Here is a 57,671-nt window from a genome sequence, read left to right on the forward strand (position 1 = left end):
CGGCCAGGGTCAGCTTCTTGGCCGGCAGGTGGTGGTGCAGCACCTCGTTGCCGTCGACGTGGGGGAAGTGCTCGTGCTTGACGCCGCCGAAGTAGGGGAAGGCGACTCGGGCCACGCTGTCGTGGGCAGTGTCGAGGCTCAGGCGCAGCGAGATGTCCTTGCCGTCGGCGTCCAGCGGCTCGAGATTCCACTTGCCTTGCACGCCGTCGTTCTCGCCCCAGCGAAAGCCGATGGAGCCGCGCGGCACCACCAGCTGGTCGCGGGTCTCGTCCCAGGCCACCGTCTTCCACTCGGGGTTGTTGTCCTGGCCGAGGTTGGCGTCGAAGTCGGCGGCGCGCAGCTGCTTGCCGGGGGCGAAGCTGCCGTCTTCACGCGGCTCCAGGGCCACCAGGAAGGGCATGTCGGTGTAGCGGCGCACGTAATCGGTGAAGTAGGCGCTGGGCTTGTCGAGATGGAACTCCTTCAAGATCACATGGCCCATGGCCATGGCCAGCGCGGCGTCGGTGCCTTGCTTGGCGGAGAGCCACTCGTCGGTGAGCTTGGAGACCTCGGCGTAGTCCGGGGTGATGGAGACCGTCTTGGTGCCCTTGTAGCGCACCTCGGTGAAGAAGTGGGCGTCGGGGGTACGGGTCTGGGGCACGTTGGAGCCCCAGGCGATGATGTAGCCGGAGTTGTACCAGTCGGCGGACTCGGGCACGTCGGTCTGCTCGCCCCAGGTCTGGGGGCTGGCCGGCGGCAGGTCACAGTACCAGTCGTAGAACGACAGGCAGACGCCACCGATCAGCGACAGGTAGCGGGCGCCGGCGGCGTAGGAGACCATCGACATGGCCGGAATCGGCGAGAAGCCGATGACCCGGTCGGGGCCGTATTGCTTGGCGGTATAGACGTTGGAAGCGGCGATCAGGGTTTGGACTTCGTCCCAGTCGGCACGGACGAATCCGCCCATGCCCCGGGCTTTCTTATACTCATTGGCGAGAATCGGATCTTCGACGATGGAGGCCCAGGCGTCGACCGGATCGGGATGCGCCTCGAGAGACTTGCGCCATAGCTTGATCAGCTCCTGGCGGATCAAGGGGTACTTCAGGCGGTTGGCACTGTACAGGTACCAGGAGTAGCTGGCGCCACGCGGGCAGCCGCGGGGCTCGTGGTTGGGCAGGTCGGCGCGGGTGCGGGGGTAGTCGGTCTGCTGGGTTTCCCAGGTGACCAGGCCGTTCTTGACGTAGATCTTCCAGCTGCAGGAGCCGGTGCAGTTGACCCCGTGGGTCGAACGCACGACCTTGTCGTGCTGCCAGCGCGAGCGGTAACCGTCCTCCCAGTCGCGGGTCTCGTCACGGGTCTCGCCGTGGCCGTTCGCGAATTGCGGTGGGCGTCTAGTCAGGTATCTCAGACGATCGAGAAAATGACTCATGGGGGTCTCCTCGAGGGCCCCCCGCAGGGGGCCATGCTTAACGGTCCTTGTGGGACTCGACTATCACGGTCTTACGAAAGGGCGTTGGCCGTAGCCGCAGCCGTGGGCACCGGGCTGGCTTTGGTGTCACGGTCCAGCTCGATCTCTGCCCCCTTGCGGCTGTAGTAGAACCAGGTCAGGCCGGTGCAGACGGCGTAGAACACGATGAAGCCGATCAGGGCTGCCTCGGCGCCGCCGGTCAGGTCCAGCGAGGTGCCGAACGACTTGGGAATGAAGAAGGCACCGTAGGCGGCGATGGCCGAGGTGAAGCCGATGGTGGCGGCGGACTCACGCTCGGCGTGGACCAGTTGCTCGTCACGGGACAGCTCGGGCATCAACCGCGGCACTTCGTGGCGGAAGATCGACGGAATCATCTGGAAGGTGCTGGCGTTGCCGACGCCGGTGGCGAAGAACAACAGCATGAAGGCGCCGAAGAAGCCGTAGAAGGCAATCGACGATTCCTTGTTCATCAGGAAGAACAGCACGCCAACGACGCCGAGGATCATGCTGATGAAGGTCCAGAAGGTGACTCGGGCACCGCCGAAGCGATCCGCCAGGCCGCCGGTGTAGGCGCGGCTCAGGGCCCCGACCAGCGGGCCGAGGAAGGCGAACTGCAGGGCATCGACCATCGGGAACTGGGTCTTGGTCAGCAGCGGGAAGCCGGCGGAGAAGCCGATGAAGCTGCCGAAGGTGCCGGTGTAGAGGATGCACATCAGCCAGTTGTGCTTGCGCTTGAAGATCACCGCCTGTTCCTTGAACGATGACTTGGCGCTGGCGATGTCGTTCATGCCGAACCAGGCCGCGATGGCGGCGATGGCGATGAAGGGCACCCACACGAAGCCGGCGTTCTGCAGCCACAGTTCACCGCCTTGCTGCATCGGCTGAGCCTCGCCGACCAGCAGGCTGAAGACCCCGGTGGTGATGACCAGCGGCACCAGGAACTGCATCACCGAGACGCCGAGATTGCCAAGCCCGGCGTTCTGCGCCAGTGCTGTGCCTTTTTCGCGCTTGGGGTAGAAGAACGAGATGTTGGCCATGCTGGAGGCGAAGTTGCCGCCACCGAAGCCGCACAGCAGCGCCAGGATCACCATCACCAGATACGGGGTCTCGGGATTCTGCACCGCGAAGCCGATCCAGATCGCCGGCAGCAGCAGGGACGCCGTGGACAGCGCGGTAAAGCGGCGGCCGCCGACGATCGGCACCATGAAGCTGTAGAAGATGCGCAGGGTGGCACCGGAGAGACCCGGCAGGGCGGCAAGCCAAAACAGCTGGTTGGAGCTGTAGTTGAAGCCGACCTGGGGGAGCTTGGCGACCACTACCGACCACACCATCCAGATGCTGAAGGCCAGCAGCAGGCAGGGAATCGAGATCCACAGGTTACGCGTAGCGATCTTGCGTCCGGTGGCTTTCCAGAAGCCTTCGTCCTCGGGGTGCCACTCGTTGAGCACGAAGCGGCTCGGAGTGGACAGCTCCGGCAGGTCGGTGGACTCGCAGCGGTCGCGTGCCTCGATACGAATGGCCTTCACGATCGCGTAGTGCATCCACAAAAGGGCAGCCGCGGCGACGGCAAACATCAGCATGAAGCAGCTCTGCCAGATGCCGATGACGTCGTTGAGCATGCCGAAGGTCAGCGGCAGGAAGAAGCCGCCGAGGCCCCCGACCATGCCCACGGCACCGCCGACCAGGCCAACGCTCTTCGGGTAGTAGACCGGAATGTGCTTGAATACCGCCGCCTTGCCCAGCGACATGAAGAAGCCGAGCACCATGGTCAGGCCGATAAAGCCGATCAGTGGCATGGCAAACGAGAAGGACACCGGGCCATGTACGCCATCGACGGTGTAATCGGTGGGCGGGTAGCTGAGCAGGAAGGTGCAGGCGACGCAGGCGATCAGGGTCCAGTACATGACCCGACGCGCGCCGTAGCGGTCAGACAGCCAGCCACCGAGGACCCGGAACAGTGAGGCCGGAATGGTGTAGAGCGCGGCAACGATGCCGGCGCCGGCCAGGCTCAGGCCGTAGACCTCGATCAGGTAGTGGGGCAGCCACAGGGCCAGCGCCACGAAACCGCCGAAGACGAAGAAGTAGTACAGCGAGAAGCGCCATACGCGAACATCGGCCAGGGGCGCGAACTGCTCCGACAACGGCTGATGCTTGGCGTTGCGGCTCTTGCTCAAGGGGTCGGGCTTGGCCAGCAGGATGAAGACGACCCCCATGACCGCGATGACGCTGGCGTAGACCAACGCCGTGCCCTGCCAGCCCATCGCCATGAGCAGGAAGGGCGCGCCGAAGTTGGTCACCGCGGCGCCGACGTTACCGGCACCGAAGATGCCCAGCGCCGTACCCTGGCGTTCCTTGCCGTACCAGGCCGAGGTGTAGGCGACACCGACGATGAAGGAGCCACCGGCCAGACCGACGCCGAGCGCGCCGATCAGCAGCATGGTGTAGCTCGTGGCGAAGGTCAGCAGATAGACACAGGCGGCGGTGGCCAGCATCAGCAGGCCGAAGACCCAGCGCCCGCCGAAACGGTCGGTGAGCACACCGAGGAAGAGGCGGCTGATCGAGCCGGTCAACACCGGGGTGGCCATCAGCAGGCCGAGTTGGGTGTCGGAAAGACCGAAGTCTTCCTTGATCTGGATGCCAAGGATGGAAAAGAGAGTCCAGACCGCGAAGCAGAGCGTGAACGCCAGGGTGGATAACCCCAGCGCTCTGTTCTGCTGTTGTCTGGGAATCGCGTCTTGATTGACCATGAGCTGTCCTCGTTAGGGAACCGGGTAACGCTCCCGAACCTTGCTACAATGTATCTGGTAGACGCCTGATTGCGGTCAAAGGAATTGCCGCTTATATCCAGCGCCCTTTCCGTCTTACCTCCTAGGGGGTACCCAGGTGTTTCTGTGCGTGTCGTCGCGTATTATCAAACAGTGCAGATGAGCCTGTAATGCTTGATAACCGAAGGTTGAGGCGAACATGATCTGGGTCAATTACCGGTGGATTTGAAGGTGACACCCGCGTTTTCTATCCGTCGTTCTCTAATGTTGCGAATGCTGATCGCCATGGCGGCGATCTCGCTGTTGGCGCTGATCAGTCTGCTGGGCTCGATCGTGATCGCCAAGAGCGCCAGCGGCTATGCCGACGCCATCAATCAGGCAGGGTCGCTACGTATGCAGGCGTACCGCTTGCTTTCCACGGTGGAGCTGTTACCGGTTGATCATCCTCGGCGGCGCTGGCAACGCGATCGGCTGGAGGCAACGTTGACGGCAAATTCCATCGTCGCCTTGATTCCACGGAGCGAGGATGATCCGCTTCGCCAAGCCTATAAAAACGTCGTTCAGTCCTGGAATGATGACCTCGATCCCTCGCTGCAGGACTTCGAGAAAAGGGACATCTACCAACTCGAAGATCGGGTCGTAGATTTCGTGGATAGGGTCGAAGTTCTGGTGGGTAGGCTGCAACGATACGCGGAATCAAAGGTGATATTTCTCGAGGTGTTTCAGGGCGCCGCACTGACGGTGTTGATGATCATCATGGTGATGATTGTCTATCGAATCGTATGTGGCGTTATGCCGCCTTTTCGAAGCCTTATTCGTGTCGTCAACGGTGTGATGGTCGGCGATTTTTCCGGCCGGACAACCTACCGCGGTAGCGACGAGCTGGGACTGTTATCCCGTACAATCAATAAGATGAATGCGAGCCTGTCGGAGATGTACGGCCAGTTGGAGAAACGGGTGGCGGCCAAGACCCACGAGCTAAAGCGCAGCAATGATGCATTGCGGATGCTCTATCTCACCGCTCGCCGGTTGAATGGCGTAACGCCGTTGACCCACGATGAGTTGATCGATGTTCTACGCCAGCTCGAATCCGTGACCGATGAAGGCCCCTTCGAGCTTCGGTTGAGTAAAGATGCCGACCAGGGGCCTATTACCAGCCTCAACTCACGACGCCTTACCGTTATTGCCCCCCCGACTGCGGCGCAGGGCAACCAGGTGGAACCGGGCAATGGTAACGTCGACACCGGCCTTCAGCGGGGTGGCATCGACCGTGCGGCTACCGCCATGGGGAGCCAGGAAGGCGTGGAAAGGGGCAATGAGTACGCGGTACGGGTGCGAGAAGCCGGACGCGACTTCGGCGAGCTGCGGGTGTATCAGCCACCCGGGCACATGCTGGCCCAGTGGAAGGTGGAGCTGATCGAAACCGTCGCGGGCCTGATCGCCGCGGCCATGTCACTCGCCGAGAAGTCCGACGAACAGCGACGCCTGTCCCTGATGGACGAGCGCGCCGTGATCGCCCGTGAGCTTCACGATTCCCTGGCTCAGTCGTTGTCCTACTTGAAGATCCAGGTCACCCGCTTGCAGATGCAGATCGACAACAATCGCCCGGACGAGGTGGCCAAGGTCGTCGCGGAGCTGCGCCATGGCCTCAATTCCTCCTACCGTCAGCTGCGAGAGTTGCTCAACACCTTTCGCCTGCGCGTCCATGAGGCGGGACTGGAAGCCGCACTGGACGAAACGGTGCTCGAGTATTCCAAGCGCGGTGACTTCGCGCTGCGGATTCGCGGCCAGTGGAGCGGCCTGCAGTTGACGCCCAATGAAGAGATCCACGTGTTGCAGATCGTGCGCGAGGCGCTTTCCAACGTGGCGCGTCATGCCAGGGCGCGTCACTGCGAGGTGAGCATCGTCCTCGAGAAGGACCGCAGCTATCGGCTGTCCGTCCAGGACGATGGGGTCGGCATCGGGCCCGAGCCGGACCCCTCCATTTCCCACGGCATGGCGATCATGGCGGAGCGCGCTCGCAGTCTATGCGGCAGCCTCGAGATTACCGCGGCCGAGCCTTACGGCACCCACGTTTCCGTGCGCTTTCTGCCGCGCCTATTGAATCGGCTGCCCATGGCGGCCGGGTGACAGCTGACCTCGGCCCCTCCGAGGCACCATTTTACGAGACAACGAGACAACGAGAATCGCTATGAGCATGCTGCGCTTAATGATAGTGGACGATCACCCCCTGTTCCGGCGGGGCGTGCGTCAACTGGTGGATATGGATCCTGGCCTCGTGGTGGTCGGCGAAGCCTCCGATGGTGCAGAAGCCGTGAGGAAGGCGGTGGAGCTGGCGCCTAACCTGATCCTGCTGGATCTCAACATGCAGCCGATGGATGGCATCGAGGTGCTGCGACGCATGCGCGATGCCCGGGTCAAGAGCCGCATCGTCATCCTGACGGTGTCGGACGCCGACGAGGATGTCGTGCGGGCCCTCAGGGAGGGTGCCGATGGCTACCTGCTCAAGGACATGGACCCCGAAGAGGTGCTGCGCCTGATCCGTGAAGCGGCCCAGGGCCAGATCGTGCTGGGGCCGCAGATGGCGTCGCTGCTGGCGAGCGTGGTCAAGGGCGAACTGCCCACCGGTGGCGACGATGGCATGTCGTGCCTGACCGCACGGGAGCGAGACATCCTGCGTACCCTGGCGCGCGGGCTCTCGAACAAGATGATTGCCCGAGAGCTCGATATCGCTGAGGGAACGGTCAAGGTCCACGTCAAGCACCTGTTCAAGAAGCTCGATCTGCGCTCACGGGTCGAAGCCGCCGTGTGGGCGACCAAGCATGGCCTCGGGTGATCGTCGAGCATCGACGTGATCGGCTCTCTTTTACCCGCGGATAGCGTGGGGCATCGCGCGGAGAATCGCGCGACGCAAAGGGCCGGCGCGAGGCGTCAAGATCGCCAGCCGGGCTCGTTGTGCGGGATACATGGCGCGACTGGCAGGGTCGACGACAGCGCCAGGATTGACGATAACGCCAGGATTGAAGGTAACGCCAGGAGCGGCAAGACCATCTAGAGCAACAGCGCGTGCCGCAAGACGGCACACGGCATGAAAAGCGGCGCCCGGGAGACCCCGGGCGCCGCTTCACCTTGGCTGGGCGAGTGACTCATGGCGTGAGCCGCGCTGGCGTACGCCGCGCCCAGCACCTGGCCGTCGATCAGGCGTTGACGGCGGCGACGGCCTTGGCCAGGTACGGCAGGTTCTCCTGGGAGAAGCCCGCCACATTAGCGCGGCCCGAGCGCACCATGTAGATGCCGAATTCGTCGCGCAGGCGATCCACCTGTTCCGGCGTCAGGCCGGTGTAGGAGAACATGCCACGCTGCTCGGCGATATGGGCGTACTTCTCGTCGAGCCCGTAGGGCTTGAGGGCCTCGACGAAGTCGCGACGCAGGGTGTTGATGCGGTCGCGCATCTCGGTGAGCTCTTCGCGCCAGATCTGGGTAAGCTTCTCGTCGTGGAGGATCTCGCTGACGATGGAGCCACCGTGGGCCGGCGGGTTGGAGTAGTTCTCCCGGGCGACGATGGCGATCTGGGAGCGCACGTCTTCCATCTCGTTGGCGTCCTTGGCGACCACGATCAGGCAGCCGGTGCGCTCGTTATAGATGCCGAAGTTCTTGGAGCAGGAGCTGGTGATCAGCACGCTGTCGAGGTTTTCGGCCAGCAGGCGCACGGCGAAGGCGTCTTCCTCGAGGCCCTCGGCGAAGCCTTGGTAGGCAAAGTCGACCAGCGGCAGCAGATCACGTTGCTTGACCACCTCGAGCACCTGTTGCCACTGTTCGCGGTTCAGGTCGAAGCCGGTCGGGTTGTGACAGCAAGCGTGCAGCACGACCACGTCGCCGTGGGGAATCTGCTTCAGCGCGCCGAGCATGCCGTCGAAGTCCAGACGGTTATCGGCGTCGACGTAGGGGTACTTGTGAAGCGCGATGCCGGCGGCGGTGAAGATGCCATGGTGATTGGGCCAGGTCGGGTCGCTGACCCAGATGCCCTTGCCGGGCAGTTGGGTGGCAACGAAGTCCGCGGCCAGGCGCAGCGCGCCGGTGCCACCGGGGGATTGGGTCGCGCTGGCGCGGCCGGACTCAAGCACCGGCGAGCCTTCGCCCAGCACCATGGGCAGCACCACTTCGGCGTACTGCGGGGCGCCGTGGGAGCCGATGTACGTCTTGGTGACCTCGTTGTTGAGCAGCAGAGCCTCGGCGTCCTTTACCGCACGCATCACCGGGGTGTTGCCCTTCGCATCGCGGTAGACGCCGACGCCAAGATCGACCTTCTGGGGATTGGTGTCCTTCTTGAAGGCCTCGATGAGCCCGAGGATGGCATCCCCGGGAACCCGCTCAATCTTCTCGAACATTTTACTCTGCTACCTCGTCGGTTCTGGCCGCTAGGATGAAATCGTTCTTGTGCAGGCCCTTCATTTCATGGGACCACCAGGTCACGGTCACCTTGCCCCATTCGGTCAATAGCGCGGGGTGGTGGCCGACTTCCTCGGCGATGTCGCCGACTCGGTTGGTGAACGCGAGGGCCTGCTTGAAGTTGCGAAACGTAAAGCCACGCTCCAGTTGCATGATGCCATCGCGCTCGACTATCTGCCACTCGGGGATGTCCTGGCGATACTGCTCGAGCTCGGCGTCGGTAACGTGGGGGGCGTCCCAGCTGCAGGCTTCACACTGCTGTTCGGAAAGCTGGCTCATGGTGTCTCCTTGACGGGCGTTAGGCCCATTGGTGGTGATCAGAAAGCGCTCGGGCGCGTGAACCCAAGGCGCCACCTTGGCATGGCGCTGGGCCAGGACCCAAACCGATCAGGACTTGGGGGTAAAGCGCGGGGCGAACAGCCCTTGCGAACGTGCTTCGTCGACCAGCGCCATGATGTCCTTCTGGGCGAGATCATGGAGGGTTTCCAGGCTGTCGAGCACGTAGTAGAGCGGTTGCAGAATATCGATGCGGTAGGGCGTGCGCAGGGCATCGAGGGGGTCGAAAGGCGCGTGTACCGGCGTCTTTGACATGGCGTGCAGGGTTTCCTTGGGCGATGAGATGATGCCGCCGCCATAGATGCGACGTCCTTCTGGCGTCTCGACCAGGCCGAATTCCACCGTCATCCAGTACAGCCGTGCCAGGTAGCCGCGATCCTTGGGGGCGGCGTTGAGGCCGAGTCGGCCGTAGGTCGCGGTGAACTCGGCGAAGGCCGGGTTGGTCAGCATCGGGCAGTGGCCGAAGACCTCATGGAAGATGTCGGGTTCCTTCAGGTAGTCGAGCTCCTCGGGGCTGCGGATAAAGGTGGCCACCGGGAAACGCCGGTTGGCGAGCAGCTCGAAGAAGGTGTCGAAGGGAATCAACGCCGGTACCTGGGCGGTCTCCCAGCCGGTGGCGTCACGCAGGACACGATCGATGTCGGCGAGCTGCGGGATGCGGTCGCGGGGCAGGTCCAGGCGGTCGAGGCCATCGAGGTATTCCTGGCAGACGCGCCCGTCGATCAGCTCGAGCTGGCGATCCATCAGGGTCGCCCAGGTAGCGTTCTCGGTCTCGTTCCAGTGGATGACGCCGTGTTCGTCGGGAAGACGTGCCTGGTACTGGGTGGCCTTGGACGCCGCCGCTGCCGTTGCCGGAGTCCGAGCGGTGTGGCCGTTGTCAGGCATGGCGCTGTGGCTGGCCGTCTGAGGGGCTGTCATGATTTCTCCCGTGCGCTGTTGGGGTCTTGTTCGTCGCCTTGGGGCGGCTCCCGTGGGAGCCATTGCATAGCGGCAGTCTAGGCATGGCCGCCGGCCTTGTGTCAGCGGGACTCGGCGGGTTTCGGGAGGGCCGGATGCCGTGGCTGTCAGGTTTTCCTGACAGCGGTGAGGGCGGGGAGGCGCGGACAATGAAAGAGCCGCGACGAAAGCCTTCGAGAGGCGTAAACTGTCACGCTTTCTTTACAACTCAGTCAGCCACGGCTGACAGCCGATTTGCCCAGGGCAACAATCGTGCGTCGCCGCTGATCTAGATCAGGAATATGGTGCATGCGTCTCAGATTTCACTGTCAGAATCGTATCGGCATCCTGCGTGATATCGTCGGTCACTTCGCCGACTATGGCCTCAATGTCGCCCGGGGCGAGGTCGGCGGTGAGCATGGCAACGCCATCTATCTGCACGTGCCCAATCTGCTCAACGCCCAGCTCGCGACCCTGAAGCCGGATCTGGAGAAGGTCCCCGGGGTGTTTGGCCTGCGTCGGGTCAGCCTGATGCCGAGCGAGCGGCGTCACCTTGAGCTCGACGCGTTGCTGTCCTCGCTCACCGACCCGGTGATGTCGATCGACATGGAGGGTCATCTGGTGGCCGCCAATCGCGCCGCCAGTCAACTGCTCGGCGTGCGCGTCGATGAAGTGCCCGGGCTGTCGCTGGATCGCTATCTGCCGGATCTCGACCTGCCTGAGCTGATTCGGCGCAACAATGCCCGGGTCAATGGCCTGCGCATTCACCTGCGCGAGTCGACCTTTCTGGCCGATATCGCGCCACTTCACCGCGAGAACCACGATGACGTGGCGTCCCTCGCCGGAGCCGTGGTCACCTTGCATAGCGTCGATCGCATCGGTGAGCGGATCTATCAGGTGCAGCGCCAGGAGTCCCGTGGCTTCGAGGCGATGTTCGCCGCAAGCCCCAGGCTCGCCGCACTGATTCACGAAGCCCGTCGCATGGCGCCGCTGGATGCGCCGCTGTTGATCTTCGGCGAGACCGGTACCGGCAAGGAAGTGTTGGCGCGGGCCTGTCACCTGGCGAGCCGGCGCGGCCAGGCACCGTTCATGGCGCTCAACTGTGCCGGCCTTCCCGAGTCGATGGCCGAGACGGAGCTGTTTGGCTATGCCCCCGGGGCCTTCGATGGGGCGCGGCCCGAGGGCAAGCTGGGGCTGTTGGAGCTGACCGCCGGGGGCACCATCTTCCTCGATGAGGTGGGCGAGATGAGCCCGCGGCTGCAGGTCAAGTTGCTGCGCTTTCTGCAGGACGGGGGCTTTCGTCGGGTCGGCAGTGACGAGGAGACCTACCTCGACGTCCGGGTGATCTGTGCCACCCAACAGGACCTGCCGGAGCTGTGCCAGGTCGGCGTATTTCGCCAGGACCTCTATCACCGCCTCAATGTGCTGTCGCTGGCGGTGCCGCCCCTGCGCGACTGTCTGGATGGCATCGAGCCGCTGGCCGGGCACTTTCTCGACCGTGCCGCGCGCCAGATCGGCTGCGCCTTGCCTAGTCTGTCGCCGCCCGCCGTGGCGCGACTGGCCGGCTATCACTGGCCGGGCAACGTGCGCCAGTTGGAAAACGTGCTCTTCCAGGCGGTATCGCTGTGCGAGAGCGGCATCATCGAGGCCAACCACCTGCGCCTGCCCGATGTCGGCGCCGGGCGGGGGCTGGGTGGCATCGAGCTCGGCGGCTCGCTGGCCGAGATCACCTCGGAGGTCGAGCGCCGGGTGCTCGCGGCGCTGTATCCCCAGCACCCCTCGAGCCGACTGCTCGCCAAGCGCCTTGGGGTGTCGCACACCACCATCGCCAACAAGCTCAATCGCTACGGCATTGCGCAGGACAAGGCCGGCGACTAGCCGTCAGACCAGCGGCGTCACGGCGTCGACCACGTCACGGTAGCGCTGGCTTTCCAGGGCGGCGAACCCGGATAGCCGCCGGGCCTTGAGGCGGGTCAGCCACGGCGAGGTGATGCCACACAGAAACCGCGTGGCCAGGTGGACGTCGAAGGGCGAGTCCGGCGCCTGTTGCGACAATGCATCGCGCAGCGGCGACAGCCAGGCCAGCAGTTGCTCCGACGGCGGCATCGTCGGCGGCGTAGCAGCGGGCAGGCGGGCCGCCTCGCCGCGACAGGCGGAGCAGTGGCCGCAGCGGCGTGGTGCGGCGGTGTCGCCGAACCAGTCGGCCAGGCGAGCGCTCAGGCAGTCGTCGGCCTCGAACAGAGTCAGCATGTCGGAGAGTCGCGTGATCTCGGCATCGGCACGTTCGACGAAGTCGCGGTGAAGGCTGTCGCTCAGGGCGTCCGGCTCGACCGGCGCGAGCACTTCGAAGACCTCCGTCATCTGCTTGGCTTCCAGCGTGATCAGCCCCTGTTCGGCGAAGTAGTCCAGCGCGCGCAGGACCCGGGGGCGTGATACATCGATGCCGCGCTGGCCGCCGACGGTCTCCAGGGCCGCAAAGTCCAGGCTGTACCAGGTGCGTGCCTTGTTTGCCGCCTCGAGGATCGCCTGAATGAAGGCCCCACGCTCGGCGTTGAAGCGCGCCAACAGCGTCTCGGCGGGTTCTTCGAGGCGAAAGCGATAGTCGGCGAAATAGCTATGGCTCGGGCGCAGCACGCCGGCCAGTTCCAGCTTCACCAGCAGGGTCTTGAGCGGCAGCGGGCGGATGTCGGTGTGCGCGGAAAGCGCCGTGAGGGTCAGTTCCCAGCGTCGGTTCGCGCTTCGGATGTCCTCAAGGACGCTGCGAATGCCGTGGCGCGGTGGCACGTCGCCGTGGACGAAGTTCTCGAGCACGGCGAGGTGCTCGCGGCCGGCCAGCATCAGGCATTCCGAGCGTTGCCCATCGCGTCCGGCGCGGCCGATCTCCTGGCTGTAGTTCTCGATCGACTTGGGCAGGTCGAAGTGCACCACGGCGCGAATGTCGGCCTTGTCGATGCCCATGCCGAAGGCGATGGTCGCGACGATGCAAGGCAGGCGCCCGGCCATGAAGTCGGCCTGCAGGCGCTGGCGGATCTCGGCATCGAGGCCGGCGTGATAGGCCGCTGCGGGCAGGCCCGCAGCGGCGAGGTAGGCGGCCAGGCGCTCGGCCGTCTGCTGCAGGGTGACATAGACGATGGTGGCGGCGGGCGAGCTGGCGGAGCCCAGTCTGGGCTTTAACCATTCGACCAGGCGCCGGGGGCGCTCGTCGCTCTGGACCGGCGCCACCGACAGGTCGAGGTTGGGGCGGTAGAAACCGGTGGAGACGACATCGCTTTCGGCGATGGAAAAACGCCGGCACATGTCGTCGATCACCCGAGGGGTGGCGGTGGCCGTGAGCAGCAGCACCTGCTCGATGGCGAAATCGCGCCGGTAGTCGGGCAGCTTCAGGTAGTCGGGGCGGAAGTTGTGACCCCATTCCGAGATGCAGTGGGCCTCATCCACCACCAGCAGCGAGATCGGCACGCGGCGGATGAACTCGCGAAAGCGTTCGTTCTTGAGCCGCTCCACGGAAATCATCAGCACCTTGAGCCGACCCTCCCGGGCGTCGCGCATCACCGCCTGGGTCTGCTCGCGGTCCTGGCCCGAGTCGATGCTGCCGGCATTGATGCCGCGACTCTTCAGCGCCGCCAGTTGATCCTGCATCAGCGCCAGCAGGGGCGAGATCACCAGCGTCAGGTGCGGCAGGTGCAGCGCCGGCAGTTGGTAGCACAACGACTTGCCGGACCCGGTGGGAAAGATCGCCGCCGCCGAGCGTCCCTGGGTCAGGGCCTCGATCACCGGACGCTGGCCGGGACGAAACTGGTCGTGGCCGAAGACTCGAGACAGGGTCTGGTCGATGCTGAGGGTCATGGCAAGGCACCTGGCTGGGGCGTGGAAGAGATGCGGCGCGGCGCGCCGACAGGCACCCTAGCGCGTGGCGCGGGGCTTGACCACCGGCGGTGGTGCCGCGATCTTGCGGTGGCCCCATGACCCCCTCGCCAGAGATTGGCATAATAGCGCTCATTTGACGCTCACTCGACTGGCGCTGGCTCGGTTGACGCTGGCTCATTTGACGCTAGCTCGTTTGACGCTGGCTCGTTTGACGCTCACTCGACTGGCGCTCACTCGACTGGCGCTGGCTCGTTTGACGCTGGCTCATTCGACGCTCACTCGACTGGCGCTGGCTCATTTGACGCTGGCTCGTTTGACGTTTACGTACTTCACGCTCACTAGGGACGCCCATGACCGCATGGAGCAAGCTGCTCATCGCCACGACGCGACTGATCGATCTGCACGATAGCGCCCATGAACCAGGGTCGCCCTTCGTTCAGGTCAGCCAGGAGGGCCGTCGAGGCCTGCGCGATGGCTACTGGCTCGACCTGGGCTGTCTGTTGCTCGACTATCTGCTCGATCTCGATTTCGCCACCAACAGCGCCTTCGTCTCTCAGACCCGGTGCCTGGAGGCGCTGCGCGAGCATTATCCGAGGTTGGCGCCTGACGACCTGAGCTTCGTCATCAACCTGCTGGCCACGCCGAGCGAACTTCACTTGCGCGACGAGGGCGAGGGCGGTGGTCGCGAGCGGCGCGGTACCAAGCGCACCGCCCTGGTCGAGAAGCAGGGCCAGACCGGCCAGGTGCGCTTGACTGCCAGCGGCCGTCAGGCGGTGACCCTGGCGAGTTCCGTCGAGGATCTGCTGTATTCCGAGTACGACGCCGCCAAGGTGTTGGCGGCGCTGGCCCGGGGAGACTTCGGTCGCGTGCCGGATATCACCAACCAGATCCTGCTGGCGATCCGCGGGCTGACTCAGGAGCTCAGGCGGGTACGAGAGAACCCCACTCGGGAAGGCAAGCTGTCGATCCTGCTCGACAACGAGCGCCACTACCATAACGCCCTGTCGAGCATTCAGCGCACGCTGCTCGACGCCCGAACACAGCTGGCGACGCCGGTGCTGATGACGCGTTTCGAGCGCTGGAGCGAAGACCAGGAGGAAGACTGGGATCTGCGCATGCTGTCCAGCGCCATCGGTCGGGTGCTCAACGCCATCGAGAACCTGTCGCGGCGGCTGTCGGAGCTGATCGCCGATATCGCCGAGGGCCGCATTCAGTCGATGGGCGTGATCGATTTCAGCGACCTCGCCTCGCGGTTGTTGAGCGCGCCGGCCCGGCCGCAGCTGGCATTACCGCTGGTCGATCGCATCATGCCGTTCTTCCAGGCCCTGGCCTTTCCCCGGGCGATGCCGTTGGTGCCGCTGCTGGAAAGCCGTCGGGCGGAGGCGAGCCCGGTCACCCTGGTGTTCGAAGAGGCCGCCGATGCCCATGCCGAACAGACTCGGCTATCGCGTTTTCTGGCGGCACGGGGGACGGCGCTTCGCGAGCGGGTGGCGCGTGCTCCCTTGTCGCTGCCGGAGGCCCTGGAAGAAGGCTGGCACCGCGTCGATGACGGCGACTGCCTGCCGCAGTTGATCAACACCTTCGTCGACACCGGCCTGCTGGCCGAGTCGCTGGTGGTGGGCGTGGAGTATCGGCCGTTTCGCCTGACCCTGGAGGACGGCCGCGTGATCGACGGCCCCGTCACCCCGACACTGCGCCGCGTGGAGCCTGCCCCGGCGAATCCTTGAGCGCGTCGGGGCCGCCGCCAGGCCCGTCCCGACCGCGCCGCTTTGCGTTCTCGTGCCGCGAGACCTCGTTACACAAGGTGACTGACCATGAATATGAGTGAGATGGGCGAGGTGGTCGCTTACCTCCTTCGCTACCGTGCCGCCGAGCGCTTGCCGGCCGGCGGACGCAAGCGCCGCGCCGCCCGCGACGGCCAGCTCTCCGAGCGCGACCTGTGTGCCCTGATCGATGACGCCAGTGACCTGGAGCGTGAGTCACTGCGCGATTTTCTGGCCGGCCAGGGGTTGCGCCTCAAGGTCTTCGAGGCCGGTGACTATCCGGGCATCGCGCCGGGGTCGCGCTACTACGCCCTGCTTCCGGATCCGGACATGGACCAGCCGCCGCTGTACACGCGAGAGCCGGTATTCGATGCCCTGCGCCTGCGCCAGGAAAGCCGCTCGGAGCTGGCCACCTGGTACCTGCAGCTGTGGCTGTTGATGCATACCCTGCTCTACACCCGATACAACCGTGCCCTGTCTGACGTCAGCCGCTACCAGGAAGCGACCTTCGTCGGTGGGGAGCTCCTCGAGCTGCTGCGCGACCAGGTCGAGACCCTGCGCGGCCTCGGCGATGCCGCCAGCGACGCCCAGCGCAGCCTGCTCGAGGAGCGTGGCGAAGACCTCAACCGCCGGGTGCGAGCCTTCATCGACTTGCACGTTCGTGCCGGGCTGCTGGAGCCGGTGCGCGACGATGGCGACGGCGAAGGCGACGTCTGGCAGCAGACCCTGCTCGGTTCGCTGGAGAGTGAGCAGGTCGGTGTGCACCAGCTAGGCCATCTCGAAGCCCTGGTTGCCGGGCGCGAGGGCCCGGATGCTGGCTTCAGTGCGCCATCGCCGCCAAGCGCCGAGGGCGCTGAGGGCGATGAGAGCGCCGAGGACGATGATGGGGACGATGAGAGGGAAGACACGATCGACGACGCGAGCAAGGCGACCCGCGACGACGTCGACCAGGACAGCGCCACGGAGGCCCACCAATGAGCGTGATCAACCGCATCGAAGTGGCAAACCTGCTCAACAAGCATGGCGACGTGGCCTCACCCTGGGATGCCAAGATGCGCCACCTGCTGCTCGATCTGCGTGGTCAGTCCAGTGCCATCAGCATGGAGAACGGCTTCGGCAAGACCACCCTGGCGGAGGCCTTGATCGGCCTGCTGTCCAGGGATCGCACCTTGCTCTCGCGGACCCGGCGCAAGTGTTCGCCGTCCACGGTGTCGGGGCAGGGCCGTAGCTGGTCTCATCTGCGCGTGGAATTTCGCACCCGTTCGGATGGCGGTGGCCAGGACGATATGCTGGCCGCGGCCGGCGAGGAGGTGGCCGGAGCCACCTTCGTGTTCGGCTTCTACGGCTACAGCGATGGCAGCGGCCTGTCGTTCTATCACTATCCCGGGCGCCTGGAAGACGTGGCGATCCACCACCTGACCCAGGACGGCAAGCTGGCGCTCTACGCCAACAGCGATATCAAGCAGGCCATGACCCAACACGGCGTGCGTCTGACCCACAATCGCGACGAGTGGCTGGATGCGGTCAACGCCCATGTCTCCCGGCGTGAGCTGGCCCAGCTCGCCGCCTTCCAGAAGGAAGGCGGCGCCGACAAGAGTCAGATCTTCAACGCCATCAAGGCTCGGGGCGGTGAAAAACCCGATCAGGCCTTCTTCTTCGAGGTGCTGGCGCCGGAGATTCTCGCCGGGGCGACCCGGGGCGAAACCGATGAGAGCGAGGAGTTGATCGAGGAGGTCATCCTCAATTCCGGCACCAACATCACCGAATTGCGCCATCGCCTGGAAGACGCCGAGACCGATCAGCGGCGCACTGACGCCAAGGTCGAGCGGCTCGGCGATCTCAAGGGCCACGGCGAGGCCCTGCTCGAGGCACGGTCTGGTCTCGAGCGCCTCGACGATGGCCTGATGCTCAGCGAGCGGCTGCTGGGCGGCCAGGCCCTGGCTGGCCTACCCGGGTTGCCACGCATGCCGTCCGAGGACGACGACCGGGAGGCCCTCGCAGGCCTTGCCTGGTGCAAGGGCGACACCGGTCGGCCGCGGGTGTCGGTATGGCTGCTGGCACGGCTGACGCGTCTGTCCGAGCGCCAGATTCGTGAGGCGCTCAGCGAACGTGGCGTGCGCCTGGATAGCCATCGTCAGCTGGTGCACCTGCCCGAGTCCGCCTGGCCCGCCGGTCGTGAGCCCCATCATCTGGGCTTCGAGGCGGCTCGAGAATGGCTCGCCGACAGCCATGCCTTCGGCGACGATGCGGCGCGCTATCGTGCCCTGACCCGTCTGGACGAGGCCGCCGACGCTTTCGCCGACTTGGACGGCAATGCCTATCGCGACGAGGTCGTGGCGGACGCGCTGTATCGTGGTGAACTCAAGAGCGACATCGACGCGCTGGAGCATCGCGTCGAGGCCCTGGATCAGGAGCGTGAGTCCCTGGCCTCGCGTCAGCGCGAGTTCGTCGATAACCAGAGCTTCTACACCCAGGCGCTGGCCCAGGGGCTCTACACCGAGGAGGAACTGGCGGCGCCGGAGCAGACGCGGGACGCCGCCCGGGAGCGCGCCCAGGAGGCTCGCCAGGCACTCTCGGCGCACCTGTCGAAGGTCGGCGAGTTCAAGGGCCTCGACGCCTGGTTCACGCAATTTGCCAGGCGCTACCCCGACCAGGCGCCCGAGCAGGTCATCGAGGAAAAGCAGGCCCGACTCGAGGGGCTGGAGGAACGCTTGGCGCTGGTGGTCGAGTCGCTCGAAAGCGCGCGAGAGGGCCATGGTCAGGCCCGTGACGCCCACGAGCAATTGACCGCGGAACGGGCTCGACTCGACGGCGAACTCGCGCCCCTGCGTCAGGGACAGGAGGCCTGGACGCGCTTCGCCGCCGCCTGGCCCGAGACCCCGGTCGAGGGGCTCTGGGCGAGGCGTCAGGCCGAGCTATCCGAGCTCGAGGCGCGCCTGCAGACGCTGCACCAGTCCCAGTCCCAGGCTCAGGCCCTGCGGGCTCGCCTGGGGCCGCTGGCCGAGGCGGCGAGCCACTATCGTCGACTGCATCAGGACGACGAGCCGGTGCATCTGCGCGATCGTCTCTATCGAGAGAGCCGCGAACTGGATGACGAGCGCCATCGTCTGGGGCGCCGCGAGACCCAGTGCCGAGAGCTGCACCGTTCGTTGCTGGCCTTTCGCCAACGCGCCGAGTCCGAGCCGGAGGAGTGGCTTGGCCAGGCCCGGGAGGCCTATCCGCGCCTGCTCGGCGAGCGCGAGCGCCTGGAGCAACGCATCGCCGCACGGGTGTCCTATCTTGATCACCTCAGCGGCGACCCATTGGCCCGCCAGGTCGCCGAGAGCGAGGCGCAGCGCCTGCTGGATGACGATGGCATTGCCTTCGAGCCTCTGCACCGGGTGCTGGCCGACCTGGCCGTCGACGAACAGCACCGTCGCGACTGGCTGATTCAGGCCGCTGGCCAGCTGTTCGCGCCGGTGGTGGAGGCGGGCCTCGCCGACCAGGCCGCGCGCCGCCTGATCGACCATGGCCTTAACGTGCCGGTGCTGGCTCGGCAGCGTCTGGCGTCCTGTCTCGAGCGGGGGGACTCGCCTCTAGGCGCCATCCAGGGCACCGAGACGCTGGCCGTCAAGGCGGCCCTGGATCCCGAATACCTCGCCGAGTTGCGCAGCGACACCCAGCAACGCCTGGACGCCGAGCGTGGCCGACTGGCCGAGCTGGACGCCGAGATTGCGCACCTGGATCCCCACGGCGAGGCGTTTATCGACGCCCTGGCGGCGCGCCAGGCGGTGCAAGACAACGTCGAGGACGAGCTCGACGCGATCGCCACCCGCCTGGAGGCCGTCGAGCAGGCCCGCGAGGTGCTGGCACCGCGCCTGACCGAACAGGCGCTGCAGACCATCGACGACTTCCAGCGCTATTTGATGGAAGGCGGGGACAAGGCCCTCGAGGACGCCGCCGAGACCCTGGCGGAGGGTGAACTCGAGATGGCTGAGCTGGCGCCGAGACTGGCGTCCGCGCGGGAGACCTTCGAGCATCATGCCGAGCTGTGGCTGGCGGCGGAGTCGTTCAAGGCCGCCGGTGGTGTCGAGCGCCTCGCGGCGATCGATCACCGCTTGCTGGAAATCGAAGAACGTGAAGCCAGCGCCGCCGAACGCAAGGATCAGCTAGGCGATGAATGCGAACGGCTCAGGCGTGAGCAGGAGGCCCTAGAGGCCCAGCGACGCGAGATTTTCGGCGATGGCGAACGCGACCGGTTGACGGCGGTGGCACGCTTCGTCGCCCAGGGTGGACCGGACTTCATGGCCGATGCCGAGGCGCAGGAAGCGCGCCTGGAACAGGCATTGACGCGGGCCCAGAAGCGCGCAGACCTGGACGTGGAGCGGATTCGCGCCTATCTCGAGGTGCGCGACGAGAAGGGCGCCGGCACCGCGCTTGAAACCCGTATCGCCGGCTTGAAGCGTCAGCGCGAAGCGACGCGCGACGAGCGCAAGGCTCGGCTCGCCGAGCTTGCCGAACTCGAGCACCGGCTGAGCGCCCAGCGCGAGGCGATGGCGATCAGCGACCAGCTTGCCATCGCCTGGCTCGCCACCTTGCGCGAGCTATCGTCTGGGTGGCGGGAACGCCTCGTCGGTATCAGCGAACGGCGCGACGAGTGGCCCGCGGACCACCCGGACGCCGAGAACCTCGATCAGGCGCTGGCGCGCTGGTGGCAACTGGGCTCGGCACGAGACGGTGAGGAGGCAACGCCGACGGTCGATGTCGAGGCGCTGGCGGCCTGTCAGTGCCACCTGGAAGAAGGCCTCGCGGCCCTCGGCCTGGGCGAGCGTTCGCGCGCCAGGGAACGTCAGGCACGCCAGGTCCAGGAGGTGCAGCGGCGTCTTGGTGAGGCCTTGGAGGAGGCGGCCGGCAGTCGCCTGTTCAGCGATACCGAGCGTGCTCGCCTGTCGGGCCTGGGGGCGGTCAGCGATGCGGCGCTGGTGGATCTGGCGGCGCTGCATCGCCAGCTGGCCGAGCAACTCGAGACCCATCGCGAGCGGGTGCGACACCTGCAGACGTCGCGCCACCATATCGAGGGCACCCTGGTCGAGCGGCTCGGATCGATCATCAGCGACGCCGCCGGGAATCTCGATATTCTCAAGCGCGTGGCCCGTCGTGGTAGCGATCGGGACGGCCAGGGCGGGGCCTGGTTCGAGGTCAAGGCGTCGCTGATCGACGGCGAGGCGCTGCGCGAGCTGATCACCACCTTGCTGGCCGACATCGACGAGCACCAGGCGGCGATGCGGCGTCGGGCCGAGCGCGACGCGGATATCGATGGCGGGGAGCGCTCTCGACGCGACGACGATCTGCTCAGTCGCATCCGGCGGCGTATCTATCGTGGCCTGTTCAAGGAGGTGACCATTCGCCTGCGCCATGAGGCGATTCGCCCCCATGGCCGCCTGTTCTCGCTGAACGAGGCCATGTCCGAGGGCCAGCGCGAAGCGGTGTCCTTGATGTGGCTGGTCAAGCTGTCGGAGTTTGCCATCGAGCGTGAACTCAACGAGATGCCGGGCCACCATCGACGTCGCGCCAGAGCCGGTCGCGAGAGCGTCATTCTGCTCGATGGCCTGTTCTCCAAGCTGTCTCATCGTCGCCTGATTCAGGACTCGCTGGAGTCACTGCGTAATACCCGCGGTCGCTTCCAGATGATCGGGCTGATTCACAACCCCAACTACGAGAACGATCCGGAGATCTTCCCGACCTACCTGGTCGGCAGCGTGATCGGTGCCGGCCAGGGCCAGGGGGGCCATGTCATGGTAAGAGACGGCAAGGCCTTGACCCCGGAGGAGCAGGGGCGCGGTAGCGGTGAGGCCAGTCTGTTCGGGATCTACGTTAGCGCCGCAGAAACGGCGTAGATCACGGCTCGGGGCTCGGGCCGAGGCAAGGGCAAGTGCCGAGGCAAGGGCAAGTGCCGAGGCAAGGGCCAGGGCGACGTGACGGCGATAGGCGCCGCGGCCAGGTGCTTGACTCCGGGGTGCTTGCCCCGGGGGCTTGACGCGGTACCTGGCGAGGAAGGGCACCTGGCTGCAAGGCGCCGGCCCCGGTGCCGCCGGGACCTTCACAAGGGCGGCCGCTGGCGCAGGCGCTGGGTGGCGTCGCGTATTCCTAGTGGCGGGTCCTGGGACGCGTCGGCTGGCGAGGACGCCCAGGGTTCACTCCTTCCACGGCGCCCAACGATGTACCACGCGGTTGCGTCCCAGTCGTTTGGCGTCCATCAGGTTGGCGTGCACGCTCTGCATCAATTGAGCGCTGTTGCCACCACGGACGAAGTCCGAAATGCCGATGCTCACCGTGACCTTTTGTCGGCCGATGCCGAAATCGTGGCGTGCCGCGCTCTGGCAAAGGCGCTCACCCAGCTCTCGCGAGCGTCCGGCCGGGGTCAGCGGCACCAGCAGGGCGAATTCGTCGCTGCCCATGCGCGCCAGCAGGTCCTCCTGACGTAGCTGGCTTGCCACCAGCGCGGCAAGCTGACAGAGCACACGATCGCCGAGCCCCTCTCCCCAAGTGTCATTGATCAGGGCGAAGTGATCCAGGTCCAGCAGCATCACCGACAGCGCCGTGGCATGGCGGGTGCTCAGCGACACCGCGCGCTCGAGCTGCCCCATGAAGGCCCGCCGGTTCGCAAGGCCGGTCAGCTCGTCGGTGCCCGACAGATAGCGTAGGCGTTGTTCCTCCGCGACCTGTTCCTCGATATCGACCATTACCCCGTGCCAGACGATGCCATCGTCGAGGCGCTCGGGAATGGCCTGGATCGAGTACCAGCGTGGCGCACTCTCCGGACACGCCAGGCGCAAGCGGGTGGTGATCGGCGAAAGCCAGTGCGCTGAGTGCTCCACGGAGCGCATTACCTCGGTGTAGGCTTCCCCCATGAGGTCGCCCAGGCGTTGGCGAATATCCAGCACGTCGCGCAAGGGGGAGAGAACAGCGGCGATGGGGTCGCTGCCGACCAGCTCGGTGAGTTGCAGGCGCCCACGTGCGTCACGGCGTAGCTGGAAGACCAGGCCGGGAATCTTGACCGACACGTCGGCGTAGCTTGGCAGCGCGGATTCGCTGTCGGGGCCTGGCGCGTCGGGCAGGAGCGGGTCGATGGCTGCTGCTCCGCTGGCGTCGCTGGTCGACGGCCCCTGGGCCATGGCCCGCCGCTGCGGTGTGGCTGGGCCGGGCTTTGCTCGCGAGGTTGTGTGCTTTTCGCTGTGATCCGGATCCGGCGGACTCTGCTCAGAAGTGTGCATTTTGGATTTGTCACGATCATCCATTCGGCATTCCTTGCCCGTGATGAAGCCTGGTTGGTTGCGATGACAGGTCGAGCCTGTCCGGCGTTTCTACCATCATAGGGCGCGACACGGGCAGCGACATGGGCCTTAAGGGCTAGGTGAAAACTTACAAAGCCTTTAGCAGCTACTAAACGCCCTGCGCTGGCCTGGCGTGCCGGTTGGCATCAGGCGTCGCATGGCGCCTCGCATAGGACATCCCATAGGACGTCGAATAAGCGGGCCAGCCGCGTCGTGCCGCCCGCGCCATAGGGCACCGGAAGCGATACGACCTCGGTGGCTTGGTGGTGACATGGCCACCGCCGTGGTGGCGGATCGCAGCGACTGGACTCGCGCCTGTGGCGTTATGGCACGGTGCCGACCCCCAACCAACACGACAACGGCCGCGGGGCTCCAGCTTGAGGTGGCCCGATAGCCGCTCGGTGGCTGTTCGGCGGCCGTTCGAGACTCAGGGCTGCGCCCCGGGGCGATGAACGGCTCGGGAGGCACGGTCTTGGCGTGTTGTGCCTGGATGAGTGATCCTGGGCGGGCCGTTCGGGGCGAATGTTTCTGGACAAATGTGTTCTGGGAAAATGTGTTCTGAACAAGTGTTGTTGGACAAGGCGAGCCGTCCACCGGGGGAGGGTCATCTGGGGGAGTCGTACCGGCCGTGGCGGCCCTTCGAGAACACCGCCTGCCAGAGTTGCAGGTTGCGGGCGCGGAAGGCGCCGGCGCAGACCGAGAGGTAGTAGCGGAACATGCGGCGGGTACGTTCGTCGTAGCGGTGCCCGATGACATGCCAATTGGCGTCGAGGTTGGTGAGCCAGGCCATCAGCGTCGGGTCATAGTCGGCGCCGAAGTTTTGCCAGTCCTCGACGATCAGGTGCTCTTCGCTGGCGTGGTTGATCTGGGCCATGGAGGGCAGCACGCCGTTGGGGAAAATGTAACGATTGATCCAGGGGTCGGCGCTGACGCGAGAGATGCTGGAGCCGATGGTGTGCAGGAGAAACAGGCCATCCGCGGGCAGCAGGCGCGCCACCGTGCGAAAATAGGTATCGTAGTTGCGCTGACCGACGTGCTCGAACATGCCGATCGAGACCACGCGATCGAAGTGGCCGGTGAGCTCACGATAGTCGGCCAGGCGTACATCGACGGCCAGGCCCTTGCAGCGTTCACGGGCGAAGTCTGCCTGCTCGCGTGAGATCGTGATGCCGGTGACGTGCACGCCGTAGTGGCGGGCGGCATGGTCGGCAAAGCCGCCCCAGCCGCAACCGATATCCAATACCCGCATGCCCGGCTGCAGGTCGAGCTTGCGGCAGACCAGGTCGAGCTTGGCCAGTTGTGCCTCGTGGAGGGTGGAGGCCGTTTTCCAGTAGCCGCAGGAATACGACATCGTCGGGTCGAGCATCAGCATGAACAGGTCGTTGCCCATGTCATAGTGGGCCTCGCCGACCATGTAGGCCCGGGCGCGACTCTGGAGGTTGAAGAATCCCGCCTGGAGGCGATACATCAGGCGCTCGGAGGCGCTATGGGTGTGTTCACCCAGGCCATGCAGCAGCAGTTGGTGGGCCAGTTCGTCGATCCTCTCCGCGCTCCACCAACCCTCCATGTAGGCCTCGCCAAGCCCCAGGGTGCCCTGGTGCAGGACCCTGGCGAACAGGTCGGGATGATAGACCTGGAGGTCGTGCGGGGCGTTACCGTTGAGGTGGACGCCGGACCCTTCGAGCAGGCGCTCGACGAGGCGTCTCGCCCGGGTCTCGGGCAGGGCGATGGGGTGGGGGCGCGAGTCGCTGGTCATGCAACCTCCCGTCTTCTGGAGCGACACAAAAGACTGTGCCCGGCGACGATTCGAGGCGGCGTCGGGCGCGACGTCTACCCCCCTTATAGGCGTGTTATCTTTGGGGGTGTTGACGTCGCAGGGTATTGCGAAACAGCATAGTCCAGCCGCACGGAGTTGGCGTGGGCGGCCTGGGCCATTTCCTAAGGAGGCTTACCTTATGCACGTTATTATCGATCTGTGTGTCGTCCCCCTCGGCGTCGGGGTGTCCGTCTCGGAGCACGTCGCGGCGTGCCAGAAGGAGATCCAGGCGTCGGGGCTCGAGCACCGCATGCATGCCTATGGCACCAATATCGAAGGCCCCTGGGATGAGGTCATGGCGGTGGTCAAACGCTGCCATGAAGTGGTCCATGGCATGGGCGCCCCCCGGATCACGACCACACTGAAGCTCGGCACGCGAATCGATCGTGACCAGTCCATGGATGACAAGGTCTCGAGCGTCGAGCGGCGGCTTGCCGACTGAGGCGTCGCGACGACTCGACTCGATCAGGCGTCACTCGCCATGGGTAGCATCGTGGCGCTGACGCCAGGGTGGCATCGGTGGCATGCTGGGGACTTTCTTCGCATGGAGTGCACTCGATGCCATTGTTTTCCGGTCTGCTGGCTTTCCCCGTGACGCCTCTCGATGCCGCAGGACGGCTGGATGACGAGGGGTTGAGCCGGGTCGTGACGGCCCTCGATGTGGCGGGTGTCGATACCCTCGGGATTCTCGGCAGTACCGGTTCCTATGCCTACCTCGATGGCGCGCTGCGTCGGCGGGTGATCGACCGAGTAGCGGCGCTCAAGCCGGCCCATCAAGGCCTCGTGGTAGGCGTTGGCGCCGTCACCACGGCGGCGACCATCGAGCTTGCGCAAGACGCCGTCGCCGCCGGGGCTGATGGCCTGCTGCTGGCGCCCGTATCCTACCTTCCGCTGAACGACGATGAACTGGTAGGCCACTATCATGCGGTGGCCGCTGCGGTGGATCGTCCGATCTGTGTCTACAACAATCCGGCGACGACCGGCGTCGATATCTCGCCGGGGCTCGCCGCGCGGTTGATGGAAGCCGAGCGCATCGTGGCGATCAAGACACCGGCGCCACCGGCGGGGCAATTGGCGAGTACCCACCGCGCGCTGTGCGACGCCATCGGTGCCGAGGCGGTGGGGTACAGCGTCGATGCCCACGCCTGCGAGGCGCTGATCGCCGGTGGTCGCGCCTGGTACTCGGTGATGGCTGGTGTCTTCCCCGAGCCCTGTGCGGCGATCGTCGAGGCCGTTCGCGAGGGTGATCTGGAGCTGGCGCGTCGGCGCGACGCGGCGCTCATGCCGCTGTGGGCGCTGTGCAAGCGCCTGTCGAGCTATCGCGTGGCCCACGCCGCCGTCGCCTTGAGAGGACTGGCCGAGGCGGTGCCTCCGCGCCCGATTCGGGCCCTTGCGGGCAAGGATCTCGATGACGTCCAGCACACGCTTGCCGCGTTGGGCCTGCTCAGGAACTGACGCCGCATGCCTGGTGGTGCCTGTACCGAGGCACCCCAGCGAATCACCCCAGTGAGGGCCGGCGCCTAGTCGGGCGGCGGGTGCAGCGGCGATAACCAACGCGGCGCCTGGCGAGCCAGGTGATTGGCCAGCAGCGTCAGCGTTTCTCCCCCTTGCCGCCAGTAGTGCCAGTAGAGCGGGACATCGACGACATGACCGGGCGCGACGTCTTGTAGCGTGCCGCGGTCGAGTTCGCCTGTGACCTGCAGCTCCGGCATCAGGCCGAAGCCGATGCCGGCCAACGCCAGGCGCAGGAAGCCCTCGGTAGAGCCACACAGGTGGTACGGGAAGGGGGCCGTCACGCCGAGGGTCGCCAGGAAACGATGCTGGAGCTGGTCGTTGGGGCCGAAGACGATCGCGGGCGTTGTCGCCAGCGCCTCGGGGGTCGGGCCGTCGGGCAGGTGCCGGTGCAGGAAGTCGGGGCTGGCGAGCGCGCGGTAACGCATATGACCAAGGGCGATCACGCGGGCGCCTTGCACCGGCTTCGGGCTCGAGCACAGACAGGCACCGACGTCGCCCTGGCGCATGCGCTCGAGCCCGATATCCTGATCCTCGACCACCAGGTCAAATAGCATGGGGCGTAGCCGCAGAAAATCGCCGATGGCCGCGGGCCACCAGGTCGTGAGGCTATCGGCGTTGATCGCGACGCGCAGGCGACGCTCGCCCTGACTGAGTTGAGGCATCGCCTCGATCAATTCGTCTTCGAGCAGGCGCACCTGCTGGGTATGGTTGAGCAGGCGCCGGCCGAGGTCGGTGGCGGCGAGCACAGGGCTTCGTACCAGCACCGGTTGGCCAAGGCGCGCCTCCAGCAGTTTGATGCGCTGTGACACCGCCGACTGGGTCAAGCCGAGACTTCTGGCCGCGCGCTCGAAGCCGGCGTGATTGATCACGGCGCCCAGCGCCTCGAGCAGCTTGTAATCGAGCATGGCGGTTCCTCGGTACGGTGCGGGTATTAAATTTGCTAATGCGATAGTTACTATATTCGATTCTGTTGTCGATGAGCGTTCGTTAGTCTCCGTTGTCTGCCGCCGTTGCGGTTCCCATCACGACAAGGAGACGCCCATGTGGGTATCACTGTTTCATGGCCTCGGGACCGGTGCCGGCCTGATTGTGGCCATCGGCGCCCAGAACGCCTTTGTGCTGTCCAAGGGGCTGCGCGGGGAACACCCCTGGCGGGTGGCGCTGGTCTGTGCGCTGTGTGATGCGGTCTTGATCGGCCTGGGCGTGCTTGGGTTGGGCGCCTTGATCGCCGCCCACGACACCGCCATGAACATCGCCCGCTACGGAGGCGCCGCTTTTCTGGTCTGGCAGGCGTTGCTGGCCTTGAAGCGAGTCCTGCGTCCGCAAGGGCTGGCCGCGATGAAGGAGGCGGCGCCCAGCTCACGCTCGCGGGTGCTGGTGACGACCCTGGCGGTGACCCTGCTCAATCCTCAGGTGTATCTCGATACGCTGGTCATGCTCGGCGCCATCGGCTCACTTCAGCCTGAGCCGCTGGGGTTCTATGCCGGCGCCACGATGGCGTCCTTCGCCTGGTTTTTCGCTCTGGTGGGGGCGGCCGGGTGGCTGGCACCGCGACTCGCCAGCCCCAATGCCTGGCGGGCGGTGGACCTGACGATCTGTATCATCATGCTGCTGGTGGCCTGGCAACTGCTCTCCCTCGAGGTGACGCACTGAGGCCGCCGACGGCCGGCGATCCAGCCGGTTCGGCGTCTGGGCGTCAGGCTGGCGTGACGCGCTGTAAACAATGCTTGACGCAGGGCGGCCAAGGCGGGGGCGTTACCCGCTGCTGTCACGATAATGCTACAGCCGGAGGTCTCAAGCGGCCGGGCTGACCCGCGATGAGGCCCCTTCGGCGCATATCCGGGGTGGGGTGGGCGCACTAGTCTGGGGGCAATCGCGAACGACGCTGGCGAGCCCGATGTCAGCGAGTCGGGCCGCTTCGGCCCCAAGGCATGACGCGATCGACAATCATAATACCTGACCCCGGAGACCCTGATGAACGCCACCGCAGCCATCGATACGCACAATCCCATCGGCACCAACGGTTTCGAATTCGTCGAGTACAGCGCGCCAAGCGCCGAGGGCATCGAGGCGCTGCGTGCGCTGTTCTTGACGATGGGCTTCACCGAGACTCGCCGCCACAAGAGCAAACAGGTGTTCCTGTTCCAGCAGGAAAACGTGAACTTCGTGCTCAATGCCGAGCCCGGTAGCCACGCCAGCGAGTTTGCCAAGCGGCATGGCCCCAGCGCCTGTGCCATGGCATGGAAGGTGGCCGATGCTCGCCAGGCCCTCGACTACGCCGTGTCCAAGGGCGCCACCGCCGTGGACAACCCGGTGGGACCGGGTGAGGTGGGGATCCCGGCGGTCAGTGGCATCGGTGGATCCTTGCTGTACTTCGTCGATGACCGGGTCGATGACCAGGGCCGCACCATCTACGACATCGATTTCGAGGCGATTCCCGGCACCAGCGCACAGGACAATAGCGTCGGGCTTCGGGTCCTCGATCACCTGACCCATAACGTCGACCGCGGACAGATGGATGTGTGGGCGGGGTTCTATACCGACATCGCCAACTTCCGCGAGAATCGTTACTTCGACATCGAGGGCAAGAAGACCGGGCTGCACTCCCGCGCGATGACCGCTCCCTGCGCCAAGATGCATATTCCGATCAACGAGTCCGCCGACGATACCAGTCAGATCGCCGAGTTCATTCGCGAGTACAACGGCGAGGGCATCCAGCACCTGGCCATGGCCACCGACGACATCTACGCCACCGTACGGGCGCTGAAGGCCAATGGTGTCACCTTCCTGAGTACGCCGGACACCTATTACGAAAAGGTCGATGCCCGTGTGCCCAACCACGAGGAAAACGTCGAGGATCTGCGCGAGTTGAGCCTGCTGGTCGACGGCGGGCCCGATCAGGGGGTGTTGCTGCAGATCTTCACCGAGACGGTGATCGGGCCGATTTTCTTCGAGATCATTCAGCGCAAGGGCAACGATGGCTTCGGCGAGGGCAACTTCAAGGCGCTGTTCGAATCCATCGAGGAAGACCAGATTCGTCGTGGGGTGCTCAAGGACGATTGAGGCAGGGCCAGTCGCCACCGAGCGATAGGCCAAGCGCCTCGTGGCAGCCGTTCGGGCAATCCCGGATGGCGGCCCCGGGGTGAGGACGACCGCTGGATCATTACGCAGAACAATCCACCAGCGGCCTGCCAAAGCACAATAAAATCCGTCACAATGGGGGGCTTACGCTGCCCCTTTCGTGGCGGGTGATAACAAGAGTTCGCGACCTCTGGTGATTCATGACGACCAATGAACAATCCCGTACCCAGTGGCTGGGCCGCTGGGGATTCGTCCTGGCCGCAACCGGCTCCGCCGTTGGCCTGGGCAATATCTGGAAATTTCCTTACATGACCGGCGAGTACGGCGGCGGCGCCTTCGTGCTGGTGTACCTGGTCTGCATCCTGTCGGTGGGCGTGCCGGTGATGATGACCGAAATCGCCCTCGGGCGCCGCGGTCGCGGCAGCCCCATCGATGCCATTCGTCGTGTGGTCACCGAGTCGGGGCGGACCTCGGCCTGGTCGCTGCTCGGCTGGATGGCGATGGCCTGCGGTTTCATGATTCTGTGCTTCTACGTGGTGGTGGCCGGCTGGTCGTTCGCCTATCTGTGGAAGATGCTATCCGGCGGTCTGGCGGGCTCGAGTGTCGATGACATGGCCGCGATCTTCGGCGCGAACAATGCCAACCCGTTCAGCCTCGGGGCCTGGAGCACCCTGGTCACGGTGGCGACCATGGTTATCGTCGGCAAGGGCGTCCAGGGCGGCATCGAAAAGAGTGTCGGCTGGATGATGCCCGGCATGGTCGTGATGCTGTTGATCATGATTGCCTACGGCATGTTCTCCGGCGGTTTCGGCGACGCGCTGCACTTTTTGTTTGCCTTCAATGCCGCGAGCCTGTCGAGCGAGGGCATGCTGGCGGCCATGGGGCATGCGTTCTTCACCCTGTCGCTGGCCTCCGGTGCGATCCTCACCTACGGCAGCTATCTGCCGCGCCATGCCTCCATCGGTCGCACTACCTTGACCGTGGCGGTGGCGGATACCCTGGTCGCCCTGATGGCGGGCCTGGCGATCTTTCCGGTGATTTTCGCCAATGGCATGGAGCCCAACAGCGGGCCGGGACTGATCTTCATGAGCCTGCCGCTGGCCTTCCAGGCCATGCCGCTCGGCACGTTGTTCGGCATCCTGTTCTTCATCATGCTGTCGATGGCCGCGCTGACCTCGTCGATTTCCATGGTCGAGGCCACGGTGTCGTGGCTGACCGATAACAAGGGCATCAGTCGCCGCGCCGCATCCTGGGGAACCGGGATCGTGCTGTGGCTGGTGAGCACCCTGGCGATGCTGTCGTTCAACATCGGCGCCGACTGGACGCTGGCCGGCAAGCATTTCTTCGACTGGCTCGACTTCCTCACCTCGCGCCTGATGATGCCGCTCGGTGGCCTTGGCATGGTGCTGTTGGGCGGGTTCGTGCTCAACAGCAGCGTCATGCGTGATGAGCTGAACCTGGCGCCGACGGTCTATGCCCTGTGGCTGTTCATGGTGCGCTATGTCAGTCCGCTCGGCATCCTGCTGATCTTTGTCGACGCCCTCGAGATTGCCAATGTCGATTTCGCCAGCCAGTGGCCGGTGCTGCTGCTGGTGCTGGCCGTGATCACCGTGATCGGTGAGCTGGCAAGTCCCAGACTGCGCCAGTCCTTGGTGGCCAAGAGCTGAGACAAGCGTTGAACCCGGCCGTGCCGCTGACGCCGCCCTCCGGGGCGGCGTTTTTGGTGATAACGGCTCGGTGTTTTAATTACTTTGTGGCATAATGCGCTCCCTAGCACCAGTGCCTGACGGGATGCTGGTCCTTGTGACTTCTCGCTCTCGGGAGCCGCCATGTCCTTTCCTTCCGATCGTTTCGCGACCTCGGCTGCGCTCGCCCCGGGGCAGGTCTGTCTGGTGGGAGCCGGTCCCGGTGATCCTGAACTGCTGACGGTGAAGGCCTGGCGTCGGCTGTGCGAGGCGGATGTGGTGCTGCATGACCGCCTGGTCAGCGATGAGATCCTGGCTCTTGCCCCGTCCACTGCACGCCTCTTCTACGTCGGCAAGGCGCGCTCGGACCACAGCGTCCCCCAGGAGGGGATCAATCAGGCGCTGGTCGACTGGGCTCGGCAGGGCAAGCGTGTGGTGCGCCTGAAAGGCGGAGACCCCTTTATCTTCGGTCGCGGTGGCGAGGAGCTCGAAGCTCTGGTGGCCGAGGGCATCGTTGTGGAGGTGGTGCCAGGCATTACCGCGGCCTCGGGGTGCAGTGCCTACGCCGGCATTCCGCTGACCCACCGTGACCATGCCCAGTCCGTGCGTTTCATCACCGGTCACCTCAAGGACGGGGGCTGCGAACTCGACTGGTCGGCGCTTGCCACCCCCGGCCAGACCCTGGTGTTCTACATGGGGCTCGGGAGCCTGGCGGTGATCAGCGCCGAACTTCGCCGCCATGGGCTGTGCGGCGATACCCCCGTCGCGCTGGTCGAGCAGGGCACCACCGCCCGCCAACGGGTGCATGTTTCAACCTTGACTAATTTGCCGGAGTTGAATGATCGGGATATCATTCGACCGCCCACATTGATCATTGTCGGCAGCGTCGTTTCGCTGCATGGCCAATTGGCTTGGTTTGACCACGAGCGAGCGCGGAGCCGTGGGTGGGTGCATGGCAAGCATCCTTCGCCCCCGAACGCTCGTGATGCCTGAGCCCCCGATGTGACCCCACGAGGGTCGACATGAGGTACAGGATGCGTTCTGTCATCAGTCCGTTTCGACTACGAGGCCCCGCAATGGGGGCTGCTTTATTAACGTCCGCGCTATTGCTCTTCGGTCATGTGGCTCCGGCCGCGGCGATGGCGAGTAACGAGAACGAGGATGTGGTCTCTCAACGCGGCCAGGCCTCCTTCTACAGCGATCGCTTCCAGGGCCGGCGTACGGCTAGCGGTGAGCGTTTCGATCAACAGAGCCTCACCGCGGCACATCGCAGCCTGCCCTTTGGTACCAAGGTGCTGGTCACGCGTCGCGATACTGGCGATACCGTGGAAGTCGAGATCAACGATCGTGGTCCCTTCGTCAAGGGGCGCGTCATCGATCTGTCGAAGAGCGCGGCGAGAGAGCTTGGCATGCTTCGCCGCGGAACCGCGCCGGTGCGCCTGACCTATCTGCCCTGAATCATCTGGCCTGCGTGTCGGGCCATCGGGGACCAGCGGTTAGACCCACAAGCACGGCGAATGTCGCCCCGTCATCGATAGCGTTGGTGGGCGAATGCAACAAAGCGAAACACTCCCGGGGGGCAGATCAGCGCCACCCCAGGGGTGTTTTTTTGTGCCTGTTGGCGGGAGAGCGGTCGTCTGAGCCCTCGTTACGCGCGTGGCTCAAGGGGCTGCCCCGACCGGCTGATCGAGAAATTCACGTTGCCAGCGGCCGAGCAGGGCCTGGCGTTTGAGCTCGTCCAAGGTGGCGAGAAGCCCAGGGCTCAGCGGCATCGGCCGTAGGCCATCGGGATAGCGGCGGCGCATGTCGGTGGCCGTGCCGGGGCCGTCGAGCTCCGGGTGGACGGCGCCGAGCGCCCCGGCGTCGGCCAGCACCCGCTGGCCCTCGGTGCCGAGCAGGTAGTCGATGAAGCGCCGTGCGCCGCCCGGGTGAGGGGCCAGGCGCGGCACGAAGGCCAGGCGCTGGATCACCAGGGCATAGTCGTCGGGGATGACCCAATCGAGGTCGGGGTCGCCGGCGATCGCCTCGCGGGCGTAGCTCCCGAGCAGGTTGTAGCCGATCAGGAATCGCCCATCGGCGAGGCCTTCGAGCATGGCGCCGGTGGTGTCGACCAGCTGTGTATCGGCCCGGCCGAGGGCGGCGATCAAGTCCCAGTAGCGGGGCGAGAGGCGCGACTCTTCGATGGCGTAGGTGTAGCCGGCCCCGCTGGCCGCGGGATCGTAGGTCACGATTCGTCCCGTGAGGGCTTGGCCATGCTCGCGCAGCAGGGCGAGCAGTTCGGCATGGCTGGTTACCGGCCCGTAGCGCCGCCGGATGTCCTGGTTGACCACCATGACGATGGGTTCGAAGCTGAAGGCGAACAGCTCCTGGCGCCACTTGGCCCAGGTGGGCCAGGCCTCCGTCGTCGGCGTCTCGACGGGCTGGGCATGGCCATCGTTGACCAGTAGATACTGCCATGGCATGGCCGAGGAGATCATCACGTCGGCCTCCGTCGGATCGGTCAGGAAACGCTCATGGACTTCCAGAGTCGAGAAGTTGCGAAACGTGATGGTGTACTGGGGATGGCGACGGTGGAAATCCTCGAGCAGGGGACGCGCGTAGGGCAGGTCGAGGGCGGCATGGATCACCAACGGTGTCGCCGGCTTGCGCTCGGCCTCCAGGATCAGTTCGTCATAGCCGGCGACGGGGGGGGCCAGCAGCCAGAGTGCCAGCGCGAAGGTGCTCCGCCAGTTCATGGCGTTTCCTCCTTGCCTGTGGGGGACGGTGAAGCGTGGGGGCGTGGCGTTGGGCGCGCGTCCGTGTCGTTATCGAAGCACAGCGCGACGACAAGGCCTGGCGAGCCGGTGTGGCGTGCGGTGTCGAGCACCAGGCGGGCATGATGGCTCCTGGCGATGCCGTCGACGATGGCGAGTCCAAGCCCGGAGCCATCTCCCTGCTGGTGTCCGCGATGGAAGGGGCGCAGCATCAACAGACGCTGGTCGGGCGTGACCCCTGGGCCGTCGTCGACCACGGCAAGCGATGGCGGTGACGGGGTGACGCGTACGGTAACCTGGCTGCCGCCATAGAGGCAGGCATTGTCGATCAGGTTGGCCAGGGCCTCGGACAGCTGCCAGTCGAGACCGTTGATCCACACCGGCGCCTTTGCGGCCTCGAGGCCGAGGTCGATGCCTTGACGCTGGCAGCGTTGCCAGTGTTCCTTCACCGCCTCCCGGGCCACGGCCGTGAGGTCGGTCGCGACCAGGTCGGGCTGGTATTCGGGGTTGTCGAGGCGCGTCAGCGACAACAGCTGGATGGCCAGCCGCGAGGTGCGGGCGCTGGTCGCCTGCATGGCCACCAGTGCCTCGTGCCAGGCCGCGGGATCGCTCTGGCGCAGGGCCAGTTCGGCCCGGGCCGACAGCCCCGCCATGGGAGTCCTGAGCTGATGCGAGGCGTCGCCGATGAAGCGTTCCTGGTTGGCCTTGACCCGGCGCATGCGCATGAGCAGCTCATTGACGGTGTCGCGCAGCTCGGCCAGTTCTCGCGGCAAGGCGAGCTCCAGCGGCGCCAGGGTGCGTGGGTCACGCTCGCGGATCTGGCGGCGTAGGCGCGTCAGCGGTGCTAGCGCCAGCCGAATGGCGATGACCAGCGCGGCCACGGACAGGACGGCGAGGGCGAGCAGGTAGGCGAGACTCTGGCGGAACAGGCTCCAGGCCAGGTTGTCGCGCCCTTCACGAGTGTGTGCCACACGCACCTCGAAGGTTTCGCGAACGCGCCAGTCCTCGAGGCGTGAACGGCGGATCCCTTGGCGAAGCGACAAGCCCTTCCAGTCGATATTGCGATACCACAGCGTATCGCCGTCGTCGCTGTCGGGGCGGGGATCCCCGGGCAGGGCCGCATTGCCGGTAACCTGGCGGCCGCGGGCGTCGACCACGGCGTAGAACACCCGCTCGTCGTGTTGAGTCGCCAGCATCTCCAGGGCCGCCGGCGGCAGGTCCAGCCACAGTCGGTCGTCCTGCCACTGGGCCTGTTCGGCGATGGCCAGGCTTGCCGCCTCCAGCAGTCGGTCGAAGGCACGGTCGGCGGTGTGACGCGCGTCCAGCCAGGCCTGCCACAGCACCAACGAGCCGACGACCAGCATGGGGATCAGCAACCAGGTGAGCAGGCGGCGGTGGAGGGAGTCGCGGCCGATCACGGGGCTTCCAGCAGGTAGCCAAGGCCACGCACCGTACGCAGGCTGACGTCGTGACCCGATAGGCGCTTGCGCAGGCGGTGGACGTAGACCTCGATGGCGTTGTCGCCGACTTCCTCGTCGCCGAAGGCTTCCTGGACCAGGGTGGCCTTGTCCACCGGGACTCCGGCATGGCGCATCAGGCACCCCAGCAGACGCTGCTCGCGAGGCGGCAGGGCGAGCACTTCGTCGCCAAGCGAGAAGCGCTGGGCAAGGCTGTCGAAGCCCAGCGGGCCGACTAACAGCAGCGCGCTGGGGCCGCGTCGGCGCAGCAGGGCGCGTACGCGTGCCTCCAGTTCTTCCAGGGAAAAGGGCTTGGCCAGATAGTCGTCGGCACCAAGGTCGAGCCCGCGCACGCGATCCTCCACCGCTCCGCGGGCGGTCAGGATCAGCACCGGGGTCTGGGTGTCGTGACGACGCAGCGCCTCGAGGATCTCGAGGCCGGATCGGCCCGGCAGGTTCAAATCCAGCAGGACCATGTGAATGTCATGCTCGCCGGACAGATAGTCATAGGCTTCCTCGCCGTTGACTAGCAGGCGCACGTCATAGCCGCCGATGCCAAGCGCATCGACCAGGGTATCGGCCAGCAAGCGATCGTCTTCTACCAGCAATAGCGTCATCAGTCGTCCTCCGGTGATGGCGTATCGCGACCTTCCAGTCCGCGGATGGCGTCGTCGAGGCAGCGCACGGCAGTGGCTTGGTCGAGGCGACCTGCGGGACCTGACAGGGACAGCCACAGCCCATGGGATTCGGCCAGCGTCAACGACCGACAGATCATCTTGCCTCCGTTGATCGACGCGGCCGGGTCGGCGCACGGCCCGAGGCTCCAATGGCTACCCGGGGGCATGTCGTGGCGCAGGCTCGCGTCGGGCAGTGCCACCAGGCGGCAGTGAGCCGTTTCGCCGGCGACCTCTATCAGGGCCGCGGTTTCGCCGCATTCTCGCGCCAGGGCGTCGAGCACTGGCTGGATGCGCGCCGTCAGGCGTTGACTGGGCAAGTGGCGCCTGGCCAGGCGCACCGGCGAGGTACCCAGCCGCCAGCGGCCGTCCTCTCCGCGCTGGGTGTAGTCGTAGCGCTCCAGGGAGGCCATCAGCCTCAGCAGGGTGCTCTTGTAGTAGCCCGTCGCCTCGGCGAGCTCCGCCAGGCTAAAACTTTCCTGTGGTGAATCGAAAACGTCAAGAACGGTCAGGGCCCGTTCGACGGCCTCTACACGATCCTGGGCCATGGGCGTTTCTCGCGCTGTGAGTGGGGAAAGACCGTGCCGGAGAGGGGCTAGCCGCGTTCCCGCGAGCCGTGGTCGGTGGCATTCAACTTTGGTCGGAATTGTGCATCAACGCGTTGACCCCCTCCGGAGAGACGATTAGCTTTCCATCTAAGGGAACGACGTTCTGCCTTACAGAATTGTAAGGTAAGCGCAAGGTTCCGACAAGTCGCGATGTGTCACCGAGAACAGATTCGTTGAAACCATCGCTGGGTACAGGGTCGTGTCGATCCTCGTAGTTCCGCCGCTGATTCATAACAACAGGGGACATCTCCATGTCTTTGCAAACGCCGCTCAAATTGATTGCCATTGCCGCTATCGCCACTTCGGCGAGCGCCGCTCACGCCTTCGAGCCGGAAGGCAAGGTGGAGTGTCTGGCCCCCGCCGATCCGGGCGGTGGCTGGGACTTTACCTGCCGCAGTGTCGGCACCGTGCTCGAGGATCTCGACCTGGTGCCGCGCGGCGTACAGACCGTGAACATGGCCGGTGCAGGCGGCGGTGTGGCGTACGCCCACACGGTCAGCAAGCGTGCCGGCGACGACCAGCTGCTGGTGGCGGCCTCCACCGCGACCACGACGCGCCTGGCTCAGGGCCAGTTCCCTGGCATGACCGCCGACATGGTCAACTGGGTCGGGGCGTTGGGCGCCGACTACGGGGTGATTGCTGTCGCCGCGGACTCCGACTACCAGACCCTCAACGACGTGATGGATGCGATCAAGGAAGACCCGCGTGCAGTGAAGTTCGCCGGCGGCAGTGCCAAGGGTGGCTGGGATCACCTCAAGGTGCTGATCGCTGCCCAGGCGGCCGGTGTCGAGAACCTCCCGCGCATTCCTTACCTGTCGTACAACAACGGCGGTGAGGCCATGACCCAGGTGGTGGGTGGCCACGTCGATGCCTTCACCGGTGATATCACCGAGGCGCAAGGCTTCATGGAATCTGGCGATCTGCGTGTGGTCGCGGTGCTGTCCGACGAGCGCCTGCCCGGCGAGTTCAGTGAGATCCCCACCGCCAAGGAGCAGGGTATCGATGCCGTCGGTCCGAACTGGCGCGGTTTCTACATGCCGGCGGACATCTCCGACGAAGCCAAGCAGTACTGGGTCGATGCCATGGACACCATCTACGAGAGCCAGGAGTGGAAGGATGTCATGCAGAGCAATGGCCTGATGCCGTTCCACATGAGCGCCGGTGAGTTCGAGACCTTTGTCACCGACCAGATCGATGACATCAACCAGCTGTCCAAAGATATCGGGCTGATTCAGGAATGAGCTTCTTCAACGACCGCATCTTCGGGGTCCTGATGATCGTCCTGGCCGTCGCGTACGGCTGGGCCGCTACCCAGTTCCCGGAGCCCTTCGGCGGGACCGAGGTGGTCGGTCCCGAAACCTTCCCCCAGCTGCTCGCCGTGGTGCTCACGTTGTCGAGCCTCTACATGGTGGTGCGCCCGGATCCTGATAATGCCTGGCCCTGGAGCCGGACCGGTGTCGAGTTGGTCGTGGCGGTGATCGTGCTGGCTCTCTACGCCGGCCTGCTCGAGCCACTCGGCTTCATCGTCAGCACGACGTTCGCGGTGGGTACCTTGTGCTGGCGGATGGGCGCTCGGCCGCTCAAGGCCTTCGTCACCGGGGCGCTGTCGGGTGTGGTGGTGTTCGTCATCTTCAACTTCTTGCTGGACCTGCAACTGCCGTTGGGTCTGCTGTCCTTCCTGGAGGTGGACTGATGGAAACGCTCGGTTATCTGATCGATGGTTTCGGGGTGGCCCTCGCCCCGGAAAACCTGATGTTTGCGCTGATGGGGGCCTTCCTGGGTACCTTGATCGGCGCGCTGCCGGGGCTCGGTCCGGCCAATGGCGTCGCCATCCTGATCCCGCTGGCCTTCACCCTGGGGCTGAAGCCGGAAACGGCGCTGATCATGCTCACGGCGGTCTACGCCGGCGCCATGTATGGCGGACGCATCTCGTCGATCCTGCTCAATATCCCCGGTGACGAGCCGGCGATGATGACCTGCCTGGACGGCTACCCCATGGCCCAGAAGGGCAAGGCCGCCGAGGCACTGGCGATCTCCGCCGTGGCCTCGTTCATGGGTAGCCTGATCGCCACGGTGGGCTTGATCCTGCTGGCGCCGATTCTGGCCGATTTCGCCCTGACCTTCGGACCGGCGGAGTACTTCGCGCTCTTCCTGCTGGCCTTCGCGACTTTGGGGGGGATTACCGGCAAGAACCCGATGAAGACCGTGGTCGCGGCCTGTATCGGCCTGATGATCGCCACCGTCGGCATCGATAGTACCGGCGTGCAGCGCTACACCTTCGGCGTGCTTGAGCTGTTCGAGGGCGTCGATTTCATCATCGCCATCGTCGGCCTGTTCGCCATCTCTGAGCTGCTGTTCTTCATCGAGGACCGTGCCGGCAAGGGCCACAAGACCATCACCGTCAACAAGTTGAAGCTGTCGTGGAAGGACATCAAGGCGATCATGCCAACCAGCATCCGGGGTGGTGTGCTCGGCTTCGTCGCCGGCGTCTTGCCCGGCGCCGGGGCATCGCTTGGCAGCTTCATCAGCTATACCCTGGAAAAGAAGGTGCTTGGTAGCAAGGGCCACTTCGGTGAAGGCGATCCGCGCGGTGTTGCCGCCCCCGAGGCTGGTAACAACGGCGCCTCCAGCGGTGCCCTGGTGCCGATGCTGACCCTGGGCGTGCCGGGCAGTGGCACCACCGCGGTGCTGCTGGCGCTGTTGATCTCGCTCAACATCACGCCGGGCCCGCTGATGTTCACCCAGCATGCGGACATCGTCTGGGGGGTGATCGCGGCACTGCTGATCGGTAACTTCCTGCTGCTGCTGTTGAACATTCCGATGGTGGGAATCTTCGTCAAGCTGCTGTCGGTGCCGCCGATGTTCCTGTTGCCGATCGTGACCATGGTGGCCTTCGTCGGCATCTACTCGATCAGCAACACCACCTTCGATCTGTACTTCATGGTCGCCTTCGGCGTCGGTGGCTATCTGCTGCGCAAGCTGGAGATACCGCTGGTGCCGGTGATCCTGGGCCTGTTGCTCGGTCCGGAGATGGAGAAGAACCTGCGCCACGCCATGGACATCTCCGACGGCGACTGGACCATCCTGTGGGGCAGCGGCCTGGCCATCGGCCTGTGGGCGTTCGCCATCATCGGCCTGATCCTGCCGTATATCGTCGGTCCGATCCTGCGCAAGCGCATGCAGGCCAAGACAGCGGCGAGTCACACCACGCCGGGTGACTGAACCGGCGACCGACGACCCCTGTGGCTGACCCGGGCCGGAACGGCCAGGTCATCACTTGCTTGGGCACCCATTGGGTGCCCATTTTTTGTGGCGTTGATCGGGTCGTCGGTCACCGACGGTGAGCCCCCTGAACCGGGGACAATCGCTCCGTCACCGGGCGAAGGGGGCGAGCAAGTCATCGATCCGGTAGAGCCGTCCTCCCTTGATGACGGACTGGACATCGATCAGGTCGTTGACCGACTCGTCTGGTCGTCCGTCGACGATCACCATATCGGCGAGCTTGCCGACCTCGAGGGTGCCGAGGTCGTCGCCCACGCCGAGTTCCTGCGCCGCCAGGCTGGTCGTCGTGCGCAGGGTGTCGAAAGGCGACAGACCGCCTTGGGAGGCCAGCCAGCGCAGATTGCTGTGCAAGCCGATGCCGACGTAGTCGAGCGGGCTATCGGTACCGGCCAGTACGCGGCCACCGCCGCGCAGAATGGCGGCGAAGGTCGCCGGGTTATCGAGAATTCCGGCAAGGTACGTGGAGCCGTCGGCGTTGGGAGGATTGTCCCGCGCATCCGCGAGCTTACGCCGTTCGTTGACCGGCAGCAGGGTTTGCACCCGGTTGTCCTCGGTGATGGCACTGGCGTCAAAGAGGCTGGGCTCGGTGATGAAGAAGGTTGAGATCACCGATTTTTCACCCGCGGAGAAAAGGTCGATGACATCGTCGTAGGTCTTGCCGGTAAGTGAGGAAATGCGCGAGTAGTCGAGCCTCTCCGTGGCACCCAGGTGAGTGGTGCCGTCCTGGCCCAGATAGATGCCCGGCGCCAGAAAGTGGGAGTAGGTGGGCAGGCCGTGGCGATTGCCGTAACGCGCCACGCGTTCCATGAAGGCCGGCTTCAGGCGCACATAGGTCTTGAGGACATCGAGGTCCAGGGCGCTGGCGCGTGCCAGTTCCAGGTCGAGCTGGCGTTCATCGGCGACCGGGCGCATGGCGTTGTAGTAGATTCGCGCGCCATCCAGGGGGCCGCCGGCGGTGAAGTAGCGGGGGCCGACGCGCTCGCCCGAGGCCAGCGCCTCGCGATCGGCGACGGCGCGATACGCCAGTTCGCCCACGGAGCGGGTGGTAGTGATCCCCATCGACAGCAGCAGGCGTCCCTGGCGGGCGCCGAAGCCGAACGTATGGTTGCCCCAGGATTGGTGCGTATGGGCTTCGATCAGGCCCGGGATGACGGTGCCATCGGCGGCGTCGATGACGTTCCCCGCGTGGTTGGTCTCGTCGTGCGGCTCGATGCGCACGAGTCGGCCGTTGGCCACGATCAGGTCCATGTTCTCTCTCACCGTTGGCGAGGCGCCATCCCACAGCCGGCCGGCATGCACGATCGCCGTCCTGGGCGCCTCCGGCCGCCAGTTCAGTGTCAACGGCACCGGCGTCGAGGTGCCCGCGGCGAGATCGAGGATCTCGAGCGTGCCGTTGTTGAGATAGGCGAGCTTGCGTGAGTCACCGCTCCAGGTGGGGGAGTCGGCTAAGGCCTCGGTCACGGCCACGGGCTCGCCCGTCGGCGAGCCGTCCGGGTCAACCGCCAGGGTGTGCAGGTAGCCGTCCATGACGAAGGCCAGGTGACGGCCATCGGGTGACCAGATCGGGCCGGCGTCGGCGCGGATGGTGATGGACTTGTGCTCGGCGACGGGGATAAAGCGCTGGTCGCCGGTCGCCACCTCGACCATCAGGATCTGGCTGGTGCCTTCACGAAACCGGCTGGTGTAGGGGCTCACGGCTGCCAGCGCCAGGTAGCGACCATCGGCGGACCAGCTGGCTCGGCCGGGCTGAAAGAGAGCCTCGACCAGGGGGCGTGTCTGGCCGCTGGCCACGTCGACCAGGCGGGTTTCGCCGAGTTCGGTCTGGTAGGCCAGAGTGGCGCCGTCCGGCGACCAGGCCGGATAGAGCTCTGCGCCGTCGTCGGTCGTCAGGCGTGTCTTCAACCCGCTCTCGAGATCCAGAACCCACACATCGAGGGAGCCGGCGCTATCACTGATATAGGCCAGACGGCTGCCGTCGCGGCTCCAGGCGGGGTCCGATTCGTAGTAGGTATCATCGGTAAGGCGATGGGGCTCTTCGCCGAGGGGCATCAGCCACAGGTCGTTGAGCGCGGCGAAGGCGATGCGGGTCCCGTCAGGGGCCAGCGCCGGGGTCACGATGCCTTTGACCGGGCGTGGGGCGCGACTATCGAAGTCGCGTCCCCGCGGTGCGGTATCTTGGCGCGGGAACGACAGCTCGGCGCTGAAGGGCACCGGCATCAAGGCGTCGCTACCCGGTGTCCAGCGCTGAAGGCCGCCATCGGCGGTGATCAGGGCCGTGCCATCGGCTTGCCATTGGGCGCGGAAGGGGAAGACGTCGTGGCCGCTCAGCGCCACCTCGGCGCCGAGCATCAGATCGGTCTGGCCGGGGCGCAGCCTGACCCAGCTGATGTTACTCGCCGCATCGGTATCGCCGTCACCGGTCCCCGTGGCGGCCCGCCAAGAGGGACTGTAGGCGGTCCCATCGATGGCGTCGATCAGTACCCGCGACTCTGCTGTCGCGCTGACGGCGTCGATGCGCTTGCCGTCGACGACGTAGGCGATCTCGGCTCCGTCCGGCGACCAGGTCGGGTATGCCTCCTGACCGGGGGAGTCGGTCCACTGGGTCAGCTCGCCACTGGCCAGCGCCAGGGACCAGACATCGTAGCTGCCGCTGCGGTCGGAGACGAAGGCGATATGCTGTCCGTCCGGCGATATCGTCGGTTCGCGTTCGTCCCAGGGGCCTTCGGTCCATTGGGTCAGCTCGCTGCCATCGGGCTTTAGCGTCCAGATATCGAAGGTGCCTTCGCGATAGGACTGGACGGCGATCAGATCACCGCCAGGCGAGTAGTCGGGGCGGGCGGCGCCGAGGGTCAGGTCGGACAGTTGCTGTGCCTTGCCGCCGCTAGATGGCACCTTCCATAGCACGCCCTGTGCGTCGAAGACGATGGTCTTGCCATCGGCCGACAGGGTGGCGGCCAGGTTGGTGACGCTATCTAGGCTGACCGTGATGTCGTCGGCCGCTGCGGCGAGCGGGGTGAGGGTGCCCACCAGCAACAGCCTGACGGCTAGAGAACGAGATGTGGCGCAATCCATTCGCGTGACTCCCTTGAGGGTTCGTCGCCGGTAACCTGCTGTGGCGGCGCTGCCGATGGGCTAGGCAACGGTGCTTGCTTATCGGGCTCGCGGCTCGCAGCCGGTCTTGGGTCTTGAAAGGCCCGCCAACAAGCGTAGGAAGCCGAGCGACTTTTCACGAGTTCGATGCTTGCCACGGCGGATACGGGCAGGATAGGTGGTCAGGATAGGTGGTCAGCGATAGGTGGTCAGCGATAGGTCCGCCGTGGCTGTGGCGTCTTGTATCGCCGGTGTCCGCCGCCAGGCGCCAAGGGCCTGGCCTTGCCGCGGGGCAAACCGCTTGAGTACATTCACAGCATGAAGACTGTCGTGGTGATGGCCAGTAGCCGGAGGTTGTATGGATTACACGCTTAGACAGGCGTCTATCGCCGATGCCCACACCCTGGGGGCGATCGGCGAGACGACCTTTCGTGAGACCTTCGCCGCGCACTACTCGGCAGAGACCATGGCCATCTATGTCGACGCGGCCTTTGCCGTTGACAAGCTGCGTCAGGAGCTGGCCAGCAACAGCTCGGTGTTCTGGATTCTGACGGTCGAGGAACGCTGTGGGGGATATCTGAAGCTCAACTGGGGCGACGCGCAGACCGCAAGCCACGTCGGCGATGGACTCGAAGTGGAACGAATCTATCTGTCACGAGCGGCGCAGGGACGGGGCCTCGGGCGCGTGCTGTTCGACAAGGCGCGGAGTGTGGCTGAGGCCATGCACAAGGAGTTTCTGTGGCTGGGGGTATGGGAAAATAATCACCCGGCCATCGGTTTCTATCGTGCACAGGGTTTTGTCGAGATCGGCACCCATCGGTTTCAGATGGGAGACGTCTGGGATACGGATTTGACCATGAAGCTCTCCCTGGTGACCTGAGCCGGACGCCGTCGTGCTCTGCGCTGGAAAACCACAGGTAACCACCTGGTCTGGCGTCGCGGAGGTGCCGCTGGCGCCCTAGTTTGGTGCGCGATCTTCGGTCATGCAGCTGTCGCGGTGGCCGGATGGTGCATCGATGCACGGCGAGCGAGCACGTCGCTGGTGCATAGCCGCACAGACGCCGCACATAAGCCGCAGGGCGAGGATTGGCACGCCGCTTGCTTTGTTATTGATGGAGGACGCGCCAGGCGTTCTTCTTCGCTGGACCCGACAAGGTGTCGGGCCTTGGCACCGACTGCCCGCAGTGGCAGCGGCCGAGCCATCGCCATCGCCACCGTCGTCTTCAATAACAAAGGCAACCCTGGAGGTTTCCGATGCATCGCTCCCTCTGCTCGTCGTACCCGTCGCTGCGCTCATTCAAGGCCGGCTCCTGTCTGACGCTTTCCGCTCTGACGCTTGCCTTCGGTGCGCCTGCGCTGGCCCAGGAGGACCCGATCAGGGTCGGTATCCTGCACTCGCTGTCCGGCACCATGGCGATCAGCGAATCGACGCTCAAGGACACCATGCTGATGCTCATCGAGCAGCAGAATGAAGAGGGCGGCCTGCTCGGGCGTCAGCTCGAGCCGGTGGTGGTGGACCCGGCGTCCAACTGGCCATTGTTTGCCGAGAAGGCCAGGGAGCTGCTGGCCCAGGACGAGGTCGACGTGATCTTCGGTAACTGGACCTCGGTATCGCGCAAGTCGGTGCTGCCGGTGGTCGAGGAGCTCAATGGGCTGCTGTTCTATCCGGTGCAGTACGAAGGCGAAGAATCGTCGGAGAACGTCTTTTATACCGGTGCCGCGCCCAACCAGCAGGCCATTCCGGCGGTCGACTACCTGATCAATGAGATCGGCGTGGAACGCTGGGTGCTCGCCGGAACGGACTATGTTTATCCGCGCACCACCAACAAGATCCTCGAGGCCTACCTCACATCAAACGGTGTGGCGGACGAGGACATCATGGTCAACTACACCCCCTTCGGGCATTCCGATTGGCAGAACATCGTCTCCGAGATCAAGGAGTTCGGCTCGGCCGGCAAGAAGACCGCGGTGGTCTCGACCATCAATGGCGATGCCAACGTGCCGTTCTATCGTGAACTGGCCAACCAGGGCATCGATGCGGCGGATCTCCCGGTCGTGGCGTTCTCGGTGGGCGAGCAGGAGCTGTCGGGAATCGACACGGCGCCGCTGGTCGGGCACCTCGCCGCCTGGAACTACTTCATGAGTGTGGACGACGACGCCAACTACGACTTCATCGACGCCTGGTATGACTACACCGGTGATGACAACGCCGTGACCAACGACCCGATGGAAGCCCATTACATCGGCTTCAACATGTGGGCGGAGGCGGTCACCAAGGCGGGTACCCCCGAGGTCGACGCGGTCAAGGACGCCATCATCGGGGTCAGCGTGCCTAATCTGACCGGTGGCTACGCCACCATGATGCCCAATCATCACATCACCAAGCCGGTGCTGATCGGCGAGATCCAGGACAACGGCCAGTTCTCGGTGGTGTGGGAGACGCCCTCCACGGTGGCAGGCGATGCCTGGTCCGACTACCTCGAGGGCTCCCGCGACCTGATCGCCGATTGGCGCAAGCCCATGGAATGCGGCAACTACAACGTCGTGGAAGGCCGTTGTGGGGCCGGTTCAGAGATCGCCAGCGCGCCATGATCTCGTCGTCTGCCCACGGGCTAGCCCCAGGGCAGATCGACACGCTGTCGGATCACGGTCGGACCGCGCACGCCGGCGCGGCTCGGCCCGACTGCTCGGCGCGGCCTGCCCGGCGTAGGCTCGAGGCGTAGGCTTTAGGCGCTCAGGCTGCCATGGGGCATTCGCGTCGACGTTACGCCGACGAGTGCTCCTCCAAACCGCGTTTGGTACGACCTATCTGGCGAGTCACACGCCTCTCACCTTTCCTCGCCGTGCCGCCAGGGCCTTGCCTATGGCCGTTGACGCTCGGCGCCTCTACAGGATATCGCCATGAGGATTCGACCTCCGGGGCGCCTCGTCGCCTGGTTCTGCGCAGGCCTTGTCGCTCTGTGCCTATGCTTGCCTTGGGTGGCCCACGCCCAGGGCGAGAGCTCGCCCGAGGGCCCTGGCCAGGATCGCTCCGACCCCGGCTGGGTCTTGCTCGACGAGCTGGCCGAGGCCAACTACCGCGGCAAGGAAGCGGCCATCGATGCCATCGTCGCCAGCGGCGATACGCGCGCGCGGCGCTGGTTGGAGACCCTGGCCGACGGCAAGCTGCAGCGGCGCAAGGACAGTGGCGACTTCGTCATCGTGCTGGCCAACCGCGGACGCAACTGGCCGGTAGCGGACGCCCTGAGTCTCGATGAGAGCGGCGAGGCGTCGCGTCGTGATCTGGACAGAATCACCATCAACAACGCTTTAAGAGGTTATCTGGACAGCACGCTGGCGCTTCTCGATCTGCGCGTCGCGGACCGACAGGCCCGCCTGGCCGCAGCGCGCAAGATGCTCGGTGAGGTGGACGCCGAGATGGTTGCGCCCCTCGAAGCGCTTGTCGCCCAAGGGCAGAGCGATCCCCAGGACAACGCCCAGGGCGAATCCCAGAACGAACCCCAGGACAACGCCCAGAGCGATACTCAGGACGATAGCGAGGTCACGCGGCTGCTGGAGCAGGCGCTGGCAATCTATCGCCTCGAGCAGGGCGATGTGGCGAGCGTCGAGGCGCTCGCCGGGAGCCTCAATGGCGAGGCGCGTGCTGCCCTGACTCAGGCGACGCGCAGCGACGATGCCGTCCTCGCCGAGGCGGCCGCCAGCGCCCTGGCCGACATCGACCAGATGCTCAAGATCAACCGTGGTGTCGAGACGCTGTACTTCGGCTTGTCGCTGGGTTCGGTGCTGGTGCTCGCCGCCATCGGGCTTGCCATCACCTTCGGCGTCATGGGGGTGATCAACATGGCCCACGGCGAGCTGATCATGCTCGGGGCCTATACCACCTGGGGCATGCAGCAGCTTCTTCCCGGCCAGCCCGGGCTCGCCCTGATCCTGTCGATTCCGGCGGGATTTGGGGTGGCGGCATTGGCCGGGGTCGCCATCGAACGCAGTGTCATTCAGTTCCTCAAGGGGCGCCCACTGGAGACACTGCTGGCGACCTTTGGCGTCAGCCTGATCCTGCAACAGTTGGTGCGCACGGTGGTCTCGCCGCTCAACCGCAGCGTGGTGACCCCCGAGTGGATGAGTGGCTCGCTGATGGTGAACGAGGCGCTGTCCCTGACCCTGAACCGGCTCTATGTACTGGGCTTTGCGCTGCTGGTGTTCGCCGCCCTGATGCTGGTGATGCGACGCACCCGCCTGGGGCTGGAGGTGAGGGCCGTCACCCAGAACCGCGCCATGGCGCGCGCGATGGGGATTCGCGCGACCCGGGTCGACATTCTGACCTTTGCCCTGGGCTCCGGCGTTGCCGGGTTAGCCGGGGTGGCGCTGTCGCAGCTCACCAACGTCGGGCCGAATCTCGGCCAGAACTACATCATCGACTCCTTCATGGTGGTGGTATTCGGTGGGGTCGGCAATCTTTGGGGCACCCTGGTGGCTGGGCTTTCGCTTGGCGTCATCAACCAGGTGCTGGAACCCTGGGCCGGTGCGGTGCTGGCCAAGATCATGGTGCTGGTGTTCATCATCCTGTTTATCCAAAAACGCCCGCGGGGACTCTTTCCCCAGAAGGGCCGCGCGGCGGAGGGCTAAGCCATGCAGTCGACGAGAATGTGGCTGGCTCGGCCGTTCTACGAGCGATCGTCGTTGATCTTCCTGGGCGTGCTGGGCGCCGCCCTGGCGCTGGTGACCGTGGCCAACCTGGTCGTGCCGGAAGGACACAGCCTGCATGTGTCTACTTATACCGTTACCTTGCTGGGCAAGTACCTCTGTTACGCCCTGCTGGCGGTGGCGGTGGATCTGGTCTGGGGGTACCTCGGCATCCTGAGCCTGGGGCACGGCGCCTTCTTTGCCCTCGGTGGCTATGCCATGGGCATGTATCTGATGCGCCAGATCGGCGATCGTGGTGTCTATGGCGATCCGCTGCTCCCGGACTTCATGGTCTTTCTGGACTGGGACCGTCTGCCGTGGTTTTGGCAGGGCTTCGACATCGCCGGCTTCGCCTTCGTGATGGTGTTGCTGGCCCCGGGCCTGTTGGCGCTGGTGTTCGGCTTTCTGGCGTTTCGCTCGCGTGTCACCGGCGTCTACCTGTCGATCATCACCCAGGCGTTGACCTTCGCCCTGATGCTGGCGTTCTTTCGCAATGAGATGGGCTTCGGCGGCAACAATGGGTTGACGGATTTCAAGGAGTTGCTGGGCTTTGACCTGGCGTCGGACGCCACGCGCCTGGGCCTGTTCATCGCCTCCGGCGTGGCCCTGGCGCTGGGATTCGTGCTGTGTCGCGCCATCGTCGCCAGCAAGCTCGGTCGGGTCTGCGTTGCGGTGCGTGACGCCGAGGCGCGTACCCGCTTTCTCGGTTACCGGGTAGAGCGCTTTCAGCTTTTCGTGTTCGTCGTGTCGGCGATGCTGGCCGGTGTCGCGGGGGCCTTGTACGTCCCCCAGGTCGGGATCATCAATCCCAGCGAGTTCTCGCCCCTGTTTTCCATCGAGGTGGTGGTGTGGGTGGCCCTCGGTGGTCGGGCGACGCTCTATGGCGCCGTGATGGGTGCCATTGCCGTCAACTACGCCAAGAGCGTGTTTACCGGGGTGATGCCGGAGGCGTGGCTGTTCGCCCTCGGGGCGCTCTTTGTTCTGGTCACGGTGCTGCTTCCCCAAGGGGGTGCCGGGCTCTTCGCCAACCGTGTCGGCCGTCGTCGACGCGATGCCAGAGACGACGACGCCGGGGCGAGTTCCTCTCAATTGTCCACGGAGGCCAGCACATGAGCTTCTTTCACAACATGATCGATCGTGACCGTGTCTTCGACTTTCTGGTGCCCGAGGTCTCGCCGGTGGACGTGCGCCACGGCCCGATTCTCTATCTCGAGGATGTCTCGGTCAGTTTCGATGGTTTCAAGGCCATCAATGACCTGAGCCTGACCATCGACGATGGCGAGCTGCGCTGCATCATCGGCCCCAACGGCGCCGGCAAGACCACCATGATGGACATCATCACCGGCAAGACCCGCCCGGACAGCGGCAGCGTCTGGTTCGGCAGTCGCCATGACCTGCTGACCCGTAACGAGCCCGAGATCGCTCGACTCGGCATCGGGCGCAAGTTCCAGAAGCCCACCGTGTTCGAGGCGCTCAGCGTGTTCGAGAACCTGGAGCTGTCGATGGCCTGTGACAAGAGCCTGTGGCCGTCGTTGACGGCGCGTCTGTCCGGCGAGGTCAACGACCGCATCGACGAGGTGCTTTCGACCATTGGCCTGAAGGGCCAGGCGCGGCGCCCGGCGGGGATTTTATCCCACGGCCAGAAGCAGTGGCTCGAGATCGGCATGCTGTTGATGCAGCGCCCACGCCTGCTGCTGGTGGATGAGCCGGTGGCGGGCATGACCGAGCAGGAGATGGCGCGCACCGCGGAGCTTCTGACCGGGCTTGCCGGTAAGCACTCGGTGGTCGTGGTCGAGCATGATATGGGTTTCGTGCGGTCCATCGCTCGCACCGTTACGGTGCTGCACCAGGGTAGTGTGCTGGCCGAGGGCAGCATGGACCAGGTGGCGAGCGACCCTCGAGTGGTCGAGGTCTACCTGGGTGGCGACGAGGAGGCGGCCTGATGCTCAGCATTTCACGACTCAACCAGTCCTACGGCGAGAGCCATACGCTGTGGGATCTCGACCTGGAAGTGCCACGGGCCGCTTGCACCTGCGTGCTCGGACGCAACGGCGTCGGCAAGACGACCCTGATGAAGGCGATCATGGGAGAGGTCGGGGTCAGCGGCGGTGAGATGCGCTATGCCCAAGGCCCGGCCACCCGCGGCGCAAGGGCCAAGGCCCAGGATGGCGGCGTGGAGCTTGGTCGTGTGCGGCTCGAAGATCGCTCGCGGCTGGGCATCGGCTATGTACCTCAGGGGCGCCAGATCTTTCCGCTTTTGACGGTGGAAGAGAACCTGCGCACCGGGCTCGCCGCCCGTGGCGATGGGCTCAAGCGCGTGCCACAGCGGGTCTATGAGCTGTTTCCGGTACTCAAGGAGATGCGCCAGCGTCGCGGGGGCGATCTTTCCGGGGGGCAGCAGCAGCAACTGGCCATTGGGCGCGCCCTGGTGCTTGCGCCGACGCTGCTGATCCTCGACGAACCGGGAGAGGGCATCCAGCCGAATATCGTCACCCAGATCGGCGAGGTCATTCGGCGCTTGATCGCCGATGACGGCCTGACGGTGCTGCTGGTGGAGCAGAAGCTGCCCTTCGCCAGACGCTATGCCGACCATTTTGCGATCGTCGATCGCGGACGGCGCGTGGCCCATGGCGCCATCGCCGGTCTCGACGATGAACTGGTCAAGCGCCACCTCACGGTGTGATGTCGGGCGTGGGTGAATCTGGTGCATCGAGGGCCTCGATGCACCTTTTTTGCGCCTCGCGGACCGCTCGTATACCCGACTGTATCGACTTTTGTCATCATTAATCCATTGAAATTCAACTGTTTATTATCGGTATGCGCCGGTTTGGTACAGGCCTTGCACTGTCAGGGAGCGAATGCTTGATGCGGTGACCGAGCGCCAGGTCGTGGTGCAGATCGAGGCTCACGAACATCTGCGTGACGTGCCCTGCACGGCCTTTGCTATCCAATACTCGCGCCGACCCTGGAGTCCCATGTCCGCCCTAGAACCGCCTTGCACCGTCGTCAATGCGTCGGGCCATCGCTTCGACCGGCTGCGCCGCTGGGAAGCGTCATTGCGACTCGGGTTGGTCGCCGGCCAAGGCGTCACGCGGCTGCGCGATGTCGAGCACCGAGGCCCGCTTCGGGTGCAGCGGCCCTTCTATCCCGAGGGGCGTGATGGCAGTTGCCATGTGTATCTGCTGCACCCACCGGGGGGGCTCGTCAGCGGCGATGCCCTGGCGATCGATGTCGGTGTGCAAGCCGCGGCCCATGCTCTGATCACGACGCCTGCCGCCAATAAGCTCTATCGCGCGGATCGGCATGGCGTGGCCTGGGAGCAGCACACCCGATTGACGGTGGAGGATCAGGGCGTGCTCGAGTGGCTGCCCCAGGAGACGATCGCCTTCGATGGCTCTCGCGGCTGCCAGACCACGGAGATAGCGCTGCAAGGTGGCGCGCGGTGTCTCGGGTGGGAGCTGCTGGCCCTTGGCCGCCCGGCCAGCCAGCTGCCGTTCGTCAGTGGGCATCTGGAGCAACGCTTTCGCCTGACCCGGGATGGACGCCCGCTGTGGATCGAACGCCAGCCGTTGGATCCGGCGCATCCGCGCTTTGCCGGGCGCTGGGGGCAGGGCGGCCAGCCGGTCCAGGCCACGCTCTGGGCCGTTGGGCTCGACGATGGCGCGGGGGCCATCGCACAGCTGCGCGATGCGTTGCCGGCGTCGCCGCGGTGGGCGGCAACGCTGCGCCACCAGGTGCTGCTGCTGCGCTACCTGGGCGCGTCGCGCAGCGAGGCCTGGCAGCTGTGTCAGCAGGCATGGGAGGTACTTCGCCCGAGGCTCAACGGCTGTGCGCCGAGTCCGCCGAGAATCTGGTTCACCTGATGGGCCACCGACGCCAGCGCAGGGCCCATCGAGCGCCGCGCCAGGCGGTCGTGCCCGAGGGACGAGCCCTCGGAGAATCGATCCGGCCCCAGCATCTCATCGCACGACGAACGTTTACATCGACAGGGGAGCGCCGCCATGGAGCTGACGCCGAGAGACAAGGACAAGCTGCTGCTGTTCACCGCCGGACTGCTCGCCGAGCGGCGCCGGGCACGGGGGCTGAAGCTGAACTATCCGGAGGCCGTGGCCTTGATCAGCTGCGAGATCATGGAGGGTGCCCGGGACGGGCGTTCGGTGGCCGACATGATGAGCGAGGGACGGCGGATCCTCGGGCGCGATGACGTCATGGAGGGGGTCGCCGAGATGATCGACGAGGTTCAGGTCGAGGCCACCTTCACCGATGGAACCAAGCTGGTCACCGTGCATGCTCCGATCACATGAGCGCGCTCTGGCGCCGTCGGTCCGCCCCGTGGGGCCGGCTAGCTACCCGCGGCTACGGCGGTGTGCTGGCCCGTTGCCGGCCCCCGACATCCAGCATCACTGTGCCCCAGCACTTGGGTCCACGCTCGAGTCCATGCTCGGGTCCATGCTCGAGACACCAACAGGGAGAGGCCGATGATTCCCGGTGAGTATCAGCTCAAGGCGGGTGAGATCGCGCTGTGCGAAGGGCGCGCCAGAACCACTCTGGAGGTCGCCAACACCGGCGATCGGCCGATCCAGATCGGCTCTCACTACCATTTTGCCGAGGCCAATCCGGCGCTCGTCTTCGACCGAGCGCTGGCGCGTGGGCAGCGCCTGGACGTGGCGGCGGGCACCGCGATTCGCTTCGAGCCCGGCCAGTCGCGCGAGGTGACCCTGATTCCCTTCGTCGGACGTCGCCACGTCTACGGCTTTCGCGGTGAGGTGATGGGGGCCCTTGACGCGGGGGTGTCGTTGCCAGCATCGGCACCGGCCGGGAAATCCCGCGGTCAGCGCAAGGGAGACACGCCATGAAAATTTCGCGTCAGGCCTACGCCGACATGTACGGGCCTACCGTGGGCGATCGCGTGCGCCTGGGGGATACCGAGCTGTGGATAGAGGTCGAGAGCGACGCGACCCACTACGGTGATGAGGTCAAGTTCGGCGGCGGCAAGGTCATCCGTGACGGCATGGGCCAGAGCCAGCGTCTGGACGAGGCGGTGATGGACACGGTGATCACCAATGCGTTGATCCTCGACTGGTGGGGCATCGTCAAGGCCGACGTCGGGCTCAAGGCCGGGCGTATCGCCGCCATCGGCAAGGCCGGTAACCCGGATACCCAGCCTGACGTCGGGATCGTGATCGGGCCGGGCACGGAAGTGATCGCGGGGGAAGGCAAGATCCTGACCGCCGGCGCCCTCGATGCCCATGTGCACTTCATCTGTCCGCAGCTGGTGGACGAGGCCCTGGCGAGCGGCATTACCACCATGCTTGGCGGCGGTACCGGCCCGGCCACCGGGTCGAACGCCACGACCTGCACCCCCGGGCAGTGGCACATTCATCAGATGCTCAAGGCCTGCGACGGCCTGGCGATGAACATCGGTCTGCTCGGCAAGGGCAACGCCAGCCTGCCGGAGGCCCTCGAGGCCCAGCTTGCGGCCGGCGCCATGGGGCTCAAGTTGCACGAGGACTGGGGCACGACCCCGGCGTCCATCGATACCTGCCTGAGCGTGGCCGAGCGCTACGACGTGCAGATCGCGATCCACACCGACACCCTCAACGAGTCCGGCTTCGTCGAGGATACCCTGGCGGCGTTCAAGGAGCGCGGGATCCACACCTATCACACCGAGGGCGCCGGCGGTGGCCACGCACCAGACATCATCACCGCCTGCTCCAAGGACTATGTGCTGCCGTCGTCGACCAATCCGACCCGGCCCTATACCGTCAACACCGTCGATGAGCACCTCGATATGCTGATGGTGTGTCATCACCTCGATCCGAGGATTCCCGAGGACGTGGCCTTCGCCGATTCCCGGATTCGGCGTGAAACCATCGCCGCCGAGGACATCCTGCACGATCTCGGCGTGATCTCGATGATCGCCTCGGATTCCCAGGCCATGGGGCGAGTCGGGGAGGTCATCTGCCGGACCTGGCAGACCGCGCACAAGATGAAGGTCCAGCGTGGCCTGCTGCCAGGCGACCAGGCGCTCGGCGCCGATAACCTGCGCGCCAAACGCTATATCGCCAAGTACACCATCAACCCGGCGATCACCCACGGCATCGCCCATGAGGTGGGTTCGGTGGAAGTCGGCAAGCTCGCTGACCTGGTGCTGTGGGACCCGGCCTTCTTCGGCGTGAAACCGGCCCTGATCCTGAAGGGGGGCATGATCGCGATGGCCCCGATGGGCGATCCCAACGCCTCGATTCCGACGCCTCAGCCGGTGCATTATCGGCCCATGTTCGGCGCCCTGGGCAAGGCCGCTAGCGCCACGCGGGTGAGCTTCGTGTCCCAGGCGGCGATCGACGCCGGGATAGGCGAGCGCCTGGGCCTTTGCAGCGCCCTGGTGGCGTGCAAGAACGTGCGCGGGGTGCGCAAGAAAGACATGAAGCTGAATGCCGCCTGCCCGACACTGACCGTCGACCCGCAGACCTATGAAGTGCATTGCGATGGTGAACTGTTGACCTGTGAGCCATTGGCCGAATTGCCATTGGCTCAGCGCTACCACCTGTTTTAAGGACATCCCATGACCACGCTGCTGCAACTGACCGAACGTCTCGGGATGCTGGCGCCGGACGCCGCCGACGATACCCTGACGCTGATCTATGACGACCGTATCAAGGGGCGACTGCGGGTCACCCTCGACAGCGGTCGCGGTGCCGGGCTCTTTCTCGACCGCGGCCCGGTGCTGCGTGATGGGCAGGGCCTGGCCGCCGCGGACGGCACTCGAGTGCGCGTGATGGCGGCGTCGGAGGCCGTCGTCACGGCCAGGGTCGTGGCGGGGTTGCCCTTGGCACGGCTGGCCTATCACCTGGGCAACCGGCACGTGACGCTCGCCCTCGGCGAGGACGCCCAGGGCGGCTGGGTGCGCTTTGCAGCGGATCATGTGCTGGAGGATCTGGCACTGCGCCTGGGAGCGAGTCTTGAACACCACGAGGCGCCGTTTGATCCGGAGCCCGGCGCCTACGCCATGGCGCCGGGCGGACATAGCCACGGCCACGACCACGGCCACGGCCACGGCCACGGCCACGACCACGCCCATGCCCACTGAGTGCCCCCCCGTCGAGGGGCAGGGCGACGACCTGGCGCTGCTGGGGCTGTTGCAGCTGGTCAGCCCGGCGCTACCGATCGGCGCCTTCGCCTGGTCACAGGGGCTCGAGAGTACCTTTGAGCTGGGCTGGGTCGGCAGTGAAGCCGAGCTTGGTGAGTGGCTCGCCGGGGTGCTCGACGATGGCCTGACCCGCTGTGAGCTGCCGCTGATCAAGCGCCAGATGCTGGCCTGGCGGCGGGGGGACGGCGAGGCGCTGAGCGGCTGGGACGCCTGGCTTGCGGCGACTCGCGAAACCGCGGAACTGGCCGCCGAGGACAGCCAGCTCGGGGCGTCGTTCAAGCGCTTGATGACGAGCCTGGATCTGCTGCCGGACACGCCGGCGATTCCGCCAGGGGCGGGCTATGTCACCGTCTTCGCGGCCTTGGCGGTCGGGCGCGGCGTCGATACCCGGTCGGCCATGCTGGGCTTCGCCTGGTCGTGGCTCGAGAACCAGCTGTCCGCCGCTTGCAAGGCGTTGCCGCTGGGGCACACCGCCGCTCAGCGGCTGATCGAGCGTCTCAGGCCGGCGCTGAGCCGCGCCGTTGAGCGCGCCTGGGCGCTGGAGGATGACGAGTTGGGCCCCGTATTGCCGGGGCTTGCGCTGGCCAGTGCCTTGCACGAAACCCAGTACTCGCGGCTGTTTCGTAGCTAAGGCGTTGCCTTCTATCGCCGCCCGGGGCCGCGGCCATGACGTTTTTATCGCCGTCCGGGGCCGCGGCCATGACGTTTTTATCGCCGCCCGGGGCCGCGGCCATGACGTTGTTACCGCCGCCCGGGGCCGCGGCCATGACGTTGTTATCGCCGCCCGGGGCCGCGGCCATGACGTTGTTATCGCCGCCCGGGGCCGCGGCCATGACGTTGTTATCGCCGCCCGGGGCCGCGGCCATGACGTTTTTACCGCCGCCCGGGGGCGGTGGATGTATGCAAGCGCGAGGGTAGCCACGTCAGTGGACGAGTCCCGAGTCGCGATTTTCCCAGACAACGGCATCAAGGAGATTTCCCATGCCCAGTGTGCAACCCCATTGCCTGCGCGTCGGCGTCGGTGGTCCGGTCGGCTCCGGCAAGACCGCGCTGTTGAAGCAGCTGTGCCTGGCGCTGCGCGATCACTACAACATCGCCGTGGTGACCAACGATATCTATACCCGCGAAGACGCCGACTTCCTGACCCACCATGAGGCGTTGTCACCGGATCGTATCCTCGGGGTCGAAACGGGGGGCTGCCCGCACACCGCCATTCGTGAAGACGCCTCCATGAATCTGGCGGCGATCGATGAGCTGCAGGAGCGTCATCCGGGCCTTGAGTTGGTGCTGGTGGAGTCCGGTGGTGACAACCTGTCGGCGACCTTCAGCCCGGAGCTGTCTGACCTCACGCTCTACGTCATCGATGTGTCGGCAGGCGACAAGATCCCACGCAAGGGCGGACCGGGGATTACCAAGTCGGATCTCTTGATCATCAACAAGATCGATATCGCCGAGCAGGTGCATGCTTGCCTCGACGTCATGGCACGGGACTCGAAGAAGATGCGCGGCGAGCGGCCTTTTGTCTTCACCAATCTCTATGAGGGCGTCGGCCTCGAGGACATTATCGCCTTCATCCTCGACCGTGGCATGCTGTCGGAGCGACGTCCCGCGACAACGGAAATGTCCGTCTGAGGGCGGGGTTTCAGACCTTCGCCCCTTTCATACTTGGCAAGGAGAACGCCATGAAACGTGTCTTATCTGTTCGCTCATCCCTGCGGCGGTTGCCGCTGGCCCTCGTGCTGCTCGGCGCCTCCGGCGTCGCCGTCGCCCACCCAGGCCACGGCGTCGAACACGGCGCCTTCTTCTCGGGCCTGACCCACCCGCTGTTCGGTATCGATCACCTCTTGGCCATGGTCGCCATTGGCCTGTGGAGCCTGCGCCAGTCCACGGCGCTACGGCGCGCTACACCCTGGCTTGCGGCGCTTGGCATGATCGTCGGGGCGGGTCTTGCCGTGGCCGGCGTCGCGTTGCCTGGGGTCGAGAACGCCATCGCGCTGTCGGTGCTGCTGGCGGGCGTCATGCTGGCAACCCTGGTGCGTCTGCCCGGAGCCATCGGGGGGACCCTGGTCTTCGCCTTTCTGCTGGTCCATGGCCACGCTCACGGGACCGAGATGCCGGCCAATGCGTCCTTCCTGTTGTTCCTGGCGGGCTTCACCCTGACCACCCTCGCGATTACGCTGGCAGCCCGCGGTATCGGCCAGTGGCTTGGCCGTCGCGATAGCCGTGTGCTGCGCGTGGCCGGCGGCGCCATCGCTGCCTGTGGAGCGGCTTTCGCTCTGTCCTGACACCTGCTCACCGAGTCCCTCGGTGAGCCCTGGGCTTCCACCGGGTCCAGGCAGCACGACAGGACGGCTCGTCGGTGTCACCGCCATCGTCGCGCGCTTGACGGCCGTGGCGATGCCGGCGCGTAAGCCGCCATGGTGAGGACGCTCACTCGGCGTCGTGGTGGGGTTCCGGTATGCTCATCGCAGGCTCAATGAGGATGACGGCATGCAGGGACGCACAAGAAATCGCCATGGTCGCCGTAGTAGGCGGCGCTGGGTGTGGGTAAAGGGGGCCGTTGCGGCGTTGCTGTGCGCCTGGGGCGCGATGGCGGTGTGGCAGAGCGTCAAGCCGCTGCCGGATACCGTGGGGCAGGCCTGGCCCACGCGGCCCCAGAGCCTGGCAGCCGACAAGCTGCGCTTTCTCAGCGACCGAACCTGGTATGACGAAGACGGCAATCGTCACCTCGACCAGCGCATCTTCGATGAGATGCTGGCGATGATCGGCCAGGCCCAGCGCCTGGTGGTGGTCGACATGTTCCTGTTCAATACCCTCGCGGGCCAGGGTGGCGAAGAGATCGACGATCTGCGGCCCTTGGCGGCGCAGTTGACCGATGCCCTGGTGGCGAGTCGCGAACGCCACCCCGAGCTTACCGCGGTGGTGATCACCGACCCGCTCAATACCTTCTACGGCGGCCTGCGTCTTGACCACCTGGAGCGTTTGCGCCAGGCCGGGGTCG

Annotated in this window: 45 protein-coding genes (1 of these 45 running past the window's edge); 31 read left to right on the top strand and 14 right to left on the bottom strand. The window is 65.4% G+C overall.

Annotated features, from left to right (window positions below; translation table 11 throughout):
* Together ACUN9Y_RS16265 and ACUN9Y_RS16270 are read right to left on the bottom strand one after the other, a co-directional pair.
* Positions 1-1,408: molybdopterin-dependent oxidoreductase (locus ACUN9Y_RS16265; RefSeq protein WP_445461775.1), on the bottom strand; the 1,408-nt coding region annotated here is incomplete at its 3' end.
* A gap of 71 nt (positions 1,409-1,479) precedes the next feature.
* Positions 1,480-4,194, bottom strand: coding sequence for a nitrate/nitrite transporter (locus tag ACUN9Y_RS16270; protein WP_445461776.1), 2,715 nt, complete (start codon positions 4,192-4,194; stop codon positions 1,480-1,482).
* Between the two features lie 282 nt (positions 4,195-4,476).
* Between ACUN9Y_RS16270 and ACUN9Y_RS16275 the strand changes: the two genes are divergently transcribed.
* Both ACUN9Y_RS16275 and narL read left to right on the top strand, forming a co-directional pair.
* Positions 4,477-6,342 carry a histidine kinase gene (locus ACUN9Y_RS16275; protein WP_445461777.1) on the top strand — a complete coding sequence of 622 codons (1,866 nt, stop codon included), beginning with the start codon at positions 4,477-4,479 and terminating at the stop codon, positions 6,340-6,342.
* A 61-nt stretch (positions 6,343-6,403) separates the two neighbouring features.
* Entirely contained in the window at positions 6,404-7,048 is a 645-nt protein-coding gene (gene narL / locus ACUN9Y_RS16280) for a two-component system response regulator NarL (protein ID WP_445461778.1), read from the top strand.
* A gap of 361 nt (positions 7,049-7,409) precedes the next feature.
* Here narL and ACUN9Y_RS16285 read toward each other — a convergent pair whose 3' ends face one another.
* The 3 genes from ACUN9Y_RS16285 to phhA form a co-directional block, all read right to left on the bottom strand.
* Positions 7,410-8,600 carry an amino acid aminotransferase gene (locus ACUN9Y_RS16285; RefSeq protein WP_445461779.1) on the bottom strand — a complete coding sequence of 397 codons (1,191 nt, stop codon included), beginning with the start codon at positions 8,598-8,600 and terminating at the stop codon, positions 7,410-7,412.
* Position 8,601: 1 nt separating this feature from the next.
* Positions 8,602-8,940 carry a 4a-hydroxytetrahydrobiopterin dehydratase gene (locus ACUN9Y_RS16290; RefSeq protein ID WP_445461780.1) on the bottom strand — a complete coding sequence of 113 codons (339 nt, stop codon included), beginning with the start codon at positions 8,938-8,940 and terminating at the stop codon, positions 8,602-8,604.
* A 108-nt stretch (positions 8,941-9,048) separates the two neighbouring features.
* Positions 9,049-9,882 carry a phenylalanine 4-monooxygenase gene (gene phhA, locus ACUN9Y_RS16295; protein ID WP_445461895.1) on the bottom strand — a complete coding sequence of 278 codons (834 nt, stop codon included), beginning with the start codon at positions 9,880-9,882 and terminating at the stop codon, positions 9,049-9,051.
* Between the two features lie 360 nt (positions 9,883-10,242).
* On the opposite strand from phhA, the gene ACUN9Y_RS16300 reads away from it, so the two are divergent.
* A complete protein-coding gene (locus ACUN9Y_RS16300) occupies positions 10,243-11,811 on the top strand; it encodes a sigma-54-dependent transcriptional regulator (protein ID WP_445461781.1) in 1,569 nt (522 codons plus the stop codon).
* Between the two features lie 3 nt (positions 11,812-11,814).
* On the opposite strand, the gene ACUN9Y_RS16305 is transcribed toward ACUN9Y_RS16300, so the two are convergent.
* On the bottom strand, positions 11,815-13,779 hold the full coding sequence (locus tag ACUN9Y_RS16305; RefSeq protein ID WP_445461782.1) for a RecQ family ATP-dependent DNA helicase: 1,965 nt from the start codon (positions 13,777-13,779) through the stop codon (positions 11,815-11,817).
* A gap of 371 nt (positions 13,780-14,150) precedes the next feature.
* Between ACUN9Y_RS16305 and ACUN9Y_RS16310 the strand changes: the two genes are divergently transcribed.
* From ACUN9Y_RS16310 to ACUN9Y_RS16320, 3 genes are all read left to right on the top strand, one after another.
* Positions 14,151-15,527, top strand: coding sequence for a hypothetical protein (locus ACUN9Y_RS16310; RefSeq protein ID WP_445461783.1), 1,377 nt, complete (start codon positions 14,151-14,153; stop codon positions 15,525-15,527).
* An 87-nt stretch (positions 15,528-15,614) separates the two neighbouring features.
* Entirely contained in the window at positions 15,615-16,541 is a 927-nt protein-coding gene (locus tag ACUN9Y_RS16315; RefSeq protein ID WP_445461784.1) for a hypothetical protein, read from the top strand.
* Positions 16,538-21,439 carry a hypothetical protein gene (locus ACUN9Y_RS16320; RefSeq protein ID WP_445461785.1) on the top strand — a complete coding sequence of 1,634 codons (4,902 nt, stop codon included), beginning with the start codon at positions 16,538-16,540 and terminating at the stop codon, positions 21,437-21,439. Before ACUN9Y_RS16315 ends, ACUN9Y_RS16320 begins: the two co-directional genes overlap by 4 nt.
* A 297-nt stretch (positions 21,440-21,736) precedes the next feature.
* Here the strand turns inward: ACUN9Y_RS16320 and ACUN9Y_RS16325 are convergent, their stop codons facing one another.
* Together ACUN9Y_RS16325 and cfa are read right to left on the bottom strand one after the other, a co-directional pair.
* Complete coding sequence (locus ACUN9Y_RS16325; protein ID WP_445461786.1) at positions 21,737-22,717, bottom strand: GGDEF domain-containing protein; 981 nt, start codon at positions 22,715-22,717, stop codon at positions 21,737-21,739.
* A 763-nt stretch (positions 22,718-23,480) separates the two neighbouring features.
* Positions 23,481-24,632: a cyclopropane fatty acyl phospholipid synthase gene (gene cfa, locus ACUN9Y_RS16330; RefSeq protein WP_445461787.1), complete on the bottom strand. Its 1,152-nt coding sequence runs from the start codon at positions 24,630-24,632 to the stop codon at positions 23,481-23,483.
* 199 nt (positions 24,633-24,831) lie between these two features.
* Between cfa and ACUN9Y_RS16335 the strand changes: the two genes are divergently transcribed.
* A complete protein-coding gene (locus tag ACUN9Y_RS16335; RefSeq protein ID WP_445461788.1) occupies positions 24,832-25,134 on the top strand; it encodes an MTH1187 family thiamine-binding protein in 303 nt (100 codons plus the stop codon).
* A 116-nt stretch (positions 25,135-25,250) separates the two neighbouring features.
* The gene (locus ACUN9Y_RS16340) at positions 25,251-26,147 is read left to right on the top strand and encodes a dihydrodipicolinate synthase family protein (RefSeq protein WP_445461789.1); all 897 of its coding nucleotides are present in this window, start codon (positions 25,251-25,253) and stop codon (positions 26,145-26,147) included.
* A gap of 65 nt (positions 26,148-26,212) precedes the next feature.
* Here the strand turns inward: ACUN9Y_RS16340 and ACUN9Y_RS16345 are convergent, their stop codons facing one another.
* Complete coding sequence (locus tag ACUN9Y_RS16345) at positions 26,213-27,112, bottom strand: LysR family transcriptional regulator ArgP (protein WP_445461790.1); 900 nt, start codon at positions 27,110-27,112, stop codon at positions 26,213-26,215.
* 136 nt (positions 27,113-27,248) lie between these two features.
* Here ACUN9Y_RS16345 and ACUN9Y_RS16350 point away from each other — a divergent pair, with 136 nt between their 5' ends.
* The 5 genes from ACUN9Y_RS16350 (at position 27,249) to ACUN9Y_RS16370 (ending at position 32,430) form a co-directional block, all read left to right on the top strand.
* Positions 27,249-27,860: a LysE/ArgO family amino acid transporter gene (locus ACUN9Y_RS16350; protein WP_445461791.1), complete on the top strand. Its 612-nt coding sequence runs from the start codon at positions 27,249-27,251 to the stop codon at positions 27,858-27,860.
* A gap of 321 nt (positions 27,861-28,181) precedes the next feature.
* A complete protein-coding gene (gene hppD / locus ACUN9Y_RS16355; protein WP_445461792.1) occupies positions 28,182-29,270 on the top strand; it encodes a 4-hydroxyphenylpyruvate dioxygenase in 1,089 nt (362 codons plus the stop codon).
* A 218-nt stretch (positions 29,271-29,488) separates the two neighbouring features.
* Positions 29,489-30,955, top strand: a complete 1,467-nt coding sequence (locus tag ACUN9Y_RS16360) for a sodium-dependent transporter (RefSeq protein WP_445461793.1) — start codon at positions 29,489-29,491, stop codon at positions 30,953-30,955.
* Positions 30,956-31,117: 162 nt separating this feature from the next.
* Positions 31,118-31,966 (top strand): uroporphyrinogen-III C-methyltransferase, encoded by an 849-nt coding sequence (gene cobA, locus ACUN9Y_RS16365; protein ID WP_445461794.1) that lies wholly within the window; start codon positions 31,118-31,120, stop codon positions 31,964-31,966.
* A 146-nt stretch (positions 31,967-32,112) separates the two neighbouring features.
* Positions 32,113-32,430, top strand: coding sequence for a septal ring lytic transglycosylase RlpA family protein (locus ACUN9Y_RS16370; RefSeq protein WP_445461896.1), 318 nt, complete (start codon positions 32,113-32,115; stop codon positions 32,428-32,430).
* 204 nt (positions 32,431-32,634) lie between these two features.
* On the opposite strand, the gene ACUN9Y_RS16375 is transcribed toward ACUN9Y_RS16370, so the two are convergent.
* Genes ACUN9Y_RS16375 through ACUN9Y_RS16390 form a run of 4 tightly spaced genes read right to left on the bottom strand, consistent with a single transcriptional unit; the run spans position 32,635 to position 36,405 of the window.
* Positions 32,635-33,708 carry an ABC transporter substrate-binding protein gene (locus tag ACUN9Y_RS16375; protein ID WP_445461795.1) on the bottom strand — a complete coding sequence of 358 codons (1,074 nt, stop codon included), beginning with the start codon at positions 33,706-33,708 and terminating at the stop codon, positions 32,635-32,637.
* On the bottom strand, positions 33,705-35,144 hold the full coding sequence (locus ACUN9Y_RS16380; protein WP_445461796.1) for a sensor histidine kinase N-terminal domain-containing protein: 1,440 nt from the start codon (positions 35,142-35,144) through the stop codon (positions 33,705-33,707). The genes ACUN9Y_RS16375 and ACUN9Y_RS16380 overlap by 4 nt, the downstream gene beginning before the upstream one ends.
* Positions 35,141-35,800: a response regulator transcription factor gene (locus ACUN9Y_RS16385; protein ID WP_445461797.1), complete on the bottom strand. Its 660-nt coding sequence runs from the start codon at positions 35,798-35,800 to the stop codon at positions 35,141-35,143. The genes ACUN9Y_RS16380 and ACUN9Y_RS16385 overlap by 4 nt, the downstream gene beginning before the upstream one ends.
* A complete protein-coding gene (locus ACUN9Y_RS16390; protein ID WP_445461798.1) occupies positions 35,800-36,405 on the bottom strand; it encodes a helix-turn-helix domain-containing protein in 606 nt (201 codons plus the stop codon). The genes ACUN9Y_RS16385 and ACUN9Y_RS16390 overlap by 1 nt, the downstream gene beginning before the upstream one ends.
* 311 nt (positions 36,406-36,716) lie before the next feature.
* Between ACUN9Y_RS16390 and ACUN9Y_RS16395 the strand changes: the two genes are divergently transcribed.
* From ACUN9Y_RS16395 to ACUN9Y_RS16405, 3 genes are read left to right on the top strand one after another with little or no spacing between them, the layout of a single operon-like run.
* A complete protein-coding gene (locus ACUN9Y_RS16395; RefSeq protein WP_445461799.1) occupies positions 36,717-37,706 on the top strand; it encodes a Bug family tripartite tricarboxylate transporter substrate binding protein in 990 nt (329 codons plus the stop codon).
* Positions 37,703-38,158, top strand: a complete 456-nt coding sequence (locus ACUN9Y_RS16400) for a tripartite tricarboxylate transporter TctB family protein (RefSeq protein ID WP_445461800.1) — start codon at positions 37,703-37,705, stop codon at positions 38,156-38,158. The genes ACUN9Y_RS16395 and ACUN9Y_RS16400 overlap by 4 nt, the downstream gene beginning before the upstream one ends.
* Positions 38,158-39,687: a tripartite tricarboxylate transporter permease gene (locus ACUN9Y_RS16405; protein ID WP_445461801.1), complete on the top strand. Its 1,530-nt coding sequence runs from the start codon at positions 38,158-38,160 to the stop codon at positions 39,685-39,687. The genes ACUN9Y_RS16400 and ACUN9Y_RS16405 overlap by 1 nt, the downstream gene beginning before the upstream one ends.
* A 150-nt stretch (positions 39,688-39,837) precedes the next feature.
* Here the strand turns inward: ACUN9Y_RS16405 and ACUN9Y_RS16410 are convergent, their stop codons facing one another.
* Positions 39,838-42,819: an amidohydrolase family protein gene (locus ACUN9Y_RS16410; protein ID WP_445461802.1), complete on the bottom strand. Its 2,982-nt coding sequence runs from the start codon at positions 42,817-42,819 to the stop codon at positions 39,838-39,840.
* 376 nt (positions 42,820-43,195) lie between these two features.
* Here ACUN9Y_RS16410 and ACUN9Y_RS16415 point away from each other — a divergent pair, with 376 nt between their 5' ends.
* The 15 genes from ACUN9Y_RS16415 to ACUN9Y_RS16485 all read left to right on the top strand — a co-directional run.
* Entirely contained in the window at positions 43,196-43,717 is a 522-nt protein-coding gene (locus tag ACUN9Y_RS16415) for a GNAT family N-acetyltransferase (protein WP_445461803.1), read from the top strand.
* Positions 43,718-44,091: 374 nt separating this feature from the next.
* Entirely contained in the window at positions 44,092-45,429 is a 1,338-nt protein-coding gene (gene urtA / locus ACUN9Y_RS16420; RefSeq protein ID WP_445461804.1) for an urea ABC transporter substrate-binding protein, read from the top strand.
* 309 nt (positions 45,430-45,738) lie between these two features.
* On the top strand, positions 45,739-47,463 hold the full coding sequence (gene urtB, locus ACUN9Y_RS16425; RefSeq protein WP_445461805.1) for an urea ABC transporter permease subunit UrtB: 1,725 nt from the start codon (positions 45,739-45,741) through the stop codon (positions 47,461-47,463).
* 3 nt (positions 47,464-47,466) lie between these two features.
* Positions 47,467-48,633, top strand: coding sequence for an urea ABC transporter permease subunit UrtC (urtC, locus tag ACUN9Y_RS16430; protein WP_445461806.1), 1,167 nt, complete (start codon positions 47,467-47,469; stop codon positions 48,631-48,633).
* Complete coding sequence (urtD, locus tag ACUN9Y_RS16435; protein ID WP_445461807.1) at positions 48,630-49,463, top strand: urea ABC transporter ATP-binding protein UrtD; 834 nt, start codon at positions 48,630-48,632, stop codon at positions 49,461-49,463. The genes urtC and urtD overlap by 4 nt, the downstream gene beginning before the upstream one ends.
* Positions 49,463-50,203, top strand: a complete 741-nt coding sequence (gene urtE / locus ACUN9Y_RS16440) for an urea ABC transporter ATP-binding subunit UrtE (RefSeq protein WP_445461808.1) — start codon at positions 49,463-49,465, stop codon at positions 50,201-50,203. Before urtD ends, urtE begins: the two co-directional genes overlap by 1 nt.
* 292 nt (positions 50,204-50,495) lie before the next feature.
* Positions 50,496-51,383, top strand: a complete 888-nt coding sequence (locus ACUN9Y_RS16445) for an urease accessory protein UreD (RefSeq protein WP_445461809.1) — start codon at positions 50,496-50,498, stop codon at positions 51,381-51,383.
* 138 nt (positions 51,384-51,521) lie between these two features.
* On the top strand, positions 51,522-51,824 hold the full coding sequence (gene ureA, locus ACUN9Y_RS16450; RefSeq protein ID WP_445461810.1) for an urease subunit gamma: 303 nt from the start codon (positions 51,522-51,524) through the stop codon (positions 51,822-51,824).
* A gap of 174 nt (positions 51,825-51,998) precedes the next feature.
* Positions 51,999-52,376 carry an urease subunit beta gene (locus ACUN9Y_RS16455; RefSeq protein ID WP_445461811.1) on the top strand — a complete coding sequence of 126 codons (378 nt, stop codon included), beginning with the start codon at positions 51,999-52,001 and terminating at the stop codon, positions 52,374-52,376.
* The gene (gene ureC / locus ACUN9Y_RS16460) at positions 52,373-54,076 is read left to right on the top strand and encodes an urease subunit alpha (protein WP_445461812.1); all 1,704 of its coding nucleotides are present in this window, start codon (positions 52,373-52,375) and stop codon (positions 54,074-54,076) included. Before ACUN9Y_RS16455 ends, ureC begins: the two co-directional genes overlap by 4 nt.
* 18 nt (positions 54,077-54,094) lie before the next feature.
* Positions 54,095-54,610 carry an urease accessory protein UreE gene (ureE, locus tag ACUN9Y_RS16465; protein WP_445461897.1) on the top strand — a complete coding sequence of 172 codons (516 nt, stop codon included), beginning with the start codon at positions 54,095-54,097 and terminating at the stop codon, positions 54,608-54,610.
* A complete protein-coding gene (locus ACUN9Y_RS16470; RefSeq protein ID WP_445461813.1) occupies positions 54,600-55,301 on the top strand; it encodes an urease accessory protein UreF in 702 nt (233 codons plus the stop codon). Before ureE ends, ACUN9Y_RS16470 begins: the two co-directional genes overlap by 11 nt.
* Positions 55,302-55,651: 350 nt before the next feature.
* On the top strand, positions 55,652-56,302 hold the full coding sequence (ureG, locus tag ACUN9Y_RS16475) for an urease accessory protein UreG (RefSeq protein ID WP_445461814.1): 651 nt from the start codon (positions 55,652-55,654) through the stop codon (positions 56,300-56,302).
* A 50-nt stretch (positions 56,303-56,352) separates the two neighbouring features.
* Entirely contained in the window at positions 56,353-56,955 is a 603-nt protein-coding gene (locus ACUN9Y_RS16480; RefSeq protein WP_445461815.1) for a HupE/UreJ family protein, read from the top strand.
* 205 nt (positions 56,956-57,160) lie between these two features.
* Positions 57,161-57,671, top strand: the start of a protein-coding gene (locus ACUN9Y_RS16485; RefSeq protein WP_445461816.1) for a phospholipase D-like domain-containing protein. The gene runs 1,022 nt beyond the window's last position; 511 of the gene's 1,533 nt are visible here — the first part of the coding sequence; it begins with the start codon at positions 57,161-57,163; the stop codon falls past the right edge of the window.

It is taken from the genome of Halomonas sp. V046, from assembly GCF_052645355.1.

Coding starts and splice junctions, on each gene's coding strand:
- ACUN9Y_RS16270 (WP_445461776.1), bottom strand. CDS start 4,194: ATGGTCAATCAAGACGCGATTCCCAGACAACAGCAGAACAGAGCGCTG.
- ACUN9Y_RS16275 (WP_445461777.1), top strand. CDS start 4,477: ATGTTGCGAATGCTGATCGCCATGGCGGCGATCTCGCTGTTGGCGCTG.
- narL (WP_445461778.1), top strand. CDS start 6,404: ATGAGCATGCTGCGCTTAATGATAGTGGACGATCACCCCCTGTTCCGG.
- ACUN9Y_RS16285 (WP_445461779.1), bottom strand. CDS start 8,600: ATGTTCGAGAAGATTGAGCGGGTTCCCGGGGATGCCATCCTCGGGCTC.
- ACUN9Y_RS16290 (WP_445461780.1), bottom strand. CDS start 8,940: ATGAGCCAGCTTTCCGAACAGCAGTGTGAAGCCTGCAGCTGGGACGCC.
- phhA (WP_445461895.1), bottom strand. CDS start 9,882: ATGCCTGACAACGGCCACACCGCTCGGACTCCGGCAACGGCAGCGGCG.
- ACUN9Y_RS16300 (WP_445461781.1), top strand. CDS start 10,243: ATGCGTCTCAGATTTCACTGTCAGAATCGTATCGGCATCCTGCGTGAT.
- ACUN9Y_RS16305 (WP_445461782.1), bottom strand. CDS start 13,779: ATGACCCTCAGCATCGACCAGACCCTGTCTCGAGTCTTCGGCCACGAC.
- ACUN9Y_RS16310 (WP_445461783.1), top strand. CDS start 14,151: ATGACCGCATGGAGCAAGCTGCTCATCGCCACGACGCGACTGATCGAT.
- ACUN9Y_RS16315 (WP_445461784.1), top strand. CDS start 15,615: ATGAATATGAGTGAGATGGGCGAGGTGGTCGCTTACCTCCTTCGCTAC.
- ACUN9Y_RS16320 (WP_445461785.1), top strand. CDS start 16,538: ATGAGCGTGATCAACCGCATCGAAGTGGCAAACCTGCTCAACAAGCAT.
- ACUN9Y_RS16325 (WP_445461786.1), bottom strand. CDS start 22,717: ATGGCCCAGGGGCCGTCGACCAGCGACGCCAGCGGAGCAGCAGCCATC.
- cfa (WP_445461787.1), bottom strand. CDS start 24,632: ATGACCAGCGACTCGCGCCCCCACCCCATCGCCCTGCCCGAGACCCGG.
- ACUN9Y_RS16335 (WP_445461788.1), top strand. CDS start 24,832: ATGCACGTTATTATCGATCTGTGTGTCGTCCCCCTCGGCGTCGGGGTG.
- ACUN9Y_RS16340 (WP_445461789.1), top strand. CDS start 25,251: ATGCCATTGTTTTCCGGTCTGCTGGCTTTCCCCGTGACGCCTCTCGAT.
- ACUN9Y_RS16345 (WP_445461790.1), bottom strand. CDS start 27,112: ATGCTCGATTACAAGCTGCTCGAGGCGCTGGGCGCCGTGATCAATCAC.
- ACUN9Y_RS16350 (WP_445461791.1), top strand. CDS start 27,249: ATGTGGGTATCACTGTTTCATGGCCTCGGGACCGGTGCCGGCCTGATT.
- hppD (WP_445461792.1), top strand. CDS start 28,182: ATGAACGCCACCGCAGCCATCGATACGCACAATCCCATCGGCACCAAC.
- ACUN9Y_RS16360 (WP_445461793.1), top strand. CDS start 29,489: ATGACGACCAATGAACAATCCCGTACCCAGTGGCTGGGCCGCTGGGGA.
- cobA (WP_445461794.1), top strand. CDS start 31,118: ATGTCCTTTCCTTCCGATCGTTTCGCGACCTCGGCTGCGCTCGCCCCG.
- ACUN9Y_RS16370 (WP_445461896.1), top strand. CDS start 32,113: ATGGCGAGTAACGAGAACGAGGATGTGGTCTCTCAACGCGGCCAGGCC.
- ACUN9Y_RS16375 (WP_445461795.1), bottom strand. CDS start 33,708: ATGAACTGGCGGAGCACCTTCGCGCTGGCACTCTGGCTGCTGGCCCCC.
- ACUN9Y_RS16385 (WP_445461797.1), bottom strand. CDS start 35,800: ATGACGCTATTGCTGGTAGAAGACGATCGCTTGCTGGCCGATACCCTG.
- ACUN9Y_RS16390 (WP_445461798.1), bottom strand. CDS start 36,405: ATGGCCCAGGATCGTGTAGAGGCCGTCGAACGGGCCCTGACCGTTCTT.
- ACUN9Y_RS16395 (WP_445461799.1), top strand. CDS start 36,717: ATGTCTTTGCAAACGCCGCTCAAATTGATTGCCATTGCCGCTATCGCC.
- ACUN9Y_RS16400 (WP_445461800.1), top strand. CDS start 37,703: ATGAGCTTCTTCAACGACCGCATCTTCGGGGTCCTGATGATCGTCCTG.
- ACUN9Y_RS16405 (WP_445461801.1), top strand. CDS start 38,158: ATGGAAACGCTCGGTTATCTGATCGATGGTTTCGGGGTGGCCCTCGCC.
- ACUN9Y_RS16410 (WP_445461802.1), bottom strand. CDS start 42,819: ATGGATTGCGCCACATCTCGTTCTCTAGCCGTCAGGCTGTTGCTGGTG.
- ACUN9Y_RS16415 (WP_445461803.1), top strand. CDS start 43,196: ATGGATTACACGCTTAGACAGGCGTCTATCGCCGATGCCCACACCCTG.
- urtA (WP_445461804.1), top strand. CDS start 44,092: ATGCATCGCTCCCTCTGCTCGTCGTACCCGTCGCTGCGCTCATTCAAG.
- urtB (WP_445461805.1), top strand. CDS start 45,739: ATGAGGATTCGACCTCCGGGGCGCCTCGTCGCCTGGTTCTGCGCAGGC.
- urtC (WP_445461806.1), top strand. CDS start 47,467: ATGCAGTCGACGAGAATGTGGCTGGCTCGGCCGTTCTACGAGCGATCG.
- urtD (WP_445461807.1), top strand. CDS start 48,630: ATGAGCTTCTTTCACAACATGATCGATCGTGACCGTGTCTTCGACTTT.
- urtE (WP_445461808.1), top strand. CDS start 49,463: ATGCTCAGCATTTCACGACTCAACCAGTCCTACGGCGAGAGCCATACG.
- ACUN9Y_RS16445 (WP_445461809.1), top strand. CDS start 50,496: ATGTCCGCCCTAGAACCGCCTTGCACCGTCGTCAATGCGTCGGGCCAT.
- ureA (WP_445461810.1), top strand. CDS start 51,522: ATGGAGCTGACGCCGAGAGACAAGGACAAGCTGCTGCTGTTCACCGCC.
- ACUN9Y_RS16455 (WP_445461811.1), top strand. CDS start 51,999: ATGATTCCCGGTGAGTATCAGCTCAAGGCGGGTGAGATCGCGCTGTGC.
- ureC (WP_445461812.1), top strand. CDS start 52,373: ATGAAAATTTCGCGTCAGGCCTACGCCGACATGTACGGGCCTACCGTG.
- ACUN9Y_RS16470 (WP_445461813.1), top strand. CDS start 54,600: ATGCCCACTGAGTGCCCCCCCGTCGAGGGGCAGGGCGACGACCTGGCG.
- ureG (WP_445461814.1), top strand. CDS start 55,652: ATGCCCAGTGTGCAACCCCATTGCCTGCGCGTCGGCGTCGGTGGTCCG.
- ACUN9Y_RS16480 (WP_445461815.1), top strand. CDS start 56,353: ATGAAACGTGTCTTATCTGTTCGCTCATCCCTGCGGCGGTTGCCGCTG.